Below are 56,762 nucleotides of genomic sequence, written 5' to 3' on the forward strand. Positions count from 1 at the left end.
CTGCCACACCGTCTAGCTCGTCCTCTAAACTCTTGATTGCCCCCGCGCCAGCGTACCCCGCACCGAGCACGACCACGTTCTCTGTCATACCGGAGACTCCGCAACCGACTGATACAAACCCTTTGAAATCCCTCTCAGCGGGGGAACAATTCTCCAGCGAGACTGTGGCAAATACGGTATGTCGCGGCCCCGGTGACCGCAGGAAAACAATTCAAAAGACCAGTGACACGTACTAGTGTTCCGGTTCGCCCGCCGGTGCCCGCATATCGTCGATAGCGAGGATGAGTTTGTTGTTGGTGTCGTCCTTGCCTTCGAGGGTCCCGATAATCTGGAGCTTCGACAGCGGTGTCGGACCGACTGTCACCGAGTCCCCCTCGTGGAATTCGGACATCGTACCCTGCAGCTGAATCTCCGCGCGGCATTCCTCGGGATGGTGGACGCTGGTCAGGTCGATCTCCTCGACGTTCGAGTGTTCGACGAGCTCGCCGTTGTGGCGCAGCGGAACCTCCGCGGCCTGGTCCATGTCCTGAATCTGGAGTGCGTCGTAGGCGTTGGCGGTGGGCTTGTACCCACCTTTGGGGCCGGGGACGCCCTCGACAAGCTGCAGGGCTTTGAGGCTCTGCATCTGGTTTCGAATCGTCCCGGGGTTGCGGTCGACCTTCTCGGCGATGTCCTCGCCTTTGACAGCGCTTTCACTTTCCCGATAGAGATTTACCAGTTCCTGCAGAATGTTCTTTTGACTGGGTGTCAGTTCGATAGATGACATAATCTGTTGTTCGGTACAGCCGTCCTTAAATGCGACGGTAAACCGTCTGGAACCGTCCCAGAATCGCGGAAAACGTTAGTACTTTATTCCAGCGCTGACCTGACACAGATATGGAAAATCAACGCGTTCTGGTGACCGGCGGTGGGGGGTTTATCGGGGCGAACCTCGCGAACAAACTGGCCGAGAACAACGAGGTCATCGCCCTCGATGACGGCTACCTCGGCACGCCGGAAAACGTATCAGAAGACGTAGAGTACGTCGAGCAGAGCGTGCTTGCGGACGACCTGCCGACCGACGTGGACGTGGTATTCCACCTCGCGGCCCTTTCGTCCTACGCGATGCACGAGGACAATCCCACCCACGGCGCTCGCGTGAACGTCGAGGGGTTCGTCAACACAGTCGAGCAGGCCCGGGACGACGGCTGTGACACCATCGTCTACGCCTCGACGTCCTCAATCTACGGCAGCCGGACCGAACCCTCGCCAGAGGACATGGATGTGACGGTCAACACTGGCTACGAGGCCTCGAAGATGGCCCGGGAGACGTACGCGGAGTACTTCCAGAACCACTACGACCTCTCGCTGGCCGGGATGCGCTTCTTCTCGGTGTACCAGGGCTACGGCGGCGCGGAGGAACACAAGGGCGAGTACGCGAACGTCATCGCCCAGTTCGCCGACGACCTTGCCGGCGGCGACGCGCCGAAGCTGTACGGCGACGGCGAGCAGACCCGCGATTTCACCCACGTCGACGACATCGTCCACGGGCTCGTTCTGGCCGCCGAACACGAACTGAACGGCGTGTACAACCTCGGGACCGGCGAGGCCTACGACTTCAACACCGTCGTCGAGATGCTGAACGACGAACTCGGTACCGATATCGAACCGGAGTACGTCGAGAACCCGATTCCCGAGGACGTCTACGTCCACGACACCTGCGCTGACTTCTCGCGGATGCACGACGCGACAGGCTGGGAACCGGAGATCAGTTTCGAGGAGGGCATCGAACTGGTCTGTGCGCCCTACACGTAAGTTATCGGAGAACAGGCAAACACTGATATTTAGTCCTGGCCCGTCGAAGCACGAGTATGGACACACAGGTTCGCGTCCTCGGCGTTCCGATGGACCTCGGCGCCGACCGGCGCGGCGTCGACATGGGCCCGTCAGCGATACGGTACGGCGGCCTCGCCGACCAGTTGGCGAGTGCCGGTATCGACTGTATCGACGGCGGTGACATCGCTGTGCCGCGACCGGAGGAATCCGACCCGGACGCGGGCGGTCTCCCATCCGGTCGTGCCAAGTTCTTCAGAGAGACGAAAGAAGTGTGCGAAGACGTGGCAACGGCCGTCGACGCCACGCTCATGGACGGCCAGTTCCCGCTCGTGCTGGGCGGCGACCACTCTATCGGTATCGGGACCATTGTCGGCGCAGCCCGTGATGATGAGGAACTTGGTGTCATCTGGTTTGACGCACATGGCGATTTCAACACGCCGGAGACCACGCCAAGCGGGAACATCCACGGGATGTCGCTGGCGGCTGTCCTCGGCGACGGGGCGTTTGCCGACCACGACTGGGCCCACACCCCTGCGGTGCGCGAGGAGAATGTTGTTCTCGTCGGCTTACGGGATGTCGATGACGGAGAGCGCCGCCGTTTGTACGAGAGTGACGTGACCGCGTTCACGATGTCGGATATCGACACCCGCGGCGCACCGGAGGTCGTCGCGGAGGCACTAGAAATCGCGACTGACGGGACGGACGGGATACACGTCTCGCTCGACCTCGACTGGCTCGACCCGACAGAAGCTCCCGGCGTCGGCACGCCGGTTCGCGGCGGTGTCTCCTACCGTGAGGCCCACATCGCGATGGAGTACGTCGCCGAGTACCACGACCAACTGCGCTCGATGGAAATGGTCGAGGTGAACCCGATTCTCGACGAACACAACCGCACTGCAGAACTGGCCTGTGAGCTCGTCGCCAGCGCCTTCGGCAAGCGCGTGCTGTAGCTATCCGAACCCCTCGTACTGCATTTCGGACTCGGGAATCCCGACGCTTCGCGCGGCCCGGACCAGCGTCGATACCATCGCGCTGATGCCACAGGCGTACAGTTCGACGTTCGCCGGATCAATGCGGGCGTCGACGCCGGACTGGGGGCGCTGCTCCCGAACGGCGTCGAACCGCGCCGGCAGGTCCGCACCCTCCAGTGCGTCGCTCGCGACGTAGTTGACGAACACCGACTGGACGTAGTCGGTCTCGCCGTCCCAGTCGGTCAAAAGCGGTTCGCGAGTGAGCGTCGGAACGAAATGGAAGTGGTCGTACTCGGCGTCGAGTCGCCGAAAGTGTTCACGGTGGGGCAGGTCGTCCTCCCAGCCACAGCCCAGAAACAGCCAGATGTCGCGGGGCTCGCCGTCGACCACGTCCCGCCCCTGCTCGAACGTGTAGTCGATCATGCTCTTGAACGGCGCGACGCCGGTCCCAGTCGCCAGAAAGACCATATCGCGGCTCGATGGCGGGTCCAGTACCATGTCGCCGTTCGGCCCGCGAACGACGACGTCCTCGCCGACGTCGACGTGTTCGAACAGCCCACTGGTCAGTTTCCCGCCGGGGACCAGTCGGATGCAGAACTCCAGTTCGTCCTCGCTCGGGGAATTTGCCAGCGAGTACGCCCGCGGCGTGCCGTGAAGCCTGAGCGTCACGTACTGGCCGGGCGCGAAATCGAGGTCTACGTCGGGTTTAACACGCAGTCGCAGCAGGGAGGGATAGGGGCGGTCGAAGCGCTCGGCCAGCGTCTCGATTCGCGCGAGCCGCCGTTTCGACGCCCCGGCATCGCGCAAGCGGTCGAACAACGCCGACCACCGGATTGTCGAGCCGTTTCGGGCGGCCGCCAACCACGACCGGTCTCCAACAGGTGCGATTTGCTCGCGGACCGCGGACAACACCTCGTTGTTGCGGTTACGGTCCATCGGTTCGACGAGCGTCACCCGTGCGTCCTCGGTGACCAGCGGCAACTGCGCCGCCCGGTCGTGCTGTGAGAGATGCCGGGGCAAGTCCATAAACGGGGTACGACACCGACACGGGTATGTCTGGCCCACCACCTTTTTCATCGTCGCCGTTCCTCGCTCGCTTTGCTCGCTGCGGGGACGGCTCCTCGAAAAACGTGGGCGAAAAAGGCGCGAATCGCGAAGCGATTCGCGTGAAACTCGGCGCAAGCGCCGAGTATGCTACTATTGGCTTGACGCCGCGCCGTCCGTCTCTTCGCCGCTTTCCGCCGGCACGACCGTCACACTTGCCACACGGTCGTCGTCTTCGAGACCCATAATCGTCACACCCTTGGTGTTCCGACCGACCTGGGACACGTCGCCGGCGCGGATACGCATAATCTGGCCCTGTTCGGACATGATGACCAGATGGTCCTCGTCAGTGACGGCCTTGGCGGTCGACACCCGGCCGTTCCGGTCGTCGGTCTTGATGTCGATGAGGCCCTTGCCGTAGCGGGATTGGGTCCGATACTCGTCGAGTTTGGTGCGCTTGCCGAAGCCGTGTTCCGTGACAGTCAACAGCGAGCGGCGGTCGTCGCCGTCGGTGGCGACCATCGCCGCGACCCTGTCGTCGCCCTGCAGTTTGATGCCGTTGACGCCGCGTGCGGACCGACCCATCTCGCTGACCTCGCTCTCGCTGAAGCGGATAGTCATCCCCGCCTCCGTGGCGATGACGAGGTCGCCGGTGCCGTCGGTGACGTCCACGTCGATGAGTTCGTCGCCGTCTTCGAGCTTGGCGGCGATGATTCCGGTCGAAAGGATGTTCTCGAACTCCGAACAGCAGGTCCGCTTGACGTAGCCGTTCCGGGTCACCATCGTGATACACTCGTCCTCGCCGAACTCGTCGGTCGAGACGACGGCGGTCAGTTCCTCGCCGTCGTCGAGGTCGATGAGGTTGATGGCGGACTTGCCCCGCGCTGTACGGGACATCTCCGGGATCTCGTAGGTCTTGAGCCGGTAGACCTGCCCCTGGTTGGTGAAACAGAGCAGGTAATCGTGGCTGTTGGCCCGGAACACCTTCGAGACGCGGTCGTTCTCCTTGGGGTCTGCGCCGATGATCCCCTTGCCGCCGCGGTTCTGGGGATCGAAGTTCTCGACCGGCATCCGCTTGATGTAGTCGTCCTCGGTGATGACGACGACGCAGTCCTCCTCGGGGATGAGGTCCTCGTGGGTGACCTGGCCCTCGTCTTCGATGATGCTCGTCCGGCGGTCGTCGTCGTACTCGTCTTTGACTTCCTGCAGTTCGTCGGCGATGACGCTGTCGAGCTTCTCGCGGCTGTTGAGGACAGATTCGAGGTAGTCGATAGTGTTCTGTACGTCCTCGTACTCCTCCTCGATTTCCGTCGCTTCCATCGAGGTGAGCGAGCCGAGTTGCATCCGCACGATGTGAGCGGCCTGTTCCTCGGAGAACTCGAAGGACTCCTGCAAACCGGCTCGGGCGGCGTCGCGGTCCTCGCTGTTTTGGATGAGTTCGACCACGTCCTCGACGTTTTCCAGCGCTTTTAGCCGGCCTTCGAGGATGTGTGCGCGGTCCTCGGCTTCGGCGAGGTCGTACTCGGAGCGCCGGCGGACGACCTCGCGTCGGTGGTCGATGTAGTGCTGCAGGGTCTCTTTCAGCGAGAGGACTTTCGGTTGGCCGTCGACCAGCGCGAGGTTGATGACGCCGAAGGTGGATTCGAGATGGTGGTCGAGTAGGCGGTTCTCGACCACGTCGATGTTCGCCCCACGCTTGAGTTCGACGACGATTCGGACGCCGTTTCGGTCGGACTCGTCACGGAGGTCAGCGATACCCTCGATTTTCCCCTCGTTCACGTCGTCGGCGATGCGCTCGACGACGCGGGCCTTGTTCTCCTGGTAGGGGAGTTCGCTGATGACGATGCGCCCCTCTTCGGGGTCGACTTCGTATTCGGCGCGGACCCGTAAGCGGCCTCGACCGGTCGCATACGCCGAGTAGATGGCGTCGCGGCCGACGATGTTGCCGCCGGTCGGGAAGTCCGGTCCCTTGATATGCTCCATCAGGTCCTCGACCGTGCAGTCGGGGTTTTCCAGCAGTTGGACCGTCGCGTCGACCAGTTCGCCGAGGTTGTGCGGCGGGATGTTGGTCGACATCCCGACGGCAATCCCCGAGGACCCGTTCAGCAGGAGGTTCGGGACTTTCGACGGCAGCACGTCGGGTTCCTGTAGGCGGTCGTCGTAGTTGCTGGAGAAGTCGACGGTGTCCTTCTCGATGTCTTCGAGCAGCTCCTCGGCAAGGGGATCCATCCGGGCCTCCGTGTACCGCATGGCGGCCGCGGGGTCGCCGTCCATCGAGCCGAAGTTCCCCTGGCCGTCGATCAGCGGGTACCGCATCGAGAAGTCCTGTGCCATCCGGACGAGCGTGTCGTAGATGGCCGAACCGCCGTGTGGGTGGTAGTCACCCATCGTGTCGCCGACAATCGAGGAGGACTTCCGATGGGCGGTGTTCGAGGAGACGCCCATCTCGTGCATTGCGTAGAGGATGCGCCGATGGACGGGCTTGAGGCCGTCCCGAACGTCCGGGAGTGCTCGACCCGCGATGACTGACATCGCGTAGTCGATGTAGGACTGCTCCATCTCGTCCTCGATGCGGACGTGCTTGATCTGCTCTGCCGGGGCGTTCGCGTCGTTAGCGTCGGAACTCATATATCGACCCACTCCGCTTCAGGCGAGTGCTCCTTGATAAATTCCTTGCGCGGTTCGACGGCGTCGCCCATCAGGATGTTGAACATCTTGTCGGCGGCCGCGGCGTCCTCGATGGTGATCTGCTTGAGAATCCGGTTGTCGGGGTTCATCGTCGTCTCCCAGAGCTGTTCGGGGTTCATCTCACCGAGGCCCTTGAACCGCTGGACGTGGGTGGGGTTGCCGTCACACTTCTCTTCGATGATCTTGTCCCGCTCTGCATCCGTCATCGCGTCGTAGGTGTCTCCACGGTAGCGAATCCGGTACAGCGGCGGCTGGGAGGCGTACACGTAGCCGGCTTCCAGCAGCGGCTTCATGTGTCGGTAGAACAGCGTCAACAGGAGCGTCCGGATGTGTGCCCCGTCGACATCCGCGTCTGTCATCAGGATGATCTTCTCGTAACGCAGGTCGTCGATGTCGAACTCGTCACCGATGCCGGTTCCCAGCGCGGTGATGAGGTTCCGGATTTCGTTGTTCTCCAGAATCCGGTCCAGCCGGTGTTTCTCGACGTTCAGAATCTTCCCTTTGATGGGGAGGATGGCCTGGAAATCCGGGTTTCGACCCTGTTTGGCGCTGCCGCCCGCGGAGTCACCCTCGGCGATGAACAGTTCGGCTTCCTCGGGGTCACGCGTCTGGCAGTCCGCGAGCTTGCCGGGCAGTGCGGTCGAGTCGAGCGCCGACTTCCGCCGGGTGAGCTCCTCGGCCTTCTGTGCGGCCTTCCGTGCCTTGGCGGCCTCGACGGCCTTCCCGACGATGGCTTCGGCCGTATCGGGATTCTCCTCGAAGAAGGTCGCCAGCCCGTCGTGCATCGCCGATTCGACGATGCCGCGGACCTCGCTGTTGCCGAGTTTCGTCTTGGTCTGGCCTTCGAACTGCGGGTCGGGATGTTTGACAGAAATGACGGCCGTCAGCCCTTCACGGATGTCGTCGCCTTTGAGCGTGTCGTCAAGGTCTTTCAGCAGATTATTGTCGGTCGCGTAGTCGTTGACGACCCGTGTGAGCGATGTTTTGAATCCTGTGAGGTGTGTCCCGCCCTCGCGCGTGTTGATGTTGTTGGCGAACGCGTGAATCGAACCCTGCAGGTCGTCGGTCCCCTGCATGGCGATTTCGACCTGGACCGGCCCCTCCGCGATCTCCTCTTCGTCCTCGAAGTAGATGATATCCCGGTGGAGCGGGTCCTTGGTTTCGTTCAGGTACTCGACGAACTCACGGATGCCACCGTCGTAGGCAAATGTCTCCGTTTCGCCGTCGCGCTCGTCGATGATAGAGATGGCGACACCGGAGTTGAGGAAGGCGAGTTCGCGCAGTCGAGACGACAGCGTCGAGAACTTGAACTCGCCGGTCTCGAAGATTTCGTCGTCGGGCCAGAACCGGACCGTCGTGCCCGTCTCCTCGTCGGGTTCGAGGTCGCGGACCTTCTTCAGGTCGTACTCGGGCTTACCGTGGTCGAAGCGCTGCTTCCAGAGCGCGCCGTCGCGCCTGACTTCGACTTCGAGCCACTTCGAGAGGGCGTTGACGACGCTCACACCGACCCCGTGGAGGCCACCGGAGACCTGGTAGGACTTGTTGTCGAACTTCCCGCCAGCGTGGAGAATCGTCATCACGACCTCGACGGCCGGACGGCCGTGCTCTTCGTGGGTATCGACGGGGATTCCCCGCCCGTCGTCGCTGACGGAGACTGAGCCGTCGTCGTGAATCGTTACGTCGATGTTATCACAGTAGCCGGCGAGCGCCTCGTCGATCGCGTTGTCGACCACCTCGTAGACGAGATGATGGAGGCCGCGAGCGTCCGTCGACCCGATATACATCGCGGGTCGCTTCTGGACGGCTTCCAGCCCTTCGAGGGTCTGGATCGACTTTGCGCCGTACTCATCAGACTCTCCTGACATAGGAACTTACCCGTCCTAATAGAGGGGGACGTATAAAGCTCCCGCACGCGCGCGGGACAGCGATTGTCGGGGACGGCGTTTACTTTCACTCCGGTGGCGATTACCTTTTAACCCCGACGCGGGTACGTACCGCACGACAATGACCTCGTATCAGTCGCGACTCGGCGAGGGCGAGGGGATCGCCGAGGAGTTGGCCGAATCCCAGCGGGCCATCTCCATCGCCGAGTTCTTCGAGAAGAACAAGCACATGCTGGGCTTCGACTCGGAGGCCCGGGCGCTCGTCACGGCCGTCAAAGAGGCCGTCGACAACGCGCTCGACGCCTGCGAGGAGGCCGGTATTCTCCCCGATATCTACGTCGAGATTCAGGAGTCCGGCGACTACTACAAGCTGGTCGTCGAGGACAACGGCCCCGGTATCACGAAGGAACAGGCACCGAAAATCTTCGGGAAGCTCCTCTATGGCTCCCGCTTCCACGCCAGAGAGCAGAACCGCGGACAGCAAGGTATCGGGATTTCTGCGGCCGTCCTCTACTCCCAGCTCACCTCCGGCAAGCCGGCGAAAATCACCTCCCGGCCGAAGGGCCAGGACGACGCACAGTACTTCGAACTCATCGTCGATACGGACACCAACGAACCCGAAATCAGCGTCGACGAGACGACGACGTGGGAACGGCCCCACGGGACCCGTATCGAACTGGAGATGGAGGCCAACATGCGGGCCCGGTCGACGCTACGGGACTACATTCAGGACACCGCCGTCGTCAACCCCCACGCCCGCATCGAGTTCGACGAACCGGGGCTGGACGAGTCCCTGAAGTTCGAGCGGGCCGAGCGCGCCGAACTCCCCGACGAGACCGAGGAGATACGCCCGCACCCACACGGCGTCGAACTGGGAACCCTGCTAAAGATGCTCGAAGCCACGGACTCCTACTCCGTCTCTGGGTTCATGCAGGAGGAGTTTACCCGCGTCGGCGGGAAGACGGCCGACAGCGTCATCGCGAACTTCAACGACCACCACTACGGCCGCGGCATGGCCTGGCAGCCGCCGAAAGTCGGCGAGGACGCAGACATCGAGGCCGCCGTCGAGGACGCCGTGGCGAACAAAGGGGCTGAAACCACGGCGACGTTCGCCGCCGCTGTCTCCGATGCCATCCACGACCGCGACCGGGTCGCGTACCACGAGATCGAATCTATCGTCGATGCGGCAGCCGAAGACGCCGAAGCGGACAGCGACACCACCTTCGGCGCGACGGTTCGAGAGAACGCCGTCGACGCCGCCTGGGGAGCCGTCAGCGACACTCTATCCAGCGACCTCTACGCCCTCGTCGACGACGTGACGACGAAACGCAAGGACGACGCCGCAATCGAGGGGCTGGCGAGCCGACTGGCCGACAAATTCGACGACGACGGCCGCCACCGGCTGACCCGCGACGGACTCCGGGACTACATCGACCGCGCGGCCGACATGACCGAGGAGCAGGACGACGCCACCTTCGGCGACACGGCCCGCGAAAACGTGCTTGAGGCGCTCTGGACGGCCGCCGAGGGCGTCCCGGAGGAGCCGCCGAAGGTCGCCGATATCGCCGACGACCGCGACACCGCCAGCCAACTGCTGTCGGCGATGCGCGAGACGGACATCATCGCGCCGCCGACGGACTGCCTCTCCCCGATCAGCGCGGAACTCGTCGAGGAAGGACTCCGGAAGGAGTTCGACGCGGACTTCTACGCCGCATCGACGCGGGACGCGTCGGTCCACGGCGGCGACCCGTTCATCGTCGAGGCCGGCATCGCCTACGGCGGCGAACTCGAAAGCGAGGGGACCGTTGACGTGATGCGGTTCGCCAACCGCGTGCCGCTGGTGTACCAGCGCGGGGCCTGTGCGACCACAGATGTCGTGAAATCCATCCGGTGGCGCAACTACAACCTCGACCAGCCCGGCGGCTCGGGCATCCCGAAGGGGCCGGCCGTCATCATGGTCCACGTCGCCTCGACGAACGTCCCCTTCACCAGCGAGTCCAAGGACGCCATCGCGAACGTCCCCGAGATGGAAGACGAGATCGAACTCGCCATCCGGGAGGCCGCCCGCGAACTCAAGAGCTACCTGAACAAGCGCCAGTCGATGCAACAGCGCCGCGAGAAGCAGGACAAACTCGCGACCATCCTGCCGGAGATGGCCGAGAAGCTCACCGAAGTCACCGACAACGACGAACTCCACATCGACGACTCGCTGGCCCGTATCATGAACAACGTCCTCGTCGAGCGCGAAGTCGAGGACGACACGGTCCGGGTCCGCATCGAGAACAACGACGACACGAACGCGGACGTGGAACTGACCGACATCGTCACCGCCGAACCGCAGGTCGCCAACGGCGCGAACGTCGTCGAGATGGACGGCGAGTGGTTCGTCAAGTGGTCCCCGACCGTCGGGGCCGGCGAGACCGCCGTCCTCGAATACAGCGTGACCGACGAGGCCGAGTTCACCGTCTCGGTCGACGGCATCGAAGAGGAGAAACTCACGGTGAACGCCTGATATGAGCACCGACTCAGACACCACACCCGACACCGAGGAAGCGCGCGAGCAACTCATCGACCTCGCGGCGGACTTCTACGACCAGTTCGCCGACGGCGAGGTGCCGACGATGACCATCCCCACCCGGACCAAATCGAACATCGTCTTCGACGAGGACGAGCAGGTCTGGGTGTACGGCGACCGGAACTCCACGCGGTCGGCCAAGACGATCTCCGGGGCCGAAAAGATCCTGAAGGCCGTCTACACCATCGACTTCCTCTCCCAGCAACTGGAGGAGGACCGCTCCTCGACCCTGCGTGAACTGTACTACCTCTCGGAGTCCTGGGACCTCGACGAGGCCCAGTTCAACACGCAGGACGAGTCGAACAACCTCATCGAGGACCTCGAAATCGTCTCCGACGTCAAACGCGAGGACTTCCACATGCGTCCGGAGGAGTCCGGTGCGAAGGTGATGGGGCCGCTGCTCCTCCGCGAGCAGACCAACCGCGGCGACCGCGAGATCCACTGTCAGGACGACGTGGGACAGGGCGGCTACCAGATCCCGAACAACCCCGACACCATCGAGTTCCTCGACAACGACGCGAAGTTCGTCCTCTGCGTGGAGACCGGCGGCATGCGCGACCGACTCGTCGAGAACGGCTTCGACGACGAGTACGACGCGCTGGTCGTCCACCTCGGCGGCCAGCCCGCGCGGGCCACCCGGCGGCTCATCAAACGGCTCCACGACGAACTCGACCTGCCAGTCACGGTGTTCACTGACGGTGACCCGTGGTCGTACCGCATCTTCGGGTCGGTCTCCTACGGCTCCATCAAGAGTGCCCACCTCTCTGAGTATCTGGCGACCCCCGAGGCCCAGTTCATCGGCATCCGCCCGGAGGACATCGTCGAGTACGAACTGCCGACGGACCCGCTGTCGGACTCCGACGTCAACGCCCTGGAGAGCGAACTGGAGGACCCGCGCTTCCAGACTGATTTCTGGGAGGAACAGATCGAACTCCAGCTCGATATCAACAAGAAGGCCGAACAGCAGGCACTCGCTTCTCGGGGGCTCGACTTCGTGACGGAGACCTACCTGCCCGAACGGCTGGACGAGATGGGCCTGCTTTAGACACGGCAGCAACGAAGCTCGGTTTCGGTTATTCTAGCGCGTAGACGGTATCGTCAGCGGCGACATATCCACGTTTTTCGTCGACGGACAGATCGGTCAGGTCGCTCCCGACATCGAACGCCCACCGTTTCGTTCCGGCCGTCGCGTCGACTGCGAACTTGAATCGGTTCCGCGGGTCGCCGTCCGTCCACGAGTCCACGTACAGGGTGTCGGAAACGACCGCTGCCGGCACCACCCCTTCAACGTCTACGTCGGGCTCCCATGTCCAGTCCAGTTCGCCGTCGCTACTGTCGTACCCGCGTAGTACGTCGCCACCTGCATAGAGGACGCCGTTCTGAACCGGGGCTTGTTGGACGTAGCCGGACTGCTCCGCTTGCCACTGTTGCTCGCCACTCGCGGGGTCGAGCGCAGCGACGTGTGTGCCACCGATATAGAGCGTTCCATCGTGAAGTGTCGTCGATGCGACGGACCCCTCGTCGTGTCTCCAGACGGTCTCACCGGTGTCGGCAGCGACGCCGATTAGCGTGCCGCGGGTCTCGTCCACGTCGGCGGCATAACAGAGCGTGTCGTCGTCGGCGACCATCGTCTGGGAGTAGTAGTCGGAAACGTCAGTGACCCACTGTTGCTCACCGTTTTCAGCGTCGTACGCGTAGAACCGGCCGTACGACGCCACGTATATCGTCCCGTTGCGCACGACGCCTTCGTACTGGTCACCGACTTCGCCGGACCATTGTACCGACCCGTCAGAAACAGCGAGCGCGTAGAGCGTCCGTCCCTGCTTCGACGGGGCGTCGGTGTTGGTCCCGACGTACACCATCTCCTCGGTCGCGCCGAGCAACTCCAGCCACCACTCTCCGGGCGAGAACGTCCACTGCTTCGCGCCGCTTTCGGCGTCGAGTGCCACCACGATGTGATCCTCGTACAGCCCTTCTTTCCCGCTTACGACGAAGACGGTGTTCCCGACGCGTAGCGGCTGCGAGCGGATGGGGTCGCTCGCGTCGTATGACCACTGCTGGCTCCCGTCAGCAGTTGCGAGTGATTTGACCGTTCCCGACTCAGTCCCGACAGACAGACCGCTCCCCGTACTAACTGGCGGGGCAGTGATCGCTGAACCGAGTGATTGCTGCCAGGCGACGAACGGTTCCGTTTCCCCGCTACGCTTGTGGGCGGCCGTCCCAGCCTCTGATTCCGGTGTCGTCTCAGTTCCAATCGGTGAAGTCTCTATGTACCCGTTCGAACCGAGACAGCCAGCGGACGCCAGTCCGAGGGTCGCCACACAGCCACGAAGGTATCGCCGACGGGAGGAGGGCATTAGGAGTCCATCTCCTGTCTCTCGGTAAGTGTTTTCTGTCGAGTGGAAAACGGGAACAGTCGTGGTGAGACCGGTGCGCAATTAGTGTACTACCCGGAACGACTGACCGGCAAAACGAATCCGCGTTTGCTCGGTCGAGAATCCATCAGTCGCGATCGACTGACCGGTCTTGTGGCGGTAGTTTCAGCAGAGAGCGGACATGTCGCCGGAACCAGTTCCGTATGTTCGCACCGACCGGGGTGAACACCAGCGTCGCGGCGAGACAGATAGACACGAGTTGGACAGCAATCGTAACCCACGGTGTAAAGGTCGGAACGAAGACCGTAACGACCCCGACAGCCAAGACCAGATAGATACTCAGTTCCGCGACAAAATAGCCGAAACTGGCCCTGAGTGAGGGCTGAAAGCCGGCGGTCCAGAACGACACGACGACTATCGTTCCGAACAGCAGGCCGGCTCCCATCGTCGACAGCGGCAGTTCGGCCTGAATCGCATCGGCCACGGCAGAACCAAGGGACCACAGCGACGGCCCGACAAGGAGCCAGACAAGCAGTAGGTGACCGAGCGAGGGCGTTCGTTCGGCCGAGGAACGTGCTTCCCCTGCTCGGTCACTGGCGCGTTCCATGTCGGTGGTGTTCTGCTGAACCCTTCAATATTGTTTTGACTGACAAATAGACCGACCACCGTCTCGGGTCGCCACAGACGGGTTCGCCAGTCAGTTCTCGTCAAGTACGACCGGGACGCCGCGTTTCGCGACGTCTTCGGCGAACGCACCGGAATCTGCCTCCAGTGACTCGAACGTGTTGTAGTGCATCGGCAACACGAGGTCCGGGTCCATCTCCTCGGCCAGGTCGGCGGCCTCGTGGCGGTTCATCGTGTAGTTCTTGGCGATAGTGGGGACGAACAGCGACACGTCGAGTTCGGCGTGGCCGTCCAGCACGTCGGTGTCGCCGGGCCAGAACGCGCGGGTGTCGTCCAGCGAGACGAGGAAGCCACAGCCGATACCCTTCGGGTGGATGGGGCTGCCGTCGTCTTTCACGTTCCGGCCGTCCTCGTGGTTGTACGCCGGCATGGTCCAGATGGGCACGTCGTCGACTAACACGTCGGCCTCCATCCCTACTTTGCGGACCTCGTAATCGAGGTCGGCGAGGCGGTCGAGGTCGCGGTCGGTCGCGTGGACGTTGATACCCTCGAATGCGACGACGGTGGCGTCCTCGCCCGCGACGCGGCGGATGCCGTCGGGGTCGTAGTGGTGGATGTGGGTCACACAGACGATATCCCCGTCTTTGGGGGCGTAGTCCTGCGTCGGTGGGTGGCCGATACCGGGCGTGTCCGGTTCCCACTCGCCGGTCAGGACGCCGTACCGACCGGGGTCAAAGTAGACGACCGTCTCCTCGCCTTCCAGCCGCAGCGTCGCGTAGCCGAGCCACTCCGCGGTGATGCCGTCGTGTCTGACTGTCATGTACGGTCGTTCTCGGAGACGGCCATTACGCGTGTCGGTCCGTCGCGGACCAGCACCGGCGGCGTTACTGTGACGCCGCCAGCCGCTCGACGCGCCCCAGCGAGTCGGCGCTGTCAGGCGTCTTGTCCTCGCGGACGGAGAGGAACCGCGGGAACCGGAGCGCATAGCCCGAATCGTAGGACTGGGAGGCCTGAATCTCCTCGTAGCCGACCTCGAACACGATTGCTGGGTCGAGCACCACGTCGCGGCCGTCCTCGCTCCGGATGTGCGGTTCGAAGCGCTCGGTGAGGTCGTCCAGTTCCTCGTCGGTGATACCCGTGGCAACGTTACCGACGGTGGCGTAACCGTCGTCGGTCCGCACGGAGAGTTCGAACGAGCCAAGGACGTTCGCCCGGCGGCCCTCGCCCCACTCCGCGCCGGTGACAACACAATCCAGCGTCTCCACGTCGGGCTTGCGCTTGCGCCAGTGCTTGCCCCGCTTTCCGGGCGAATACGCCGCTGTCGGGTCTTTCAGCATGATTCCCTCCTGTCCGGCGGCGAGGGCTTCTGCCTCCAGGTCCGCGATCTCGTCGGGGTCGTCGGACAGCCACATCTGTGAGACGACATCTCTCCCGGCAGGGAAGAGCGATTCGAGGCGGTCGTGGCGCGTCTCCAGCGGGGCATCGAGCAGGTCCTCGCCGTCGGCGTGCAGGCAGTCGAACGCGTGCAGGCGGACGGCCACGTCCTCGCGGGCCGCGGCCACGTCGTGCTTCCGGCGGAAGCGCCGCAGCACCTCCTGGAACGGGAGCGGGTCGCCGTCCGCGGCGACCGCGACCACCTCGCCGTCGAGAATCGCCGGCGCGTCCAGCGTCGACTCGACAGTGTCGACGACTTCCGGAAGCGGGTCCGTGACTTCCTCCATGTTCCGGGAGAACAGCCGGGCGTCCTCGCCGTCGAAGTGGATCTGTACGCGAGCACCGTCGTACTTCCACTCGACCGCGGCGCGGTCCCAGTCGTCCAGTGCGCCGGCGACTGTGCCCGCCTGCGCCAGCATCGCCTGCACGGGCCGACCGATTTCGAGCGTGATAGTGGCCAGTCCGGACTCGCCCTCGTCGCGGGCCACTTCGGCGACCATGCCGTAGTCGTTCGACACCTGCACGGCCCGTTCGACGGCCGCGACCGGCACGTCGAAGGCCGCCGCGACGGCGTCCCGGACCGTCCCCTCGCCGACGCCGATGCGCATCTCCGAGAGGACGAGCCGTGCGAGGTAGCTGGCTTCGGCCGGCGAACACCGCGAGAACAGGCCAAAAAGGATGTCGACTTTCGTCCCCTGGCTCCCGCTGCCGTCGACGGCCGCCAGGTCCCGGAGCGTCTCGTCGAGTTCGGCGACGGTCAGTGCGTCGCTCCCGCTCCCGCCTGCTCCGAACGCGGCGAGTCCCCGCTGGCCGCCGAGGTCGTAGCTGGCCGCGACAGCCCCTATTTCGCCCATGTCGGCGAGGCGCTGCTCTACGTCGTCAGCGCTGACATTCTGGCCGGCCGCCCGGGCAATCGCCTCGTAGCAGAGCCGCGGCCCGATATCGAGCGTGCGGGACTCGTAGGCCGGAAACACCCGTCCCTGGACGAAGCGGGTGAGCGTTGGCAGGTCCGGCCTCGCATCTGTGAACAGGTCGGTCACTGCCTCAGCTATCGCGGTGTCGGCGCTCTCGGCTTCGATTGTTTCGGCCCGGTCGGCGAAGGCGGCGAACTCCATCAGCGCCTCCTACCCGATTGGGCACCGTAAATCCAGCGTCACTCGACCGTGTGTTCGACGGTGACGTTCTCGCCGGCCGTCGACGACGAGTATGGTCGGTCCGGCGATCCCGAATTGTCGCCGAAGGGGTAGTCGAGTTGCTGGTTCCCGTTGGTGTCCTGATGGGCGACGAGCACGAGTGACTGCCCGGTCGACGGCGGTCTGTCAAGCGTTATCTGTACGTCGCTGTGGGACCCCGAAGAGAGGTACTCGGAGGTCCCGAGCACCCGGCCGTCTTCCTCGAACTCGCGGACAACGATGAACCCTCCCTCTGACAGCGACGCCGATTCGACCGTTATCTGGTCGCCGGAAACAGCGGGGCTGGTGACCGTCATCGACGCGACCGGTGAGGACAGCAGGATGAACGCGACGTACGCCACACCCAGCAAAATTGCGGCGTGTTTCGCGCCGTCCTTGAGCGTTCCCTCACCGAGTTGGCCGCCAATGAAGCCTGTGAGGACGGCCTGAATGAGGGCGGTGTGGAAGAACACGAGCGTGTACGCGGCTTTGTCCACGCGCCCGAAGCGGGCGAACTGGTCGACGTTGACGCCCAGTCGGTTCGACTCCCCGGCCGGCGTCGGCACGCTGGAGGGCAAACTCGGGACGAGCACCTCCTGGACAGCGACGATAATGACCAGAAACACCAGGAAGGCGACGTAGATGACGACGAGGTAGGTGAGCATCTGCTGGCGTCGCCGGCGCTTCAGCCGGAGGTCCGCCCGCGACTGGGTGGCCGCGATGCGGAACACCGGCCCGAGCTGGCCCGAGGCGTGCATCGCGTGGGTCAGCAGCGTCACGATCCGCGTGACGGCCGTGGTCTGGACCCGGCGGCCGAACCGGACGAGCGCGTCGTCGACGTTCGCACCCATCCTGATGTCGGCCCAGATGCGGTGCATCTCCTGGGTGAGCACACCGATGTCACTGCCGCGGACCCGGCGGAGGCTCTCCACGACGGTCATCCCGGCCTCGTTCAGGCTTGCCAGCCGTTCGAGCAGGTCCGGCGTCGCGTCCTCAATGCGGGATAGCCGCTGGGTGTAAATGAACCGCACCAGCGCGAACGGCCCCAGAATCAGCAGCACTGACTGGATGACGAGGTCGTCGAGGAGACGGACGTTGACCGTCGACGCCTGAAACGCTGTCGGGGCGCGGACGAGCAGCAGCACCACGGCGATTGGCACGGCGAGGTAGAGGACGTACACGGGGTTCCAGACCAGCGACTGAATCGGGGAGCTGAGCAGCTCCCGCAGCGACTTGACGCGGTCGTAGAACCGGAGTCGGAGCCAGTTCGCCTCGTCGGCCGGGACGACGCCGCCGTCGGGCAGGCCGAGACGGCCGGCCCTCAGGCTGGGTTTCCCCAGCGTCGCCGTCTCGTACTTGTTCAGGATAGTCGTCGTCCCGCCGTTCCCGATGCCCAGCGACTGGAGCTTGCTATCGAGATACACCATGAACCCGACATTGGCCAGCGGGATGACGAGATACGCCATCAACTGCAACAGCCAGAGCGTGTCCGTCGTCGTCAGGCCGAAGACGAGCAGAATCGTCATCAGGAAGAGCACGGCGGCGACGAATACGGTGACGTACGCCTCGGCGACGGTGGCCAGCCGTTCGAGCAAGTCCTCCTGACGCTCGGCGGCCTCTTCCTGATGGCGCTCGTACTGCTCGCGGAGGAACGGGGCCAGCGACTGGCCGCTCTGGAGGACGCTGGAGAGGTTCTCGGTGAAGGTCTTGAACTGCTCACTGGGTGTCCGCCGGGAGACGTGTTCGAGCGCCGAGATCATGTCCCGGCCGAACAGGTCCATCTCCCTGACGGCGACGCCGACCTCCTTCGCCGTGTCGCCGTAGATTTCCTGATTGCGGGCCAGCACACGCATCACGTCCGGGAAGGACATCCCACCGCGGGACAGCGCGTACATGAAGGCGATAGTGCGGGCCATCCCCTCGTCGATGTTCCGACTCCGCACGTCCGCCTGATTCTTGAGCCGCTCCCAGCGGTAGAGGTACGTGAGTCCGGCCGTCGCTGCGCCCGATAGCACACCGCCGCCGATGAGTATGTAGAGGGTCTGAGTCGGTGTCAGGACGAGTTCGAACGTTCGCAGGCCGAAGGCGTTCACCATCGTCGAGGGAAGCCCCTGTGCGAGGTTCACCAGCACCGGCAGCACCAACAGAAAGCCGCCGATGGCGTACGCGCCGGTGATAGCGCCGGCGACGGCCCCTACACAGGCGTACACCAGCGTTCTGGCGGCGTACCCGCGATAGGTCTCGTCGATGTAGGCGGCTTCGAGCTGTCGTTCGCGTTTGGGCGATTCGCCCACGTACCGACCGAAGAGCCGTCGGGACAGCCGCGTGACGTTGCGGTCGAAGCGCTCGTTGACGGAGCTGTAGCCGATAAGCCCGAGAATCCCGACGACGACGGCGAGCGGAGCCAGACCGAGCGGGTTCAGCGCCATGTCAGGCTATCGCATCGTCGATGTTCGCCATGACCTGTTGCTTGTCCGCGTAGTACTTGTTGACCATCGCCGTGAACTTCCGGTAGTCGGTGATGCCTTCGGACTGGAGATAGCGGAGGAACCGCTGGCGGTTTCGGAGTTCGGTCAGCAGCTCCGACTGCGTCCAGCCGCGTTCCTCGCGGATTTCGTCCAGTAGCTCGCTGTTGTTCTCGGAGAAGCGGTCCTCGGTGGCCCGCCAGTTGTACGTCGTCGAGTAGTCCAGTTCGCCGGTCCGCTGGTCGATGCCCTCGATCTCGGCGAGCGTTTTCGCACGGCGGACGCGCTCGTCACCGGAGCGGGCCAGCACCTGCACACAGAGGATGTCGAGGCTCTGGACCATCGGCCGCGGGACGTTGATCGGCTCGTTCTCAAGCCGGTTGATGACGGTCTGGACCGAGTCCGCGTGCATCGTTGAGAACGTCGTGTGACCGGTGTTCATCGCCTGGAACAGCGTAATCGCCTCCTCGCCGCGGACCTCGCCGACGATGATGTACTCGGGGCGGTGCCGGAGCGCGGACCGCAGCAGGTCGTACATCGTGATGTCCGAATCGTCCAACCGCTCGCGGGTGACCGAGGAGAGCCAGTTGTCGTGGTACAGGGACAGCTCGCGGGTGTCCTCGATTGAGAGCACCTTCGACCGGGGCGGGAGGAACATCGCCAGCGCGTTCATCGACGTGGTCTTACCGGCGGCGGTCCCGCCGGCGAAGATGAGCGACTTGTTGGACTCGATAGCCAGCCAGAGGTAAGCGAGCATCTCGACGGAGAACGTGCCGTACTCCAGCAGTTCAATCGGCGTGAACGGTTCGTCGGCGTATTTCCGGATGGTGAACGCGGAGCCGCGCGGGGTCACTTCCTCGCCGAGCGCCAGTTCGATACGCGAGCCGTCCGGGAGCGTCGTCGAGACGACGGGGTCCGAGACGGAGACGTGCCGACCCGAGCGCTGGGCCAGTTGGATGACGAAGTCGTTCAGTTCGTCGGCGTCGTAGACGATGTTCGTCTCGATGTCCGTGTACCCGTCGTGGTAGACGAAGATGGGGAGGTTCGCCCCGTCACAGGAGATGTCCTCGATGTCCGGGTCGTGCATCAGGGGGTCGATGTGGCCGTAGCCCTGGAAGGAGCGATGCAAGTAGTAAAACAGCCGGTAGAACGTCTCCGGTTCGATGACGACGCCGTACTCCTCTAGCCTGGCTTCGAGTTCCTCGGCGAGAACGCGCTCCGGGTCGCTGTCGACGTCGTCGCGGTAGATGAGCGGGATGCGGATGTCCTCGAACAGGCGGTCGAGCAGTTCCCGCTCGATGTTGGTCAGTGACGGCTCAACAACGTGGTACAGGTGTTCGTCACGCTCCGGGTCGTGATTGATGGAGGCGAAGGCGAAGGGCGCGTTCAGCCAGTAGCGGTCGACCTCGTTGTAGCCGTCCAGGCCGTCGAACTCGACCAGTGACCCGTGGCGGCTGGGGTCGTAGTTCGCCGTCGGGACCGCTGACCCGCTCAGCACCGTTGCGGTCCGCGAGAGCCACGACTGGATGTGGCCGAGCGGGTCCGAAACGAAGTCACCGGGGTCGGGAGATTCTGGGTTCGACATCGTGGTTCGGTGGGGAGCACACGGTGCTCCGCGGAATATACCTCTGCTATCGTATCCACCTACTTAAATTCGCTCGCCAAATTATCAGGAGTATAATCGCCAGCGGTCGGACGAACGGGACGGCACTGCCCGTCAGGCTCGGTCGACGGTCAACAGGAGATAGGCGAACACGAGTGCGACAAGTGACCCGATGGGGACGGTGATGCCGGGAAAGGCCGTGATGAACAGCCCGCTGGCCGCAAGCGTAAGAACGCCGACGAGTCCGAGCAAGCCGCCAAACAGGCGAACCGGGTCCACGGGGAAGGTAGCTTCAACACGGTCCTCAGCGGCGTAGTAGTAGAGACTGAGTCCGAGCGGGAACAGGAAGACGGCCAGGGCCGCGAACCCGAGGGTCCCGGCGAGCGCAAGCGGGTCCGACTCCTGGAACGCGGCGACCTGCCAGGCCCAGAGAAACGGCCGCTCTCCGGGGAGCGTCGCACCGAAGATGAACTGGAACCGAAAGGGGAGAAACCGGAGCCCGATGACAGTAACCCCATCAATCTCGAACAGCGACACCGACCACGGGGACAACCCCACGAGCCACGTCGCAAGCACCGCGAACTCGCCCGCGTACTCTGATTTCACCCATGCCATACTACTGTCAGAGGGTGGGCCGGTCCGGTAAAAGCTACCGATACCGACAGTCGGTGCGCCGTTACGTTCATTTGGCCGGGCCACGTACCGGTAAACACCGGAATGAGGCGTGATTACTTCACCGTCGACATCCAGGCTTCGGCCACCGACAACGACGACCCGACGATCGCGATCGTATACGATGGGCCGACAGGAGAGCTCCGCGAGCGCCTCACCAAAGTAGACGGCGGTACACTCGATGGCGAGGATATCGACGTGACCTTCCGCCGACAACCCGAAAGCGACGGCGTGCTCTCGCTGACGAACCGCCTCACCGGCGAGTACGTCTTCGAGGCAACAGCACCGACAGCGGACATCGACGCGCTCGTGTCCGCGGCGGACGCCCAAGAAGACCCACAGTTTACAGTCCGTCTCACCGACGGCGACGGCGAGTCACGGACCTACGAGCTGGGGACGCTACTCGTCTACGACCCCGACGGGAGCCTCCTGCGCGGGCAGAGCCTGATTCCCGGCGGCGTCGAGCTGTAGACCGCCTCCGCGCTGTTACACCCGTTCGACAATCGCCGGAAGGACATGCGTGACATCCGCACGAAGGACGTGCGCCGCACTCGCGTCACGCGGCGTCTCCTCGTAGTTTATCACGACCAGCGTGCTGCCCGCCTCTGCAGCGATTTTCGGAAGCAATGACGCGGGCTGTACCGACAGCGACGACCCCACGGCCAGAAACACGTCGCTGTCTCGGGCGAGACGCTGTGCTTCGTCCATCGCCACGTCGGGCATGGCTTCGCCGAACAGCACGACGTCCGGGCGGTAGACGCCGCCGCAGTCACAGCGCGGCGGCAGGTCGCTCTCTGTGGCGGCCCGCTCGAACACCGCGTCGGCGTCTCGACGGTGACCGCAGTCGTCACAGACCACGCGCCGGTGGGTTCCGTGCAGTTCGATGACCCGGTCTGTGCCGGCGGCGTCGTGCAGTCCGTCGATGTTCTGCGTGAGCACGGCGTCGAGATGGCCCGCTGATTCGAGCCCCGCCAGCGCCTCGTGGGCGGCGTTGGGTTCGGGGTCTACATCGCCGTAGATAGACTCCCGAAGCGATATTCGGTCCGCCCAGAAGCCTGCCGGGTCGGCGTCGAGTCGCCGGCGGTGGAAGTCCGCCGGGTCGTGGCGCTCCCAGATACCGTCGTCGCCGCGAAAGGAGGGGATGCCCGACGCCGTCGAGACGCCCGCGCCGGTGAGGGCGACGCCAGTTTCGGCGGTGCGAAGCGCCTCGGCCACAGCATCCAGCGTCTCGTCGTCGACGTCGTCGGTCCCGTGCCTGTCGTCGGCCATACGCTCGCTTCGCAGTGTGGCGCTGTGGGTCTATCGGATGTGACTCGGACAGTGAAGTCAGTTGTTGACGCCGCTTTGACGTCCCGACCCCCACGAACCAATCGTATCACGCCGCAGTGGGCCCCTGAATCGCTATCCCCACCCACAGAAAACTGGGGCGGATTCCGCGTGGTCGCAGGAAGAGAAACGGACGGATTTAAATCGCCACCGCTCGGCTTTCTGCATGACATGCGCTTGCACGAATACCAGGCGAAGCAAGTCTTCGCTGACGCGGGCATCCCGACGCCCGCCTCGCAGCTGGCCGAGACAGTGGACGAGGCCGTCGACGCGGCCGAGGAAATCGGATATCCGGTCGCCATCAAGGCACAGGTACACGTCGGCGGCCGCGGCAAGGCCGGCGGCATCAAGCTCGTCGAGTCCAAGGAAGAGGCTCGCGAAGCTGCCGAGGACATCATCGGGATGGACCTCAAGGGCTACCACGTCTCGAAGGTGCTCGTCGAGGAAGCCGTGGACTTCGTCAACGAGCTGTACGTGGGCGTGACGATGGACCGCAACGAGGGTCGCCCGGTCGCCATGGTCTCCACCAAGGGCGGCGTCAACATCGAGGAGGTCGCCGAAGAGGACCCCGACGCCATCGCCCGAGAGCACATCGACCCCGCCTTCGGAATGCACCCGTTCCAGGCCCGGAAGGTCGTCTACGAGGCCGGCGTCGACCGCGAGGTCGCAAACGACGTGGCGAGCGTCCTCACGACGCTGTACCAGCTCTGGGATGACCGCGACGGCGCGGACACGGAGATTAACCCGCTGATGATTACGGCCGACAACGAGGTCATCGCGGCCGACGCCGTCATGAACATCGACGGCGACGCCCTGTTCCGCCAGCCCGAGATCGCCGAGATGGGCGAGGAGGCTGCGGAGGGCGACGAACTCGAACAGAAGGCCGACGAGTACGGCTTCGACTACGTCCGACTGGACGGCAACGTCGGCATCATCGGCAACGGTGCGGGCCTCGTGATGACGACGCTCGACCTCGTGGATTACTACGGCGGCGAGCCCGCCAACTTCCTCGACGTGGGTGGCGGCGCGAAGGCCGACCGCATCGCGAACGCGCTCGATATGGTGTTCTCCGACGAGAACGTCGACTCGGTCGTGTTCAACATCTTCGGCGGTATCACCCGCGGCGACGAGGTCGCCAACGGCATCAACCAGGCGCTGGAGCAGTTCGACGAGATTCCGAAGCCGGTCACCGTCCGACTCGCAGGGACCAACGCCGAGGAGGGGATGGAGATTCTGAACGAGGACCTGGTCACGGTCGAGCACACGCTGGAGGACGCCGTTCAGCGTGCGGTCGAGTACGCAAAGGAGGTGGAAGCATGAGTGTTCTAGTCGACGAAGACACACGCGTCGTTGTACAGGGAATCACCGGCGGAGAAGGGAAGTTCCACACCGAACAGATGCTTGAGTACGGCACGAACGTCGTCGCCGGCGCAGTGCCCGGCAAGGGCGGTCAGGAGGTCGCCGGCGTGCCGGTGTTCGACACCGTGCAGGGCGCGGCCCGCGAGGCCGACGCGAACGCCGCCGTCGTGTTCGTACCGCCCGCGTTCGCGGCCGACGCCTGTTTCGAGGCGCTGGATGCGAAGGGCATCGACCTCGTCGTCGCCATCACCGAGGGTATTCCGACACAGGACATGTCTCGGGTCTACCGCAAGCTGCAGGAGACCGACACGCACCTCGTCGGTCCGAACTGCCCCGGCGTCATCACGCCCGGCGTCGCCAAGCTCGGCATCCTCCCGGGGAACATCTTCTCGTCCGGGAACGTCGGTCTCGTCTCCCGCTCGGGGACGCTGACCTACCAGGTCGTCGACAACCTCACCAACCGCGGCATCGGCCAGTCGACGGCCATCGGTATCGGCGGCGACCCGATCATCGGGACGGACTTCATCGGCGCGCTCGAACAGTTCGAGGCCGATCCCGACACCCACGCCGTCGTCATGTGTGGCGAAATCGGCGGCGAGGACGAGGAAGAGGCCGCTCGCTACATCGGCGAGCACATGGACACGCCGGTCGCCGGTTTCATCGCCGGTCGGACCGCGCCGCCCGGAAAGCGGATGGGCCACGCCGGCGCTATCGTCTCCGGCTCCGGCACCGGGACCGCGCAGTCGAAGATCACCGCGCTAGAGGACAACGGCGTCCCGGTCGGTGACACACCGGAAGAAGTCGCCGACCACGTCGAAGACCTGCTGTAGGGCAGATTTAGGCGGCTTTCGCCGGACACTTTTTCTGATCAGTTCGAATAGGTTTGTGCGGACGGACAACGGCGTCCTCGCGAGCGAGTCGAGGACGACCAGCGGGAGACCTCGACGCGATACGGCGAACGCAGTGAGCCGTGATGCGGAGCGAGCGAGGGCTCGATAGACGAACGGAGCGAGATCGACCGATGGGAGATCTCGATGTGACGCGGCGAGCGAAGCGAGCCGTGGAACGGAGTGAGTCTATCGGTGTCCCGGTCGGTGACACACCGGAAGAAGTCGCCGACCACGTCGAAGACCTGCTGTAGGGCACCGTCGGTTTCTTGTCGCCCGTTTTCGTAGTGCCGGGGCATGACGCCTGCTCGTGGGACCGCCTATCTCGTAGCCGGTACCGAAGCGACAGACCTAGCTGCAGCTCTCTCCGAGGCGCTGCCAACGGACGGGGCAACAGCCGAGGCAGTCCGAGACACGAGCGTCGTACAGGACCGGCTGAGTGATGGGGACGTCAGGGGTGTCGTCGTCAGCGATGACGGCGACGACGGTATAGCGGTGTTCGAGGAACTGCGAGCGGCCGGGGCCGAGATTCCGATTGTGCTCGTCGCGACCGACCCCGAACCTGACCGGGTCACCGAGGCGCTCCGGGCCGGCGTCACCGATTACGTGACCGCGGAGACGCCGGCATCCCTGCTGGCCGCGAAACTCGAAGCGTACGCGACCCGGTGGCCGACCGACTGGCGGGTCGGTGCCGTACAGTGGGACGACATATCGAGCGGCGTCTCTCACGACGCGAAGAACCCGCTGAACGTCGTTATGGGCCGGTTAGAGCTACTCGACATCGGTGAGCCCCACGAAGACGCATTGCATCGGTCCGTTCGCCGAGTCGAGACGCTGCTCACCGACCTCTCGCGCATCGGGAGCACAGCGTGTCCCGTCTCGGAAACGGACTCGCTCTCGCTTTCTGACGTAGCCACTGAGGTCTGGGCCGCAGAGAGCTACGAGAATGCGACGCTGGAAGTGGTGACTGACGCGTCTGTCGACGCCGAAAACGACCGACTGCAGTTGCTCCTCCGCGAACTGTTCGACAACGCGGTCACACACAGCGAGGGACCCGTAACCGTCACCATCGGTGCCACCGAGTCCGGGTTCTACGTGGCCGACGACGGCCCGGGGATTCCCGAAGCGGACCGCGACGAAGTGTTCGACCAGGGCTTCGGGACGACGCGGGAGGGGGAGGGATACGGACTGTTCCTCGTCGACACTGCGGCGCGCGCCCACGGGTGGACGGTATCGGTCGGGAGCGGCGAATCCGGCGGCACGCGGATCGACGTGACGACAGCCTAGCGGTTTTCTCACCCACAATCGCTGTCGGTATCTGGAAGACGGCGGCTGGGCTGGTCCCGAACTGGCTGTTGCCGAGATATGTCGATAGCTATTCGGCCCTGACAACCATTACTGTCCAAGATATGAGATGTATGTGGTGCCGAAAACCGACGGACGGCGGCCGACCTGAACCTTCCGTCAACGGAAAGAAGCGGCCGTGAACGTTCCGGTATCGCTATAAGGGATGAATCTGTAGTTTCGAATATGCCTCATATTTGTCGGAACTGCAAGCGGACCTTCGGCACAGAACTCGAACTCGAACTCCACCGCGACACATGTTCGGACGGGCAGCTCTACTGCGACGAATGTGGCGACCGGTTTACCGAGCGAGCGGCAACGGAAGACGGCTGGCACTATCGATGTCCGAATGACGACTGTGACGGCACCGGGATCGACGACGACATCCACAAAGTATCGGACGCACGCGTAACCAAACAGTAGCTGGCAGGAAAACAGGCCGAGCCGACAGTAACACCGACGATAATGCTGGGAAATACGCCGCACACCTGTTCCGCTGGCCAGCAGATGTAAATGCACGTCTAACAAATCGATGCGGAAGTGACAGACCCAGATCGCCGCTCAGATCGCCTGCCAGCCCTTATTCAGGGAGTCGGGTGGCTGCTCCTCCTCGGAGGCGTCGCTAACTATTTTTATTTCTCTGATTCCGGCTTATCAGCGCTTGTTACTGCTGATTTCGTGGTCAGTATGCTGGCAATCGTTCCGTTTGCAGCGGCGATCATCGTCGGCGGGTTCTGGCTCAGTAACTCGGAGATCGATCCGGACCACTACCGGCGTATCGGGGTCTGGTTCGCTGGGGGGCTAGTTTCTTTTCTGCTGTTGAATGTGGCGATGATTCTAACCTGGCCAACGGGGTCGCTAAGTGAGGACATCGGCTGGGCGCTGTTTGCGGCTATCGTCGGCGGCTTCGGTGGCCTCATGATGGGAATCTTCGAAGCGCGCGCGATATCCCGAGCCGTCGAGGCCGAGCGACAGCGACTCCATCGGGAGGCCATCGAGCAGCGCAACGAACGCCTCGACGAGTTCGCGGCCGTCGTGGCACACGACCTCCGGAACCCGCTCAACGTCGCATCTGGTCAGCTGGAACTCGAACGAATGGACCGCGACTCGGAACAGCTGGAGACGGCTGCGACAGCGATGGACCGAATGGAAACGCTCATCGACCGGACGCTGACGCTGGCTCGAAGCGGACACGTCATCAGCGATACGGAGGCCGTTGATCTGGCAGAACTGGTCGATAGCTGCTGGGAGGCCGTGCCGACGATGGACGCGACGCTCGAAAACGAAGTGACAGCCGTCATCGACGCCGACCCGGATCGGCTCCGTCACCTGTTCGAGAACCTGTTTCGGAACAGTGTGGAACACGGGTCCACGAGCGCTCAAGCGAAGTCCGACGACGCCATCGAACGTGGCAGTGCTGACCTGACGATTCGTGTCGGCGAGATATCTGGTGGGTTTTACGTCGCCGATGACGGCTCCGGAATCCCGCCCGAAAAGCGTGATGCGGTGCTCGACGACGGCTACACCACCACGGACGGCGAAGGCGGGCTGGGGCTGGCAATCGTCCAGCGCATCGTCGAAGCCCACGGCTGGGACATCGACGTGACCGAAAGCGACGGGGGCGGGACACGCTTCGAGATTACGGACATCACGAGAACGGATAGCTCCGAGAAAGACACCTACACGCGCTCGAAGACGCCGATACAGCCCTGACGGGTCGACGCGGTCGCTGCCTACGCCTCGCGTCGCCGTGCGATAGCAGCGACGTGCTGGCACGCTCGGGCACACACCGGAGCGTAGCCAGTCGCCAGCGGCGGAATCTCGAACCCAACGACGGAGCCGGCAGCCCGTTCCTCGGCGAAGTGACCTGTTGCGGGGAGCCGAGCGACGTTCCACGTCCAGCGATACGGCGCACACGCCGTCACTTCAAACGGGAGCCACACCACGCCAGCAGCGCGAACGCGGCCGGTCGTCCCGTCATCGATGTATCGGGTGTCTGTCTCGACGGCTGTGACCGACGGCCCCCAGTCTGACCAGCAGTCGGTGTCGGTCAGGACATCCCACACGGTGTCGACCGACGCATCGACGTCGTGGCGGACGATCAGCCGTCGCCCGTCCGGTGTTTTCTCGATCGAAACACTGTTCGTGCCGAGTTCGAGTGCCATTATCAGAAGCAATAGGCCGGAGCCAAGGTATAGGTTGGTTCACTCACAATCAATCGCCAGATGATTGACGCCCGGGACATTCGGAAGGAGTACGGCGGTTTCGTCGCTGTACAGGGCAGTTCGTTTTCGGTCGACCGCGGCGAGGTGTTCGGTATCATCGGGCCGAACGGGGCCGGCAAGACGACGACGCTGAAGATGCTGGCGGGCCTGTTAGAGCCGACGAGCGGCTCCGCCGAGATAGCGGGGCTCGACACAGAAACCGCGGAGATGCGCCAGCAGCTGGGCTTTCTGCCCGAGGAATCGCCGCTGTACGAGGAGATGACACCGATATCCTATCTGAAGTTCTTCGCGGACCTCTACGACGTGGACCCGGACGTGGCGGAAGAGCGGATGCACGACACGCTGGACGAACTCGAACTCGAACACCGCGACCGGAAGCTCGGCGACATGTCCAAGGGGATGAAACGGAAAGTCGCCATCGCCCGCTCGCTCATCAACGACCCCGACGTGCTCATCTACGACGAGCCGGCATCGGGGCTGGACCCGCTGACGACGAACTACGTCATCGAGTTCACCGAGCAGTTGGCGAAAGAGGGTAAGACCATCGTTTTCTCTGCACACAATCTCTTTCACGTCGAATCTATCTGTGACCGGGTCGTCATCATGAACGAGGGCGAAATCGTCGCCCGCGGCGACCTCGAACAGCTTCAGGCCGAGTACGGCCACACGCGGTATCACGTCTACACCACCGTCGACGTGCCTGGCGCAGCCAAGGAAAACGGCACCTACGAGCGCGTCGTCGAGAGCATGGAGGCAGTCGAAACGACACGCAGGCAGGCCGAGAACCGGGGCGGCGACGTGGTCGACATACGGACGGAGGAGTCCAGCCTGGAGGAGGTGTTCCTCAACGTCGCCGAGGCCGGGACCCGCGGCACGCGGTACGTCGAGGAGGACGCGGAGTAGATGCAACCCGACAAGCTCCTGCGCGTCGCGAAGTGGGAGGTGACGAAAAACGCTGGCGGTGTCGACAAGCGGACTATCGTCGTGATGGCGCTGTCGCTCGTTGCGATGGGCGCGGTCGCCGCGATAGCCGTCAGCGGCGGTACCGGTGCGGGCATGGACGACGGCATCTACCGTATCGGCGTCGACGAGAGCAGTCCCTACTACGGCGTCGCGGCCGACGACCGGACGTTCGACATCCGTGAGCCTGACCCCACCGCCATCGAGCGACGCCAGCAGGAACTCCTGTATCGGGGAAGCCAGCTCCAGAGCGTTCCACGGACGGCCAAAGAGCGAGCGGCGCTGGCCGAACTCCGCGACAGTACGGCGCAGTACAACGACCGGACACTCGCTCGGGACGACAACCAGACCGCCGCGTTCCCCGTTTCTGTGACGCTCGTCTACGAGCAACAGTCGGGGAGCAGCCAGCTCGACCCCCGAGGCGGCGACAGCAGTGACGGGTCGGGTTCTGCGGACGGCAGTGGGACAAGTACCGGCGGCAGCGGTGACGGGTCGGACACGGGCGGCACTGGCGGCTCAGCCACGAGCAGCAGCGGTGACGGCGGAACCGCCGGTGGCAGCGGTGCGAACCTCGGCGCTATCGGCGCGCGATTGACCGGCGACGTGCAGGGTGGCACCCCCTCGGACATCTCGCCGCCGTTCCCCTTCGAGTCGCTCGTGCTCGCCTTCCTCTACATCGTCCCGATGAACTTCGTTATCCAGGCCTACGGCTCGTCGATGCTCTCCGAACGGCTGAACCGCCGCGGCGAACTCCTGCTGGTGACGCCCGCCTCGCGGGGGGACATTATCGGCGGGAAGACGCTGCCGTACTTCGTGGGTGCTGTCGGCGTAGCGGCGCTCATCACCGCGGCGCTGCGGTTCGGGAACATCGCGCCGGCGGGGAGCTACGTCGCGGTGCTGGCGGTGGTCCCGCTCGTCGTTCTGTTCCTCTCGGCGACGTTCTGCGGGGCGATGTTCGCCCGCTCGTTCAAGGAACTCACCTTCGTGACGGTGACGATAACGGTGACACTGACCTCGTACGCGTTCGTCCCGGCCATCTTCACCGACGTGACGCCGATTGCGCTCATCTCGCCGCTGACGCTGGTCGTGCTCGACCTGACCGGCCAGTCGGTCGGGCTCTCGTCGTTCGTGTTCTCGGTGACGCCGCCGCTGCTGACCGGGCTGGTGCTGTTCGGTCTGGGAGCCGGTCTGTACCGGGAAGAGGATATGTTCACCCAGCGACCGATTCCGCTGAAGGTGCTGGACGCGCTGGCCGGTGGCATCAACTCCCGCCGGAGCGCGCTAAAGATGAGTATCATTCTGCTGCCGCTGGTCATCGTCGCCGAACTGGCAGCCATCGCGTTCCTGTTCGTCCTCGATTCGGTGTCGCTGAACGTCTTCGGCACGAACCAGTCGCTCGGCATCGTGCTCGTACTCGGCGTCATCGTCGTCGTCGAGGAACTGGCAAAGAGCCTGCACGTCTACGCCGGCTACGAGCACGCCCGCTACGAGCGGACGCTCCGGTCGGCGCTCGGCATCGGCGCGCTCTCCGGGCTCGGCTTCTTCATCGGAGAGAAAGGCCTGCTTATCGCCAGGCTCTCCGACCTCGAAAGCCTGCCCATCGGGGAAGCCGCCCTGCAGGGCGCGACGTTGCCTGCCGGCCTGCCGCTGTGGGTTGCTGGGTTGCTGTTCCTGCTCCCGCTGGCACTGCACACGGTGACAGCGGCCATCTCGTCGGTGGGCGCGAGCCGCGGGCGACGGGCCTATCTCGGTGGATTGGTGCTGGCTATCGTCATCCACTTCGCCTACAACTTCGCGGTGGTGAGCACCCTTGTCTGACGACCGCCCCATCTGGCGCGACCCGCGGGTCGTCGTGGCCCGGCGGGACATCCGGTCGCTGTCCCGCGAGAAGACCATCGTGCTGGCGCTGCTCATTCAGCTGTTCGTCGCGGGGTTCTCCTCGTTCCTCGTCGTCGGCCTCACGTCGCTGTACGACCCCAGCTCGGTCGCGGCCGGTGAGGTGGAGATGGCCGTCACCGGTGACGCCCGCGAGGAACTGGAGGCCGCGGCCGCTGAACAAGATGGGACCAGCGTCACCGCCTTCGAGAACGAGACCGCCGCACAGCGGGCGTTCAATCAGCGCCGGGTGGACGCGATACTGCGCGGCGACTACGTCCCGTCGACGCGCGGGCCAGGGGAGCAGATAGCGGTCACCGCTGTCGTGCCGGAGGGGAGCATCCGGTCGACGCTCATCGTCGTCGAAGTGCGCCGGGTCCTCAGCGGGCTGGAGCGCCAGGAGCGCCTGGAGCGGACGCCGTATCTCGATAAGCCGCCCGTGCCGCTCCCGGACACTGTCAGCGCGAGCCAGTACTTCGGGTTCACCTACACCATTCTGATTCCGCTGCTCCTGTTCCTCCCGCCGTTCATCAGCGGCTCAGTAGCCGTCGACACCGTCACCGAGGAAATCGAACGCGGGACGATGGAACTGCTCCGCGTGGCCCCGGTGTCGCTGCTCGACATCATCGACGGGAAGGCCCTGGGCATGGTGTTACTCGCTCCTGCGCAGGTGCTACTGTGGCTCGGATTGCTGTCCACGAACGGCATCGCCGTCTCGAACCCGGCGGCGATTCTGCTGTTCATCACTGCCGTCACCGTCGTCGTCGTGACGCTCGGGGTCGTGCTGGGCATCACGCTCCAGAACCGTCGCCCGGCGCAGTTGCTGTTCTCCGTGCTCACTCTCGTGCTGTTCGGCGGGGCCGTGCTCCTCCCGGAACACCCGGCGACCACGGTGGCGAAGCTTGCGGTCGACAGCCCGACCTTGCTGACCTACGGCCACGTCGGTGGCGCAGTGCTGGTGGCGGTCGCTGGCTACGCTGCCGCAAGGGTGTACATCGGCCGCATCGCCGCGGAAGCGCTGTAGAACGGAGGGAAGAAGAGCAGGCGTTACCCGTGGCCGTGTGGCTCCGCCGCCTCGTCGCGGATGACCATCACCTTCACTCGGCGGACGGCGTCGAAGTCCCGTAGCCGATAGGTGAGGTCCCGGACCCGCTCGGCCGGGCCGCGACAGAACAGCGATTCGAGACACCACTCGCCCTGATGGGTGTGACTGGTGTTGAGAATCACGTCCTGAAACGTGTGCTGGACGGCGTGGAGGTCCCGAATCACGTCGGCGTGGCGGTAGTCGAACCCGACCAGCGCTACCACGTCGCCGTCCATCGCCGCGAGCCGTGAGTGTCGCTCGACGTACTCCTCCATAGCCTCTCGCACCGCCCGCGAGCGGTTTTCCAGGTCCTGTTCGCGCCAGACGCGGTCGAACTCCGCGAGAAGGCCTTCGGGGATGTTGACGCTCGTTCGCATACCCGGATTGCCGTCGCCGGCCACAAAGGTCCCCGTATTACGCAGCCCTCGATTCCGTAGTAACAACCCTTAGGCAGGACCGTAGCGTCGGTGTGGTACATCGATGGCATACAGCGAGGCACTCGGCCTGTTTCTCGGGGCAATCGCCCTCGGCGCGGTTCACGGGCTCGAACCGGGCCACGGCTGGCCGGTCGCCGCGTCCTACGCCCTCGACCAGTCCAACGCGTGGCTGTCCGGCTTCGCGGCGAGCCTCCTGCTGGGCGTCGGCCACCTCGTCAGCAGCATCGCGATGGTGTTCGCGTTCTTCTACGCCAAGGCCTACTTCGACCTCACGCAGGCCAACGAGCCGCTGGAACTGGCCGCTGGCGTCCACATCGGCGGGCCGGTGAGCATCGTGGCCGGCTGTCTGCTTATCGTGCTTGGCATCCGTGAGTATCGGTACGGCCACGACCACGGGCATGGTGGGTCGACAGGAGACCCCGGACAGGGCGGGACGGCGGAGAACCACGACGGTGGAGCGCCGGCCGAACACGACCACACTCACTCTGAAACGCGTGCCCACCAACACCAGCACCAGCATCCCCGCGGCAGTGACCACTCTCACGGGACCGGCAGCGACGGCGACAGCGGCGGCCTATGGCCGCGGGTGTTCGGCAGACTCCCGCTCGTCGGCGGCCACTCCCACGCGCACGATGGTCTGGACGATGCCGCCGACCGGGGGCTGTTCGGCATCGCCTGGTTCGCCTTCCTGCTGGGGTTCGCCCACGAGGAAGAGTTCGAGATTATCGCCCTCTGTGCCGGCTCGCCGTACTGTCTCGAACTGATGAGCGCCTACGCGGTCACGGTCGTCGTCGCGCTCGTCGGCCTGACGATGGCGCTCGTCGCCGGCTACCAGCACCACGAGGCCGCCGTCGAACGGTATACGCCCTACCTCCCGTTGGTCTCCGCCGTCGTGCTCGTCACGATGGGTCTGGGGTTCGTGGCTGGCGTGCTCTGACGGACGGTTTCTCACCGCGGTCCGGCCGCTCGCCCCATCCTTTTTGCTCGGAGCGCCCGGGGTGGGGAACATGGAGTACACGACACTCGGGTCGACTGGTATGGAGGTCAGCCGGCTCTGTCTGGGCTGTATGAGCTTCGGAACCTCGGAATGGCGCGACTGGGTGCTCGACGAAGCGGAGAGCCGCGAGGTCATCGAGCGGGCCATCGACCTCGGCATCAACTTCTTCGATTCGGCCAACATGTACTCGATGGGCGAGTCCGAGCGCGTCCTCGGGACTGTCCTCGACGACTACGACCGCGACAGCCAGGTCGTGGCGACGAAGGGGTACTTCCAGATGGACGAGGACGACCCCAACTCCGGGGGGCTCTCGCGGAAAGCCATCGAGCAGGAGCTGTCGAACTCGCTTTCCCGGCTCGGCATGGACACCGTCGACCTCTACCAGATACACCGCTGGGACTATGACACCCCAATCGAACAGACGCTCCGGGCGCTGGATGACGCCGTCCGGCGGGGACAGGCGCGCTACGTCGGCGCGTCGTCGATGTGGGCCCACCAGTTCGCTGACTCTCTCCGGATGAGCGAGCGCGAAGGATTGGAGCGGTTCGAGACGATGCAGAACCACTACAACCTGCTGTACCGCGAGGAGGAACGCGAGATGCTCCCGCTGTGCGAGAAGGAGAACGTCGGCGTGATGCCGTGGAGCCCGCTGGCCCGGGGCTATCTCACCCGCCCGCACGAGCAGGTCGAGGAGACGGTCCGGGGCGAGACGGACGATTACGCCCGCGAGCACCCCTACTTCGAGGGTAACGGCCGCGAGGTCAACGAGCGCGTACAGGAACTGGCCAACGAGTACGACGCCTCGATGGCACAGATCGCGCTGGCCTGGGTGCTCGACAAGGAGTGGGTCGACGCGCCGATTATCGGGACGAGTAGCCTCGAACACCTCGAAGAAGCGGTCGCGGCGCTCGAAATCGACCTCTCTGCGAGCGACGTGGAGTGGCTGGAAGACCCGTACGAACCAGTTCGGGTGTCTGGCCACGAGTGAGCCGCCGAAACGGTTAACCCGCTGTGTGATGAAGCACTAGTTTGAGGACAGGTAACAATGACCAATGCTCGGGGGCCGAGCAGCGAGACACTCGAGGAGACGGCGGGCAGTGACGCCTGCGTCTGCTCGATAGGTAACGCGGTCGAACACTACGTGACCGGGATACTGGGGCTCGTCGCGACGCTCGTCATCGGCGTGCAGGCCTACCCCTGGCTCCAGGCCACCGCCGGCCCGTCGTATCTCGGGTCGACGTGGCTGGTGTTCAGTTTCGCCGCGGTCTGGCTCGTCTGCTGGATCGCACTGGAAGTCGCCTGGGAGTGGCGCGCCGGGCGCGTACACCTGCTGTGACAGACCGCTAGTCGCGAACGCCAGCCGCGACTCGTTGCATCCCTTTGAAGTCGTCGTCGGAGTAGGCGATGAGTCGCACGTCTGTCAGGGAGTCGGGCTGGAAGTCGCTGGTCTCCTCGCAGATGATTCGGATACCCTCCTCGAAGTCGAATCCGGCGATACCACAGCCGATGGCCGGCAGGACCAGCGACTCACAGTCCAGCGCGTCCGCTTCTGCCAGTGCGTTCCGGGTTGCGGCGCGGATGCTCTCGGCGGTCGACTGGCCGGCCGGCGGCATCGCGGCGGCGTGGATGACGTACTCGGCGTCGAGGTCGTAGGCGTCGGTCGTCGCGACACCGCCGAGGTCGACCGGCCCCTTCGCGACGGCCTCGTCGTTCAGCCCCGACCCGGCCGCCCGCTTGAGCGCCCCGGCGACACCGGACCCCATCTGCAGGCTCGTGTTCGCCGCGTTGACCAGTGCGTCCGCCGACTGTGCAGCGATGTCGCCCTGGATTACCTCGAACTCCATGCGCGATGCTGGGGGTGGAACGGTCAAAGTTTTAGCGCCGAAGCGACCGAGCGTATGGTAGTGAACTGTCACCGCGTCCCACGCCAGGCAGAAACCTGCTTGGCCCTTACTACCAGATATGGACCTGCTGACGATGACGTGGCGGGACGTGGGGTTCATGCACTGGCCGGTCGAGCCCGACATCGTCCAGTCGACGCTGCCGGACGGGCTCGCCGTCGACACGTACGACGGGCAGGCGTGGCTCAGTGTGGTCCCGTTCCAGATGGCGGACATCAGACCGCGAGGCAGCCCCATCGGGCGGTCCTTCGGCGAACTGAACCTCCGGACCTACGTGGTCGCCGACGGGACGCCGGGGGTGTACTTCTACAACCTGGACGCCGACGACCGCCTCAGCGTCACGCTGGCCCGGCGGCTGTTCCAGTTGTCGTACTACCGGGCATCGATGCGGGTCCGGACCGACGGCGACAGCGTCGAGTTCCGGAGTAGCCGGACCAGTTCGCGCGCACCGCCGGCGGATTTCCACGCCACCTACGAGCCGACTGAGCCGCCGTCGACGCCCGAACCGGGCTCGGTGGAGTCGTTCCTCGTGGAACGGTACCGCTTCTACGCCGCGAGCGACGACGGGACGGTGTACTACGCCGACATCGACCACGAGCCGTGGCCGCTTCAGACGGGACGAGCGGATATCCGGACGAACGGGCTCTTCGCCGCATCGGGGTTCGACAGTCCCGACGGCGAGCCGCTCGTCCACTACTGCGCCGAGATCCCGGTGACTGCGGGGCGACTCCACCGGCTCGACGGGGTCGCCCAGTACACTGATTAGCGTGTCGGCCCCAGTGAGGGTGTGGTCGCCCTCCGTCCGCTGCAGGTCACGCTCGACGACGTTTGCTTCTGTCACTGGCCGGTCTCCGAGGCAGCGGTGCAGGCGGCAGTCCCCGACTGGCTCACCGTCGAGACGGCCGACGGCGACGCCTGGGTGTCGGCCGTTGCGGCGACCGTCGACCGCGTCGAGACGTTCGGTATCGAGGTCGCCGGGCCGTCGGAGTTGCTCACGGTTCGGACCTACGTCCGCGGGCCGACCGGTCAGCGCGGGGTCTGCGTGCTGGCGCTGTTCGGTGACGACAGGCGGACAACGACGGCGGTTTCGGAGCTGTTTCGCATCACAGTCGGTGACGCTACCCCGCGAACGCTCTCAACGGCCGACCGTCGCCGGGTCCTCGACGCCGGGGAGCGGCGACTGTTCGAGTGCCGGTACACGGCTGGCGGTGAGCCAGTGGCGATTCCACCGGACTCACTGGCCTCGTTCCTCGTCGACCGACAACGGTACTTCACAACCGGGCGCTTCGGGACGCATCTCGTCGGCAGCGTCGGCCACGACCCGTGGCGACTCGACCGCGTTGACGCCACTGTGACCGGGTCAGTACTCCCACTGGTTGACATATCTGATCGTGAGGCAGAGCCGTTAGTCCATCACAGTCCTGGACTTCGGGTTTCGATTGCCCCACCGGTACCGCCCTAGCCGGGACCAGCGGGCAACCTAGCTCCCTTGAAATATAAGTACGGACAGGCCGTTGGGGGAACAAGGACCCTGCCGCCCATATGACATCTGAAAGTAATATACGAACGCTTGTTGTTGACGACAGCGATTTTTTCGCGGAGATGACCGCTGATACGCTCACGCAACAACACGGCATCGAGTCCGTTGCTGCAAACAGCGCTACGGAAGCGCTGGAGCGACTCGACGGGGGCGGGTTCGACTGCGTCGTCAGTGACTACGAAATGCCAGAGATGGACGGGCTGGAGCTCCTCGAAGAGATCAGGGAGACAAACCCGTCTATCCCGTTCATTCTGCTAACCGGGCGAGGGGACGAAGAGACGGCGAGCGCGGCTATTGCGGCGGGAGTCGCCGACTACCTCCTGAAGCTCGAAGTCGTCGAAGACAAGCAGTACGGTCGGCTTGCAAACCGGATCGAGAACGTCGTTTCACAGGAGCGAACGCGCAAGAAGTTCGAATCGCTCGTATCGGATTCGCCGGATGGTATCGTCCACCTGACGACTGACGGGACCCTCCTCTCAGTGAATCCCTCGATGGCACGCAGACTGGGTGCCGACCCCGATGCGCTCATCGGACAACAACTGAGCGAAGTGATGGACAGCGAGGCGGCCAGCCAGCGTCTCGAAGCCGGGAAAAGCGCGGTCGAGAACGGTACTGCGACACGATCCGAGGACGCCGTCGGGGGGCGGCATTACCACAACCAGTATATCCCCGTCGACAGCCACCGCAAAGCAGAGACGTTTCAGTTGGTCTCACGCGACATCACTGAACGCGTCGAACGCCAGCGCGAACTGGAGCGCCAGAACGAGCGGTTAGAGGAGTTCGCCAGCGTCGTCAGTCACGACCTCCGGAACCCGCTGAACGTCGCGCAGGGCGCGGTCGATTTGCTCGGGGAGCCTGCCGACAGCGAAGAGGCCGAACTGATCGCCAAGATCGACCGGTCGCTGGACCGGATGGGCTGTATCATCGAGGACGTACTCACACTGGCACGGCAAGGCCAGACTGTCAGTGATCCGAAGGAGACGGAGCTATCCACGCTGGCGTCGACTGCGTGGACCTGGATCGAGGCGGAACAGGCCTCCATGTCGGTCGAGTCGAGCACGGAACTCGCCGCCGACAGTGGGCGCGTGCAGGACCTGCTGGCGAACCTGTTTCGAAACGCAATCGAACACAACGACGGCGACGTCGAAATCGAGGTCGGACTGCTGGAATCCAACGACGGGTTCTACATCGCGGACAACGGCGAAGGTGTCGAGGAAGACGCCGACGACGTGTTCGAGATGGGCTACTCTTCGACGGAGGACGGAACCGGGTTCGGCCTGGCTATCGTCGAACAGGTCGCCGAGGCCCACGGCTGGGAAGTGTCACTGACTGATAGCGACAGCGGCGGGGCGCGCTTCGAGGTGACGGACGTCGAACTACACGACTGAGACGGACTTTTCACTGCCGGGTTCCGAGGAGGAGTAATGACAGTTGCGGGGGCTATCATCGACCTGGACGGAACGGTGTACCACGGTGACACGCTGTTGCCGGGTGCGGCATCGGCAATCGACGTGCTCAGGGAGCGAGGCCTGGGAATCTGCTTTTTTTCAAACAACCCCATCCACGACGGGAGCGAGTACGTCAAACGATTGCGAGGGCTGGGCGTCGACGCCCGCGAGGGGGAGGCCTGTTCCTCCGGCGTCGTCACCCGCGAGTACCTCGACGGGACCCACGCGGGAGACAACGTGTTCGTCATCGGGAGCGACCAGCTCCGTGCGCTGGTCGAAGGGACGAGCGCGCGCTTAGTCGAGAACCCCGCCGAGACCGACGTGTTACTGGCCTCCTGGACGGACGGCTTCCACTACCACGACATGGTCGACGCGCTCCGGGCCGTCGACGACGACACCGTCTTCCTCGGGACCGACCCGGACCGGACGTTCCCCGGCGAAGACGGCGACCCGGTCCCCGGCTCCGGGGCGATAATCAACGCCGTCGCCGGGGTCATCGAACGGGACCCGGACAGGATACTCGGGAAGCCTTCAGAGATTGCTGTTCAGGCGGCGCTAGAACGACTGGACTGTGCGCCGGCGGATTGTCTCATCGTCGGTGACCGGCTGGAGACGGACATCGCGATGGGCGAGCGGAACGGAATGACGACCGTTCTCGTTCGGACCGGCGTCTCCAACGAGCGGTCGCTGGAACGGAGCGCAGTGACGCCCGATTACGTCATCGACTCGTTAGCAGACATCGAGCAGGTGCTTACATCGCTCGACGAGTGACACGAAACTGGTAATTCACCTGCGACTTTATTTCGACGGCGACCGTAGCTTTGGCTGGTGTTTCCAATGGGCAAAGACATCCTCATGATCGTCGGCGATTTCGGCGAAGACTACGAGATAATGGTGCCGTTCCAGGCGCTGCAGATGGTCGGCCACGAGGTCGACGCGGTATGTCCCGACAAGGAGGCCGAGGAGACGGTCAAGACAGCGATACACGACTTCCGCGGCGACCAGACCTACATGGAGTCCCGGGGCCACGACTTCGTCCTGAACGCGACGATGGCCGACGTGACACCCAGCGACTACGACGCACTGTGTGTGCCCGGCGGTCGCGCCCCCGAGTATCTCCGGACGTACGACGAGGTCCTCGACGCGGTACGGCACTTCTTCGAGGAGGACAAACCCGTCGCGGCGCTGTGTCACGGGCCGCAGATTCTCGCCGCTGCCGACGTACTAGACGGCTACGAGATGACGGCGTACCCGGCCTGTCGCGCCGAGTGCGAGGGTGCCGGCTGCTCGTGGGTCGACGAGGTAGTCACCGACGGGAACCTCGTCACCGGACAGGCCTGGCCTGACCATCCCGAGTGGCTCGCGCAGTTCATGGACCTGCTCGGCGACGAAGTGTCCCACGGTGACCCGATCCCGGCCGACGATTGAACGCATTCGTTGGCTGAGCCATGCAGGATTGAGGAATTCATAACAAACAAATAACGCGGGCGTTTCCCTCCGTTGAGGCGGGTGGGTTCTGGCATAGTGCACCATTACGTTCGCCCGCCTCGTTTTACGTACGCTCGTCGTAACTATCGACAGGGTAGCACCAGATTTGTTACAGAGGGGCACGAAACGTCGGCTGCAATGCCCTCCAACACTTCACCACAGGACGACGACCGCGGCTGTCCGAAGTGCGGCCACACCGGCACTGACGTGGGTAACATCTCAACCACCGGCGGCGGTCTCTCGAAGATGTTCGACATCCAGACGAACCAGTTCCAGGTCGTCACATGTACGAACTGCGGCTACTCGGAGTTGTACCGTGACACAGGGTCCGCGGGCAGTGATCTGGCGGATATCTTCCTCGGCTGACGATGCCCGCCGTAACCGGGCTGTTCCTCGTGATCGCGTCGCTCGCGGTGGTCGCACCGCTGGTCCTGTACGCGCTGGTCCGAAGCGAGCACGATCAGCGCAACGAGATGGATCGCGAGACGGCCGAACGACTGGCCCGGCGTGATACGGACGACGACAGTCGGGTCCGGTGACCAACACGGGACCGTCGCGTCGATTGCAGGGTTGAGTCGTTCGCGTACTGCCCACACTGATTCAGCGGCGCAAGAGCCTAGTACCGTTGTACCTCTGAATAAACTCCAAACAATGGGAAAGTGTACCGATGTCGAACCTTTTATCATAATTCTCGCACAACGTCCGACCATGGTTGACAAAGAAGACCTCCGCTCACAGTTCGTTGACGCGTTCCAGGAAGCAGACTACCCGATCTCCAGTCCGATGGACCTCGTTCCGGCACTCCCGGGCGGCCCGTCGACGAAGTTCGAGTCCGGCGACTTCTCGATGACAGCGATGGAACTGAACACGAAGCTCAACGGAGAGTTCCCATACGACAACGTCGACGCGTTCGTCGACGACGTCATGGCTTCGCTCGAAGATCAGGACCTCATCTGAGCGGGCCACACCGGCTCCGGCCGCTTCACCGGTCTCGTGCGATAACTCGGGAGATTCCCGGACGAACGGGTCGGTAGCCGTACCCGCCAGACCCTTGAGCTTTATCAGGGCAACGTCCCTAGTTGGTATATGGTCGGTTTGCCGGGGATCGAGACGCTCGTTCGGACGTTCGGACCGTTTCTCATCCCCGCAACGCTGTTCGTTCTGGGTGCCATCGGCTATCTGTTCCTGTGGCTCCTGACACGGAACCGACGAGAAACGTACGCTGCTGACGACTGACGGCGGTCGGTCGAATGTGTCCGGTGCGCACAAAGTTGTTGGAATCGCCAATCTTTTGGGTTAGATTCGTCTAATTTGGTGTATGTTGAGTGCCAAGATGGAGGATTATCTGAAGGCCATCTATCGCCTCGAGCGGGACGGCGACCCGCCGATTGCTCCGTCTACTATCGCCGAGATGCTGGACGTTACGGCACCGACGGTCACCAGTATGGTGGAGAAACTGGCCGACCGCGGGCTGGTCGAACGCGAGAAGTACAAAGGCGTGCGGACGACGCCGGAAGGCGAGACGGTGGCCCTAGAGATTATCCGCCACCACCGCCTGCTTGAGACGTTTCTCACCGAGCAGTTGGGGTACGACTGGGCCGAGGTCCACGAGGAGGCGGAGGTGCTCGAACACCACATCAGCGAGGAGTTCGAGCGCCGGGTCGCGGCTGTCCTCGACGAACCGGAGTTCGACCCCCACGGGGACCCGATCCCCAGCGACTCGCTGGACCCCATCGACGACGAGTCCGCGACGGCGCTGTCAGAACACGACGAAGGGGGACGACTCGAAGTCGCACGGGTCCGGGACCGAGACCCCGACGAACTCACGTATCTCTCCGACGCCGGCATCACGCCGGGAACCGTGCTGACTGTCGAGGAGGTCGCCCCCATCGGGATGGTGACGGTCCAGCTAGAGAGCGGGTCGTCAGTGTCGCTCCCGGACCACATCGCCGACGCGATTCAGGTCCGTGCACCGGACACGCAGGGCGAAGACGGAGTGAGCCAGGCGTGAGCGACGCGACGTGGCTGACAGTGGTAGCGATAGCGGCCGGTGCGCAGTTGGCGGTCCTCCCCGGCGAGAAGGTCCAGTTCATCATCGCCGGGCTGTCGACGCGGTTCAACCCGTTCCTCGTCGTCAGTGCCGCGGGCACGGCTTTCGCCGGCTGGACGGCACTGGAGATCTGGTTCGGTTCCGCGATCACGTCGCTATTGCCCGGCATCGTCCTCGAAAGCCTCACCGCTGGGATGTTCCTGCTGTTCGCGATACTACTGCTCCGCAGTGCCCCGGCGGCCGGCGCGGAGCAACAGGAACCCGCGTCCGGCTTCACCACTGACGGCGGACAGCTAGACGTTCGCGTTCCCGTCGTCGACTGGCAAGTGCCGAACAGGCTCGGCGGCTTCCTGCCCATCTTCGCGATGATGGCCTTCGGCGAGTTCGGCGACAAGACCCAGCTCATTACGATCACGCTCGCCGCCCAGTACAGCGCCCACCCCAGCGCCATCTGGGCCGGTGAGATGCTGGCCATCATTCCGGTGAGCCTCGCCAACGCGCTGTTCTTCCACCGGTTCGCCCATCGCTTCAATCTGCGAACGGCCCACTTCGTCGGCGCAGGGCTGTTCCTGTTTTTCGCCGCCGACTTCGCCCTGAGCGTGACGATGGGGTTCTCGCTGTGGGAAACGATGGTCTCAGGTATCGCGGCGCAGATGGGTGTCTGAGACGACCGGGGCGGCTGAGTTGAGCCGAGAGAAGACTTTTGCAAGACGGCTGAACAATAGCGTGTGATGCCCTCTAGACGCACCGTCCTCACAGCAGGAACACTCTTTGCCCTCTCGGGATGTTCAGCACTCAGTCCTGCGAGCGCTCGGCTTGCCGGCGTGCGGCTAACGAACACCGGTTCGACGACACAGGAGTTCGAATGCACGGTCACGGTCGACCGCGAAACGGTGTACGACGAGACACACACCGTCGCCGCCGAAGAGGACGGCGCAACCGTGGAACTGGACGATGTGCTTCCGGACGAACAAGGGACGATAACGATAGCGACGGCCATCGCCGGGACCGATTTCTCGGAGGAAACGACGTTCGACGACGACAACTGTTACGACGTCGTCGTCGAGTACACCGGTGACAACGTAGTCCACTGGCAGAGCGGGAGCAGCGACTGTGACGCGTTCCGATGACTCGCTCACAGGCCGGCGTGTAGCCACCAACCGCGGCTCTCAGTTGCGACCGTCGGCCCCAGTCGGGGTCGTCGGTCAGTCGTGACTGATGCTGTCGAGTTCCCGTGTCTCATCCGGAGCGGCCGTCTGTCGGACTTTCCCGGCAAGGACCGAGAGGACGTAGATCCCCACGGCGACGAGAACGATGACGCCGCCGGCCGTCGCACCGGCGTAGTACGAGATACCGATGCCGAGCACGACGGCCAGTTCGGCCAGCACAATCGAGACCAGGAGCGATTCCGAGAAGCTCCGGGACACCTGCGTCGCGCCGGCCACCGGAACGACCAGCATGGCCGCGACGAGGATGACGCCCATTATCTGCATCGCGCCGACGACGACGAGCGCCGTCAGCATCACCATGATCCGGTTGTACCAGGCGACCGGCAGTCCGGAAACGGCGGCAGCGGTCTCGTCGAACGTGACGTACAGCAACTGGTTGCGAGTGAGCGCGACCGTTGCGACGATGACGCTGAACAGCCCGAGCATGATGACCGCGTTCTCGGCGGACACCGTCGAGAGGTTCCCAAAGAGGTACTGATTGATACCGACGGCCAGGCCGCCGGCGTTGAGGCTGATGAGGACCGTCCCCAGGGCGAACCCCGTCGAGAGGACGATAGCCATCGACACGTCGTTGTAGGCGTCGGTCGCTTCGGAGATGAGTTCGATGAGCAGCGCCGCGATGACGGCCACGACGACGGCGGTGAGATACGGCGAGACGCCCAGCTCGAAGACGCCGTTGAGAAACAGCCCGACGGCGACGCCGGCGAAGGCCGTGTGGGCAAGTGCGTCCCCGATGAGCGCGAGTTGGCGGTGGACGAGGAAGGTCCCGATGAGCGGCGCGATGACGCCGACGCACAGCCCGACCAGTATCGCCCGGTACATGAAGGTGTACTCGGGGCTGATGAGTTCCAGCCCGGTCAGGTGGTAGAGCTGTGTCAGGAGCCAGTACCACAGTTCGAGGACCGGGACGAACGCCTCGTAGACGCCGCCGGCAAACGCGAGCGTCATCCGTTGCCTCCGGCCAGCGACTGTGCACCCGTCCCGAAGGCTCTGGCCAGCGCCGCGCTGTCGGTGAATTCCGCCGACGGACCGTCGAAGTAGATTTCACCGTTCAGGCAGATGACGCGCTCCGCGTGTTCAGTGACGGCCTGCAGGTCGTGTTCGATGAGAAGGACGGTGATCCCCTCGGCGTGGAGCGAGTCGAGCAGTCCGTAGAAGGCGTCGACCGATTCGGTGTCCACGCCGACGGTCGGTTCGTCCAGCACGAGCAGGTCAGCCTCGCCCGCCAGCGCCCGGGCGATGAACGCCCGCTGGCGCTGCCCGCCGGAGAGCTGGGTGATTCGCCGGTCGGCGAAGGCCGACATCCCGACTGTGTCGATGGCCCTGTCGACGATACGCCAATCGGCCGCGGAGAGACGGCCGAACCCGACGTGTGGGAACCGGCCCATCTTCACCACTTCGCGGACCGTTATCGGCATCTCCCGGCTCGTCCCAGCGCGCTGTGCGACGTAGCCGACTCTGGCGCCGTCGTCGAATGCCGTCGCATCGACGCCGAACAGCTCCGCAGTCCCGGTATCGGGCTCCAGCAGGCCGAGCAGCAACTGCATGAGCGTCGACTTGCCGGAGCCGTTCGGGCCGACCACGGCGACGTACTCCCCGGCGTCGATACTGACACTGATGTCTTCGACGACGGGCGTGGAGGTGTACCCGAACGACACGTCCGCGAGTTCGACGACGGATGGCCTGTTCTCGTTCGATTCGGTCGTCGCTTCGTCGGCATCGTCTCGGTGGTCTGAGCGCATTGTCGATCTCATTCGAAGTTCCGCCAGGTCTCGCTCCAGCCGTCGGGACCCGCCTCTTCAGGTGCCGTGTTACCCAGAACGACCTCGAACGTCGGCATATTTATCCGATAGGCGATTTCCTCGTAGCCCCAGTCGTTTGCCACCCACTCCTCGCGGACGCCGGCATAGGGCGTCACCGGGTAGTAGGCTTCGACCGGTGTCTCGGCGATGAGCTGCTTTGCGGGCTTGCGCGTCTCGAAGACGCCGGCCCCGATATACCGGATGTCGTTGTCCTCGATGACCGATTTCGCCTCAGTGATGTCCGAGGGCTTCACGTCACCGCTGGCCGCGAGGTTGACCACGAGCGGGCGCATCTTGACGCCGTAGCGCGAGCCGATGTACTGGAAGGCGTTGTGTGCCGCGAGCTGGACCACGTCCCTCTCGGCGCGGTCAAAAATCTCGGCGTAGTCCGCGTCGATGCGGTCGAGGACCTCGGAGTTGTACGTCTCGGCGTTGTCCCGGAGCGTGGCTTCGGCGTCCGGTGCGAGCGCGACCAGCCCCTCGGTGATGTTGTCGACCGACTGTTTCGCGCGCCGCGGGTCGAGCCAGAAATGGGGGTCGCTGGCCCTGTTCTGTCCGACGCCCTCTTCGTCGCGGTCGAGACTCGCCGCGAGCGATTCGAGTTCGATACCCTCGCGGACGTTGATGAGTTCGGTATCGACGTTGTCGTCTTCGAGCGTCTGAATCGCGCGGTCGGCCCAGGGCTGGAAGTCCGGGCCGACGTGAATGAACGCGTCCGCGTCGATGATATCCCGCGTGATGCTCGCGTCCGGTTCCCAGCCGTGGCCGTGCAGTCCGGTCGGGATGAGGTTCTCGACCGTTATCGGCGTTCCGCGTGCGACCTCGCGGGCGAAGTCGTAGAAACTGAAGAAAGACGCCACCGCGACCGGTCCGTCCGCGCCACTGGTGCCGTCGCTGCTGTTCGATGCCGATTCCGTCCCGCCACCGGTCAGACAGCCGGCAAAGCCGGACGCGAGGCCCCCTGCGCCGGCACTGAGTACCTGCCTGCGGGTGACGCTATACGGCTGGTCGCCACAGGGTTGGTTAGTTGCCATGTGTGAGTTGCTGTCGGAGAAGAATATAATAGTTTCTATCTAATTATAGAATTAGACTAGTCTAATAAGATGGGCCACTCCTGTCTGAAATGTGATCTTTGGCACAGGAACAAGCGGACACAACGAATAAACCGGTGCTCGAAGTTGGTCCGATATGCCCGGACTCGACGATACCGATCACGAAATCCTCCGACTGCTGCTCGAAGACGCCAGACGACCCTACAGCGACATCGCCGAACGAGTGGACCTCTCGGCCCCTGCGGTCTCCGACCGCGTCGACCGGCTCGTCGAAATGGGACTGATACAGGGGTTTACCGTCGATGTCGACCGCTCACTGTTACAGGCCGGCGTGCCGGTCCTGATCGAAGTAGACGCGAAGCCGGGTCGGGCCGCCGACATCGCTACAGCGGTCAGCGACGCAGACACCGTCGAGCGGGTCTATCGGACCGCCGGCGGCCGGGTGGTACTGGCGGCGAACGTCTCCCAGTCCGACGCGAGCGAACTCCTCGCCGAACACGTCGACCTCGGGGACGTGGACCGCTACGAGGTGCGGATGATCGCAGACAGCGAGTGGACCGTCGGGCTGGGTGCGGCGGAGTTCGCGCCCGACTGCGCGGAGTGTGGCAACTCCGTCGACGAGGAAGGCGAACAGCGCACGCTCGACGGGGAGCGGTACTACTTCTGCTGTGGGTCCTGTGCGGAGCGGTTCGTCGACCAGTACGAGTCGCTGAAAGACGGGGTCTGAGCTGCGAGTGGTGCTTCGGAATAGTGTCTAAGCGACTGTTTGAGTTCACTTCTGAATCTAGTAGTCGAATCTGACCTTCGAATCGAAGGCACAAACCGCATGAATATGGGGGGCGTATAGTAAGACAAGATGAGTAACCGGACCACCCGGCTCGAACTGACGGGAATGAGCTGTGCCAACTGCGCGGGCACGATCGAGGAGTCGGTGGGCGAGTTGGACGGGATTGCGTCCGTCGACGCGAACTACGCCACCGACGAGGGGAGCGTCGAGTACGACCCTGACGTGGTGTCACTGGCTGATATCGTCGCCGCCGTCGAAGACGCTGGCTACGGCGTGGCGACGGAGACGGTGACCGTCGGCATCACCGACATGTCGTGTGCGAACTGCGCGGACACCAACGAGGAGGCGCTTGAAGCGACCGCCGGCGTCATCGAAGCCAGCGTGAACTACGCCACCGACGAGGCCCAGGTCACCTACAACCCGGCCGATGTGTCGCGTGCGGACCTCTACGACGCCATCGAGTCCGCCGGCTACACGCCTGTCAGAGAGGGTAGCGGGAGTGAAAACGTCGGTGACGGCTCCGGCGGGGAACAATCCGGCGTCGACCGCCGTGCCGCCGCGCGCAATGAGGAGACGCGCAAACAGCTCCGGCTCACGCTGTTCGGAGCGGTGCTCTCGGCCCCGCTCCTGCTGTTCATGGCGGACCACCTGTTCTCGCTCGGACTTATCCGCGATACGATTCTGGGGGTTCCGCAGGGCTGGGTCGCCTTCGCGCTCGCGACGCCGGTCCAGATTCTGCTGGGCAAGCCGTTCTACGAGAACTCCTACAAGGCCTTGGTCAACAACGGCCGGGCGAACATGGACGTGCTCATCGCCCTGGGCTCCTCGACGGCGTACCTCTACTCGGTGGCCGCGCTGTCTGGCCTCATCGCGAGCACGGGCCTGTACTTCGACACGGCCGCGCTGATTCTCGTGTTCATCACGCTCGGGAACTACCTCGAAGCCCGCTCGAAGAGCCAGGCCGGAGCCGCCATCCAGCAACTGCTAGAGATGGAAGCCGACACGGCGACGGTGGTCCGTGAGGACGGCAGCGAGGCGGAGATTCCCATCGACGAGGTGGGGGTCGGGGACCGGCTGAAAGTCCGCCCCGGGGAGAAGATTCCGACGGACGGCGTGGTCGTGGACGGCGGCTCGGCCGTCGACGAGTCGATGGTGACCGGCGAGTCCGTTCCGGTCGAGAAAGGCGAGGGCGACGAGGTCATCGGCTCGACGGTGAACCAGAACGGCGTCCTCGAAGTCGAGGCGACGAAAGTCGGCTCGGAGACCGCCATCCAGCAGATCGCAGAGCGGGTCCGGCAGGCCCAGTCCCGCCAGCCCGACATCCAGAACGTCGCCGACCGCATCTCGGCGTACTTCGTCCCGGCGGTCATCGCCAACGCCGTCCTCTGGGCGGTGCTGTGGGCGGTCGCGCCGGAGACGCTGGCCGCGGTCGTCGACGCGCTCCCGCTGTGGGGACTGGCCGCGGGCGGGCCGGCCGGCGTGGGCGTAAGCGAGTTCGCTATCGTCGTGTTCGCCTCCGCCGTGCTCATCGCCTGTCCCTGCGCGCTGGGGCTGGCAACGCCCGCCGCGACGATGGTCGGGACGGCCATCGGCGCGCGCAACGGCGTCCTGTTCAAGGGCGGCGACGTGCTCGAACGGGTACAAGACGTCGATACCGTCGTCTTCGACAAGACGGGGACGCTGACGAAAGGCGAGATGGAACTCACAGATGTCGAGGTCGTCGGCCCCGCTACCGACGGCGGGACGCTCAAGCCCGAGCGCGAACGGACCGAGGAGTTCGTCCTCGAAGTCGCCGCGAGCGCCGAACACGCCAGCGAACACCCGCTGGCCGAGGCCATCGTCGACGGTGCACGCGAGCGCGGTATCGAGGTCGAAGACCCCGACGAGTTCGAGAACGTCCCCGGCCAGGGCGTGAAAGCGACGACGCGCCACGGCCGCGTCCTCGTCGGCAACCGGAAACTGCTGTCCGAGGCCGGCGTCGACACCGCACCGGCGGAGGACCGGATGGACGCCCTCGAACGAGAGGGCAAGACCGCGATGCTGGTCGCGCTGGCCGAGGACGCAGGCGGCGACGGCACCGGGGACGACAGCGGCTCGGACTACCGGCTCCTCGGCATCGTCGCCGACGCCGACACGGTGAAAGAATCCGCCAAGGCCGCTGTTAGCGGCCTGCGCGAGCGTGGACTCGGCGTCTGGCTCATCACCGGTGACAACGCGCGGACCGCGCGCGCTGTCGCCGAGGAAGTCGGCATCGACCCCGACAACGTCATGGCCGACGTGTTGCCGGAGGACAAGGCCGACGCCGTCGACGAACTCCAGAGCGACGGCGACCAGGCGATGATGGTCGGCGACGGGGTCAACGACGCGCCGGCGCTGGCCGCCGCGAGCGTCGGCTGTGCCATCGGCTCGGGGACCGACGTGGCAATCGAGGCCGGCGACGTGACGCTGCTCCGGGACGATCCCGCCGACGTGGTCAAAGCCATCCGGATATCCGAGGCCACGCTCCAGAAGATAAAGCAGAACCTCTTCTGGGCGCTCGGATACAACACGGTGATGATTCCGCTAGCCTCGCTGGGACTGCTCCAGCCGGTGCTGGCCGCCGCTGCGATGGCCGCCTCGTCCGTGTCGGTGCTCGCAAACAGCCTCGCGTTCCGCCGCTACACGCCGGATTCGGAATACCGGCTGTTCGGCTTCCTCCGTCGCTGAGCGGGGACCGTCTCCAGCAGACTCATTTGTCGCCGGGCCTCACTTGCGAACAGTGACTGCCGAGGAGCGTATCGCCGACGAGCCGACGGGACAGACAGTGTCACAGCCGGGCGGTGTCGGCGTTCGGCTTCGGGCCCTCTGGCGAGCGCTCGTCATCGTCTGGCAGTTCGTCCCGCTGCTCTGGCAGTGGGGCCGGGACCGCAAGCGGTTTCTCTTGTTCGGCCGGTCCCGAACAGTGACTCCCGAGACGCAGATGCGGCGCGCGCGCTACCTGAAGGACACCTTCGTCGACCTCGGTCCCGCGTTCATCAAACTCGGGCAGATGCTGTCGACCCGACCCGACGCTCTGCCGCGGGCGTACGTCGACGTGCTCTCGGAGCTTCAGGACAACGTCCCGCCGGATTCGTGGGCGACCATCGAGCCCGTCATCGAGCGGGAACTGGGCGAGGACATCGATGCGCTGTTCGAGGAGTTCGACACGACAGCGATTTCCGGGGCCTCGCTGGGACAGGTGTACGAAGCGCAGGTCGACGGCCAGCGGGTCGCCGTGAAGGTGCTGCGACCCAACATCCGGACCCGCGTCGAGTCCGACCTCCGGGTGCTGTCGACGCTGCTGCCGATTCTCACTTACGGCGCGGACCCCGGGCAGGCGTTCACGCTGGAGAACCTCACCGAGGAGTTCGCGGCGACAGTCCGCCGGGAGATGGACTACGGCCACGAGGCGCGGATGCTCCGGGAGATCGGCGACAGCTTCGCGGCCAACGAGGACATCGCGATTCCGGCGGTCATCGGGAGCCACTCGACGGACCGCGTCTTGACGATGACGTACATCGACGGCGTGAAAATCGACGACGTGGAGCGGCTGGACGAACTGGGCATCGACCGACCGGCGCTGGTCCGCCGGCTGGAGGAGGTGTACATACAGATGATCGTCGAGGACGGCCTGTTCCACGCCGACCCCCATCCCGGCAATCTGGCGGTCCAGCCCGACGGGACGCTCGTCTTCTATGACTTCGGGATGACGGGCTATCTCGGCCCCAAAACGCAGGACCAACTGCTGGAGTTCTACGTCGGACTGGCGACCGACGACGTGGACCGCGTGATGGACGCCTTCGTCGAGATGGGCGCGCTGGACCCGATGGCCGACCGTGAGGTGATGCGGGAGGCCTTCGACATCGTCATCGAGCAGTTCCGCGGCGAGGACATCAGCGAGTACCGCATCGAACAGCTGGTCGGCCAGTTCGAGACGCAGCTGTACGAGTTCCCGATGCGCCTGCCACAGGACCTGGCGCTGGTGGTCCGGGTAACGACGGTACTCGAAGGCGTCTGTCGGACGCTCGACCCCGAGTTCGACTTCATCGAGATCATCTCCGAGTACGTCATGGAGCAGGGCGCTGGGGACGACGTCCGGGAGCAGATCAAGACGGAAATCCAGGAGGCGGTGACGGACTCGACCCGGTCAGCCGTGCGGACAGCGCCGAAGATAGAGAACGCACTCGACAGGGTCGAGCGCGAAGAACTGCTCGTCAAGACCGTTCTCGAAGACTCCGACGGACTGAGCCGGGTGCTCGCCAAGCGGCTCCTGCTCGGTATCGTCGCCAGCGCCGGCGTGCCGGTGAGCGCCTACCTCTACACCGTGAACGGGATCCAGCCTGCCGGGCTTGCGCTGGGCGGGAGCGCCGCGGTGCTCGGGATTCTCGCGTGGTCGTTCCGCCGACGCCGCGGGCCGGCGCTGTCGTCGCCGCAGTTCACCCGCCACGAGATGCAACAGCGGCAGGCGGCCGACGCTGCAGAGGGAGAGGAGTAGCTGAACGGCGCTCGCGGCAGTACGGTCGCGCTCAGAGTTCGTCAGCGGCTGCCATCTTCCGAATCTCTGCGGCCCGCTCGCGTATCTCCGTGAGTTCCTCGTCGCTTTTGTTGTCGACGTGGCTGTACATCAGCCCCATCCGGTGATTCGACCGGAGCGTGTCCTCGTTTCGGGCAAGGAAGTCCCAGTACAGCGCGTTGAACGGACAGGCCCCCTCACCGGTCGTCTTCGTCTTGTAATACGGACAGCCCGAGCAGTAGTCGCTCATCTTGTCCACGTAGTTCGCCGACGAGGCGTAGGGTTTGGTGGCGAACACGCCCGCGCCGTACAGCCCCATCTCGACGACGTTCGGCGTCGTCACCCAGTGGAAGGCGTCGACGTAGCCGGCGTGGAACCAGCGGTTTAGCTGGGCCGGCTCGACGCCGTAGATGAGCCCGAAGTTCGCGAGAATCATCAGCCGCTCGATGTGGTGTGAGTAGCCCCGCTTCCGGACGCCGTCGACCACGTCGGAGAGACAGGCCATGTCGGTGTTCCCGTCCCAGTAGAACTCGGGCAGGTCCGCACTCGCGCCGAGCTGGTTGGCCTCGGCCAGGTCCGGCATCTCCCGGCGGTACACATGCCGGAGGAACTCGCGCCATCCGAGCACCTGTCGGACGAACCCTTCAACGCTGTGCAGCGGCGCGTCGCCGTCCTCGTAGGCGGCGATAGCGCGTTCAATGACCTCGTCAGGGCCGAGGAGTCCCAGATTGAGCGACGTGGAGAGCAGACTGTGGCTCATCGCCCACTCGTCCTCCAGCATCGCGTCCTGGTACGGCCCGAACTCCGGTAGTCGGCTCGTAACGAAGTGGTCCAAGGCTCGGACGGCCTGCCGCCGAGTGACCGGCCAACGGAACGGGTCGGGGTCGGCCCAGTCACCGCCGTAGGGCTGCTCGTCGTAGCTGCCCTCGAACGTTTCCTCGACCCACTCGATGACATCCCGGGTCACGTCGTCCGGCTCGAACAGCGGTGGCTCCGCTGAGGTCCACTCATCGGGTGGCGTCTCCCGGTTCTGGTCGTCGTAGTTCCACTCGCCGCCGACGGGGTCGCCGTCGGCCATCAGATAGCCCGTTTCTCGGCGCATGAACCGGTAGAAGTCCTCGTGGCGGTAGCGTCCGTCCCCAACCCACCCGTCGAACTGTGAAGGGGGGCAGAGGAAGCGTTCGTCGGGGACGAACTCGACCGCTCCGCCAGCGTCGGCAACCAGTGATTCGAGCCGCGCCTGCGCGGACTCGGTCTGTGGTCGGTGAGTTACGAGCGTGTCGTCCGGATGGGCTTCGAAGTGTGCCGCCAGTCCGTCCTCGAAGGTCTCCGTCTGGCGGTACTGGACCGTCCGACCGGCGTCCCGGAGGTCGTCGCGAAAATGCCGCATTGCGCTGAACAGCAGAATCAGCTTGTGTGGGTGGTACGGCAGTTTGCGGGCGAACGACTGCGCCTCTATCAGGAGCACCGGCTCGTCGGGTCGGTTGTCGACGGGGCCGGACCGGCGGAGGAGGTGGTCGCCCCGAAGCCAGACGGTCATTTGTGTACGGACACTCCCATTGGCTGTACTGTGGGCCCGAGTCCGCATCAATCCCCGTCCGAACTGTGTTGGTATCGCCACACTGCAGGGCGGTACAAACCTCAATTATTGTTCCCGTCCAAACGACAGAAACGACTTCCTTATAAGTGAAGAGTCATAACTCTAGTTGCATGACAGACGACCTCGACAGGCGGACGTTCATCCGCGCGACGGCAGCCGTATCAGGCGCTGGACTCCTTGCTGGCTGTGGCGGGTCCGGCGGCGATGGTGGCAGCGGCGAAACGGAAGCCACCGAAGCAGAGGAGATGGCGACCACTGAAGCCGAGGAGATGGACACCGAGAGTAGCGGTGGGATGGAGACCGTCGAAGCATCGAGCGAAGTGGCGGACTACGTCGGCGAGTCGTCCAACTTCGACGGCAACACGGTCGTGATGACTGACCAAGACGAGGTCTCCGTTGCAGTCGGTGCCGAGGGGAACGGCGGCGCGTTCGCCTTCGATCCGCCCGCGATCAAAGTCTCGACCGGAACGACGGTCGTCTGGGAGTGGACCGGTGAAGGGGCCGGCCACAACGTCAAGTCCGAAGGCGACGGCCCGCTCGACTCGGGCTCGGCTGTCGCAGAGGAAGGGACCACCTACGAGTACACGTTCGAAGAAACCGGAACCTACCTCTACAACTGTGTCCCGCACAAGGCGCTCGGGATGGTCGGCGCAGTCGTCGTCGAATAACCCGATAGCTAGCGGCCAGTTTTTATCGTTTTACTAGCGCGGAGCGACTGGTGACGTACAGCGAGTACGCGATGACCGCGAAGCCGACCGCGGTGAGCGCGTTCTCGAAGATCAGTGCAGCGTTGGTACTCAGGCCGAACAGCTGGTCAGCGACACCGGCGGTGAGCGACCCGACAGTAATGGTCGCGAATCCAACGGCGAGATAGGTGAGTCCGGTCGCCCGTGTTTTCAGTGCCGCGCGGGTTGCGAAGTAGGTGATGAGCCCGCCAAGCAACACTGTCACAGTCTTGAATCCGATGACGATGAGAGGGATATCTCCGTTCATAGTTCCTCGCTGACGCGCGACCACAGGAGTGCAAGCCGTTCGCTCGGCCGCTCCTCGGCCGGCAGAACGTCGATCTCGAACGCGCCGTCGGCGTCGACGCCAACGAACACGCCGCCACAGTCCCGGACGTACGCCGTCGCGTGATGGCCGTCGGGGCGCACCTCCGTCTCCTCGGCGACCAGTTCGGCCTCGCTCAGCTGTTCGAGCTTCCGGTACGTGCTTGTCTGGGGCAGATCACAGACCGAGGCGACCTCCTTGGCTGGCAGCGGCTCGTCGAGCACCCTGAGTATGTCACGACAGTCAGGGTCGGCGAGGGCGTCGAACAGCGCCTGTATCTCGCTCGCGTCGTTGTGTGCCACGGAGGGGCCCTCTCAGGTGGACGGTCGGGGGTGGTTCTGCGGGCGGTTCGATTTCGATATGGCGGGGCAGCGACGTGAAACCTGTGGGATACTGCGACTCCGGAGTCCTGCGATACTCCGGTAGCAGCTCCCACCCAGTGTCGGGAATATAAAACACCCTCAGATAAAGGGCGACCGTTTGTTTCCAGAATCTGGAAAGGGCACACCCCCTTTTCTAACACCCAATAACAACAATTAGCTTGCTATGCAACGGCCCTCCACTCGCAGACAGTTTCTCGCAGGCACAGGATTGGCAGCCCTCGCCGTTACCGCCGGGTGCGTGTCCTCGGGGAGTAGCTCTGAGCCAGCGGCGGAAACCGGTACCGAGACCGCGACCGCTACCGAAACCGCTACAGCGACCGAAACTGCAACGCCTGAATCGACACCCGAGTCCCTCGACGACTGGCTCGATGACGCCAACGGCTACGACGGCGAGATTCGCAGATACGGACCACAGTCCCGACCGACAATTATGCTTGGCGAGGAGACAGACGGTGGACTGGCGTTCAGCCCACCGGCCATCGAAGTTCCGCCGATGACAATAGTCCGATGGGACTGGACAGGACACGGCGGCCAGCAGAACGTCGTCGCGCTCGACGGAACCTTCGACAGCGGCCGGACGAACGCCCAGTCCGGGACGATGTATCACTACTTCTTCGAGGAGCCTGGCGAGTACCGCTTCGTCTCCGAACCCCATCGCGACGATGGCATGAAAGGTGCGATTATTGTGAAAGAGCCACCGTCTTCAGGCAATGCAACTGTCGACGAGTGGCTCGCAGCCGCGAGTAACTTCGACGGCACCATTGCCGACCGCACCGACACTGACACTGCAACTGTTACGGCCGGTGCGGACGGCAACGGCGGTCAGTTTGCGTTCGACCCGCCTGCACTGAAGGTCTCGACTGAGACGACCGTCCGCTGGGACTGGACCGGCGACGGTGGCCCGCACAACATCGTCTCCAAAGGCGATGGCCCGCTCGATTCGGAACTCGTCGCCGACGAAGGGAGCACCTACGAGCATACGTTCGAGGAGACTGGAACGCATCTGTACTCCTGTAAACCCCACGAAGGAGTGGGGATGAGAGGCGCAGTCGTCGTCGAATAGCAATCATCGCGGACTAGCTTCGGAACTGCCGTGCTGGCCGCCTATGGGATCTTGACGCTGTGTTTGAGCGTGCCGATACCTTCGATTTCGACTTCGACCTCGTCGCCGTCGTCCATCGGTCCGACGCCTTCGGGCGTCCCCGTGGCGATGACGTCGCCGGGCTCTAAGGTCATATACGACGTTATCTCCGTGATCAGTTCCGGAACGGAGAAGATGAGATGCTCGCGGGAGGAGGACTGCTTCGTTTCGCCGTTCAGTCGGAGTTCGATGCTTGCGTCCTCGGGAACGTGCTCCGGTGTCGCGACGAGCGGGCCGATGGGACAGGCGTTGTCGAAGGCCTTGCCGCGGACCCAGTTCTGTTCCCGTCGCTGGTCGTCGCGGTTCGAGATATCGTTGACGCAGGTGTAGCCCGCGACGACGTCCATCGCGCCCGATTCGCTGACGTTCCGGCACTGCTCACCGATGACGACGCCGAGTTCGGCCTCGTAGTCGATGCGCTCTTTCCCCGAGGGCATCGTGAGGTGCTTGCCGTGGGACGCGACGGCGTTCGGAGCCTTCAGGAACAGCATCGGCCTGTCCGGGAGGTCCGAGTCCATCTCCTCGGCGTGGTCGGCGTAGTTGCGCCCGATACAGACGACTTTCGTCGGCTCGCAGGGCGGGAGAATATCTACCTCGTCGGGGTCGTAGGACTCGTCGCCAAAGGCGATGCGGCCGTACGGTCCGGCGGCGGCGGTGACGACGGGCTCGCCGTCCTCGACAGTCCAGCGGCCCCCCCGGACGTTCCCCGCGGTATCACGGAATCGAACGCGCTTCATGTCACCGTTCTCTCAGGGCCGACAGATAAGCGTTTAGGAGGGGAAACCGGACCACAGCGGGCTGTTCGACGGCTGTCTACCCGGCCATCGTCGCCTGCGGTGTCGCGGTGTGTGGGAGTGTGACCGAACGGCTTTTGAGACGGGACGGGCTACGCTGGGCCGATGAACGTCCTCGTCGTTGGCGCCGGCGCGATGGGCCAGTGGTTCG

General features: G+C 64.3%; 56 protein-coding genes (1 of these 56 running past the window's edge). 34 read left to right on the top strand and 22 right to left on the bottom strand.

Features of this window, described 5'->3' with window-relative positions:
• Positions 1-232: 232 nt before the first annotated feature.
• Positions 233-766 carry an Rrf2 family transcriptional regulator gene (locus C442_RS09160; protein ID WP_004515710.1) on the bottom strand — a complete coding sequence of 178 codons (534 nt, stop codon included), beginning with the start codon at positions 764-766 and terminating at the stop codon, positions 233-235.
• Between the two features lie 110 nt (positions 767-876).
• Here C442_RS09160 and C442_RS09165 point away from each other — a divergent pair, with 110 nt between their 5' ends.
• Together C442_RS09165 and rocF are read left to right on the top strand one after the other, a co-directional pair.
• Positions 877-1,794: an NAD-dependent epimerase/dehydratase family protein gene (locus C442_RS09165; protein ID WP_008309765.1), complete on the top strand. Its 918-nt coding sequence runs from the start codon at positions 877-879 to the stop codon at positions 1,792-1,794.
• Positions 1,795-1,850: 56 nt separating this feature from the next.
• Entirely contained in the window at positions 1,851-2,765 is a 915-nt protein-coding gene (gene rocF / locus C442_RS09170; RefSeq protein ID WP_008309767.1) for an arginase, read from the top strand.
• On the opposite strand, the gene C442_RS09175 is transcribed toward rocF, so the two are convergent.
• The 3 genes from C442_RS09175 to gyrB all read right to left on the bottom strand — a co-directional run bounded on the left by C442_RS09175 (position 2,766) and on the right by gyrB (position 8,383).
• Positions 2,766-3,812, bottom strand: coding sequence for an FAD-binding oxidoreductase (locus C442_RS09175; protein WP_008309769.1), 1,047 nt, complete (start codon positions 3,810-3,812; stop codon positions 2,766-2,768).
• A 171-nt stretch (positions 3,813-3,983) separates the two neighbouring features.
• Positions 3,984-6,458 (bottom strand): DNA gyrase subunit A, encoded by a 2,475-nt coding sequence (gene gyrA / locus C442_RS09180; protein WP_008309771.1) that lies wholly within the window; start codon positions 6,456-6,458, stop codon positions 3,984-3,986.
• Positions 6,455-8,383: a DNA topoisomerase (ATP-hydrolyzing) subunit B gene (gyrB, locus tag C442_RS09185; RefSeq protein WP_008309773.1), complete on the bottom strand. Its 1,929-nt coding sequence runs from the start codon at positions 8,381-8,383 to the stop codon at positions 6,455-6,457. Before gyrB ends, gyrA begins: the two co-directional genes overlap by 4 nt.
• A 139-nt stretch (positions 8,384-8,522) precedes the next feature.
• Between gyrB and C442_RS09190 the strand changes: the two genes are divergently transcribed.
• Together C442_RS09190 and C442_RS09195 are read left to right on the top strand one after the other, a co-directional pair.
• Complete coding sequence (locus C442_RS09190) at positions 8,523-10,913, top strand: DNA topoisomerase VI subunit B (protein WP_008309775.1); 2,391 nt, start codon at positions 8,523-8,525, stop codon at positions 10,911-10,913.
• A gap of 1 nt (position 10,914) precedes the next feature.
• Entirely contained in the window at positions 10,915-12,021 is a 1,107-nt protein-coding gene (locus tag C442_RS09195; protein ID WP_008309777.1) for a DNA topoisomerase IV subunit A, read from the top strand.
• A gap of 28 nt (positions 12,022-12,049) precedes the next feature.
• On the opposite strand, the gene C442_RS09200 is transcribed toward C442_RS09195, so the two are convergent.
• The 7 genes from C442_RS09200 to C442_RS09230 form a co-directional block, all read right to left on the bottom strand.
• Entirely contained in the window at positions 12,050-13,333 is a 1,284-nt protein-coding gene (locus tag C442_RS09200) for an outer membrane protein assembly factor BamB family protein (RefSeq protein ID WP_239642290.1), read from the bottom strand.
• A gap of 145 nt (positions 13,334-13,478) precedes the next feature.
• Entirely contained in the window at positions 13,479-13,958 is a 480-nt protein-coding gene (locus tag C442_RS09205) for a hypothetical protein (RefSeq protein ID WP_008309781.1), read from the bottom strand.
• A 90-nt stretch (positions 13,959-14,048) separates the two neighbouring features.
• Entirely contained in the window at positions 14,049-14,795 is a 747-nt protein-coding gene (locus C442_RS09210) for an MBL fold metallo-hydrolase (protein WP_008309783.1), read from the bottom strand.
• Positions 14,796-14,859: 64 nt separating this feature from the next.
• Complete coding sequence (gene ligA, locus C442_RS09215; RefSeq protein WP_008309785.1) at positions 14,860-16,524, bottom strand: ATP-dependent DNA ligase LigA; 1,665 nt, start codon at positions 16,522-16,524, stop codon at positions 14,860-14,862.
• 38 nt (positions 16,525-16,562) lie between these two features.
• Entirely contained in the window at positions 16,563-19,010 is a 2,448-nt protein-coding gene (locus C442_RS09220; RefSeq protein WP_008309787.1) for a type II secretion system F family protein, read from the bottom strand.
• Between the two features lies 1 nt (position 19,011).
• Entirely contained in the window at positions 19,012-20,631 is a 1,620-nt protein-coding gene (locus C442_RS09225; RefSeq protein WP_008309788.1) for a type II/IV secretion system ATPase subunit, read from the bottom strand.
• Between the two features lie 132 nt (positions 20,632-20,763).
• On the bottom strand, positions 20,764-21,264 hold the full coding sequence (locus C442_RS09230) for a TIGR04206 family protein (RefSeq protein WP_008309790.1): 501 nt from the start codon (positions 21,262-21,264) through the stop codon (positions 20,764-20,766).
• 102 nt (positions 21,265-21,366) lie between these two features.
• Between C442_RS09230 and C442_RS09235 the strand changes: the two genes are divergently transcribed.
• On the top strand, positions 21,367-21,792 hold the full coding sequence (locus C442_RS09235; protein WP_008309791.1) for a DUF5793 family protein: 426 nt from the start codon (positions 21,367-21,369) through the stop codon (positions 21,790-21,792).
• A 15-nt stretch (positions 21,793-21,807) separates the two neighbouring features.
• Here the strand turns inward: C442_RS09235 and C442_RS09240 are convergent, their stop codons facing one another.
• A complete protein-coding gene (locus C442_RS09240) occupies positions 21,808-22,590 on the bottom strand; it encodes an NAD-dependent deacylase (protein ID WP_008309792.1) in 783 nt (260 codons plus the stop codon).
• Positions 22,591-22,818: 228 nt separating this feature from the next.
• Here C442_RS09240 and sucC point away from each other — a divergent pair, with 228 nt between their 5' ends.
• The 5 genes from sucC (at position 22,819) to C442_RS09265 (ending at position 27,950) form a co-directional block, all read left to right on the top strand.
• Entirely contained in the window at positions 22,819-23,967 is a 1,149-nt protein-coding gene (gene sucC, locus C442_RS09245; RefSeq protein ID WP_008309793.1) for an ADP-forming succinate--CoA ligase subunit beta, read from the top strand.
• A complete protein-coding gene (gene sucD, locus C442_RS09250) occupies positions 23,964-24,836 on the top strand; it encodes a succinate--CoA ligase subunit alpha (protein ID WP_008309794.1) in 873 nt (290 codons plus the stop codon). The genes sucC and sucD overlap by 4 nt, the downstream gene beginning before the upstream one ends.
• Before the next feature lie 354 nt (positions 24,837-25,190).
• Complete coding sequence (locus C442_RS09255) at positions 25,191-26,180, top strand: ATP-binding response regulator (RefSeq protein WP_008309795.1); 990 nt, start codon at positions 25,191-25,193, stop codon at positions 26,178-26,180.
• A 243-nt stretch (positions 26,181-26,423) separates the two neighbouring features.
• The gene (locus C442_RS09260) at positions 26,424-26,660 is read left to right on the top strand and encodes a hypothetical protein (RefSeq protein ID WP_004593153.1); all 237 of its coding nucleotides are present in this window, start codon (positions 26,424-26,426) and stop codon (positions 26,658-26,660) included.
• Between the two features lie 264 nt (positions 26,661-26,924).
• Positions 26,925-27,950, top strand: coding sequence for a sensor histidine kinase (locus C442_RS09265; RefSeq protein ID WP_008309799.1), 1,026 nt, complete (start codon positions 26,925-26,927; stop codon positions 27,948-27,950).
• Positions 27,951-27,970: 20 nt separating this feature from the next.
• On the opposite strand, the gene C442_RS09270 is transcribed toward C442_RS09265, so the two are convergent.
• On the bottom strand, positions 27,971-28,402 hold the full coding sequence (locus C442_RS09270) for an SRPBCC family protein (RefSeq protein WP_008309800.1): 432 nt from the start codon (positions 28,400-28,402) through the stop codon (positions 27,971-27,973).
• Positions 28,403-28,462: 60 nt separating this feature from the next.
• Here C442_RS09270 and C442_RS09275 point away from each other — a divergent pair, with 60 nt between their 5' ends.
• From C442_RS09275 to C442_RS09285, 3 genes are read left to right on the top strand one after another with little or no spacing between them, the layout of a single operon-like run.
• Positions 28,463-29,365 (top strand): ABC transporter ATP-binding protein, encoded by a 903-nt coding sequence (locus C442_RS09275; RefSeq protein ID WP_008309802.1) that lies wholly within the window; start codon positions 28,463-28,465, stop codon positions 29,363-29,365.
• Positions 29,366-31,240: an ABC transporter permease family protein gene (locus C442_RS09280; RefSeq protein WP_008309804.1), complete on the top strand. Its 1,875-nt coding sequence runs from the start codon at positions 29,366-29,368 to the stop codon at positions 31,238-31,240.
• Positions 31,233-32,321, top strand: coding sequence for an ABC transporter permease (locus C442_RS09285; protein ID WP_008309806.1), 1,089 nt, complete (start codon positions 31,233-31,235; stop codon positions 32,319-32,321). The genes C442_RS09280 and C442_RS09285 overlap by 8 nt, the downstream gene beginning before the upstream one ends.
• Before the next feature lie 23 nt (positions 32,322-32,344).
• On the opposite strand, the gene C442_RS09290 is transcribed toward C442_RS09285, so the two are convergent.
• Positions 32,345-32,758, bottom strand: coding sequence for a CopG family ribbon-helix-helix protein (locus C442_RS09290; protein ID WP_014040047.1), 414 nt, complete (start codon positions 32,756-32,758; stop codon positions 32,345-32,347).
• Between the two features lie 103 nt (positions 32,759-32,861).
• On the opposite strand from C442_RS09290, the gene C442_RS09295 reads away from it, so the two are divergent.
• The 3 genes from C442_RS09295 to C442_RS09305 all read left to right on the top strand — a co-directional run bounded on the left by C442_RS09295 (position 32,862) and on the right by C442_RS09305 (position 35,151).
• Positions 32,862-33,755 (top strand): sulfite exporter TauE/SafE family protein, encoded by an 894-nt coding sequence (locus C442_RS09295; RefSeq protein WP_008309810.1) that lies wholly within the window; start codon positions 32,862-32,864, stop codon positions 33,753-33,755.
• A 70-nt stretch (positions 33,756-33,825) separates the two neighbouring features.
• On the top strand, positions 33,826-34,803 hold the full coding sequence (locus tag C442_RS09300; RefSeq protein WP_008309812.1) for an aldo/keto reductase: 978 nt from the start codon (positions 33,826-33,828) through the stop codon (positions 34,801-34,803).
• Positions 34,804-34,860: 57 nt separating this feature from the next.
• Complete coding sequence (locus C442_RS09305; RefSeq protein WP_008309814.1) at positions 34,861-35,151, top strand: hypothetical protein; 291 nt, start codon at positions 34,861-34,863, stop codon at positions 35,149-35,151.
• A gap of 7 nt (positions 35,152-35,158) precedes the next feature.
• On the opposite strand, the gene C442_RS09310 is transcribed toward C442_RS09305, so the two are convergent.
• On the bottom strand, positions 35,159-35,659 hold the full coding sequence (locus C442_RS09310; RefSeq protein WP_008309817.1) for a macro domain-containing protein: 501 nt from the start codon (positions 35,657-35,659) through the stop codon (positions 35,159-35,161).
• Positions 35,660-35,777: 118 nt separating this feature from the next.
• Here C442_RS09310 and C442_RS09315 point away from each other — a divergent pair, with 118 nt between their 5' ends.
• The 12 genes from C442_RS09315 to C442_RS09360 all read left to right on the top strand — a co-directional run bounded on the left by C442_RS09315 (position 35,778) and on the right by C442_RS09360 (position 43,372).
• Positions 35,778-36,482, top strand: a complete 705-nt coding sequence (locus tag C442_RS09315) for a YqjF family protein (RefSeq protein WP_008309819.1) — start codon at positions 35,778-35,780, stop codon at positions 36,480-36,482.
• Between the two features lie 21 nt (positions 36,483-36,503).
• Complete coding sequence (locus C442_RS09320; protein ID WP_008309820.1) at positions 36,504-37,178, top strand: DUF2071 domain-containing protein; 675 nt, start codon at positions 36,504-36,506, stop codon at positions 37,176-37,178.
• Positions 37,179-37,258: 80 nt separating this feature from the next.
• A complete protein-coding gene (locus C442_RS09325) occupies positions 37,259-38,644 on the top strand; it encodes a response regulator (protein ID WP_049942916.1) in 1,386 nt (461 codons plus the stop codon).
• 36 nt (positions 38,645-38,680) lie between these two features.
• Entirely contained in the window at positions 38,681-39,475 is a 795-nt protein-coding gene (locus C442_RS09330) for an HAD-IIA family hydrolase (protein ID WP_008309822.1), read from the top strand.
• Between the two features lie 66 nt (positions 39,476-39,541).
• Positions 39,542-40,132 carry a DJ-1/PfpI family protein gene (locus C442_RS09335; protein ID WP_008309823.1) on the top strand — a complete coding sequence of 197 codons (591 nt, stop codon included), beginning with the start codon at positions 39,542-39,544 and terminating at the stop codon, positions 40,130-40,132.
• 198 nt (positions 40,133-40,330) lie between these two features.
• Positions 40,331-40,558 carry a zinc ribbon domain-containing protein gene (locus C442_RS09340; RefSeq protein ID WP_008309824.1) on the top strand — a complete coding sequence of 76 codons (228 nt, stop codon included), beginning with the start codon at positions 40,331-40,333 and terminating at the stop codon, positions 40,556-40,558.
• 2 nt (positions 40,559-40,560) lie between these two features.
• On the top strand, positions 40,561-40,731 hold the full coding sequence (locus C442_RS22105) for a hypothetical protein (protein ID WP_008309825.1): 171 nt from the start codon (positions 40,561-40,563) through the stop codon (positions 40,729-40,731).
• Between the two features lie 169 nt (positions 40,732-40,900).
• A complete protein-coding gene (locus tag C442_RS09345; RefSeq protein ID WP_008309827.1) occupies positions 40,901-41,149 on the top strand; it encodes an MTH865 family protein in 249 nt (82 codons plus the stop codon).
• A gap of 129 nt (positions 41,150-41,278) precedes the next feature.
• A complete protein-coding gene (locus tag C442_RS22110; protein ID WP_008309829.1) occupies positions 41,279-41,428 on the top strand; it encodes a hypothetical protein in 150 nt (49 codons plus the stop codon).
• 82 nt (positions 41,429-41,510) lie between these two features.
• A complete protein-coding gene (locus C442_RS09350) occupies positions 41,511-42,203 on the top strand; it encodes a metal-dependent transcriptional regulator (protein WP_049942917.1) in 693 nt (230 codons plus the stop codon).
• Positions 42,200-42,907: a TMEM165/GDT1 family protein gene (locus C442_RS09355; protein WP_008309834.1), complete on the top strand. Its 708-nt coding sequence runs from the start codon at positions 42,200-42,202 to the stop codon at positions 42,905-42,907. The genes C442_RS09350 and C442_RS09355 overlap by 4 nt, the downstream gene beginning before the upstream one ends.
• A 66-nt stretch (positions 42,908-42,973) precedes the next feature.
• Positions 42,974-43,372 carry a hypothetical protein gene (locus C442_RS09360; RefSeq protein WP_049942918.1) on the top strand — a complete coding sequence of 133 codons (399 nt, stop codon included), beginning with the start codon at positions 42,974-42,976 and terminating at the stop codon, positions 43,370-43,372.
• A 75-nt stretch (positions 43,373-43,447) separates the two neighbouring features.
• On the opposite strand, the gene C442_RS09365 is transcribed toward C442_RS09360, so the two are convergent.
• The 3 genes from C442_RS09365 to C442_RS09375 are packed head-to-tail and all read right to left on the bottom strand — an operon-like array spanning position 43,448 to position 46,307.
• Positions 43,448-44,419 carry a metal ABC transporter permease gene (locus C442_RS09365; protein ID WP_008309836.1) on the bottom strand — a complete coding sequence of 324 codons (972 nt, stop codon included), beginning with the start codon at positions 44,417-44,419 and terminating at the stop codon, positions 43,448-43,450.
• Complete coding sequence (locus C442_RS09370; RefSeq protein ID WP_008309838.1) at positions 44,416-45,213, bottom strand: metal ABC transporter ATP-binding protein; 798 nt, start codon at positions 45,211-45,213, stop codon at positions 44,416-44,418. Before C442_RS09370 ends, C442_RS09365 begins: the two co-directional genes overlap by 4 nt.
• Positions 45,214-45,221: 8 nt before the next feature.
• Positions 45,222-46,307, bottom strand: a complete 1,086-nt coding sequence (locus tag C442_RS09375; RefSeq protein WP_008309840.1) for a metal ABC transporter substrate-binding protein — start codon at positions 46,305-46,307, stop codon at positions 45,222-45,224.
• A gap of 154 nt (positions 46,308-46,461) precedes the next feature.
• On the opposite strand from C442_RS09375, the gene C442_RS09380 reads away from it, so the two are divergent.
• From C442_RS09380 to C442_RS09390, 3 genes are all read left to right on the top strand, one after another.
• Positions 46,462-47,052 carry a winged helix-turn-helix transcriptional regulator gene (locus tag C442_RS09380; RefSeq protein ID WP_008309842.1) on the top strand — a complete coding sequence of 197 codons (591 nt, stop codon included), beginning with the start codon at positions 46,462-46,464 and terminating at the stop codon, positions 47,050-47,052.
• Positions 47,053-47,181: 129 nt separating this feature from the next.
• Positions 47,182-49,818, top strand: a complete 2,637-nt coding sequence (locus tag C442_RS09385) for a heavy metal translocating P-type ATPase (protein WP_008309846.1) — start codon at positions 47,182-47,184, stop codon at positions 49,816-49,818.
• Between the two features lie 52 nt (positions 49,819-49,870).
• Positions 49,871-51,625, top strand: coding sequence for an ABC1 kinase family protein (locus tag C442_RS09390; protein WP_049942919.1), 1,755 nt, complete (start codon positions 49,871-49,873; stop codon positions 51,623-51,625).
• A 31-nt stretch (positions 51,626-51,656) separates the two neighbouring features.
• Here the strand turns inward: C442_RS09390 and C442_RS09395 are convergent, their stop codons facing one another.
• Positions 51,657-53,183: a cryptochrome/photolyase family protein gene (locus C442_RS09395; protein ID WP_008309849.1), complete on the bottom strand. Its 1,527-nt coding sequence runs from the start codon at positions 53,181-53,183 to the stop codon at positions 51,657-51,659.
• Positions 53,184-53,353: 170 nt separating this feature from the next.
• Here C442_RS09395 and C442_RS09400 point away from each other — a divergent pair, with 170 nt between their 5' ends.
• A complete protein-coding gene (locus C442_RS09400) occupies positions 53,354-53,911 on the top strand; it encodes a halocyanin domain-containing protein (RefSeq protein ID WP_008309851.1) in 558 nt (185 codons plus the stop codon).
• Between the two features lie 22 nt (positions 53,912-53,933).
• On the opposite strand, the gene C442_RS09405 is transcribed toward C442_RS09400, so the two are convergent.
• Both C442_RS09405 and C442_RS09410 read right to left on the bottom strand, forming a co-directional pair.
• A complete protein-coding gene (locus tag C442_RS09405) occupies positions 53,934-54,236 on the bottom strand; it encodes a DUF7521 family protein (RefSeq protein WP_008309853.1) in 303 nt (100 codons plus the stop codon).
• On the bottom strand, positions 54,233-54,595 hold the full coding sequence (locus C442_RS09410; protein ID WP_008309854.1) for a winged helix-turn-helix domain-containing protein: 363 nt from the start codon (positions 54,593-54,595) through the stop codon (positions 54,233-54,235). The genes C442_RS09405 and C442_RS09410 overlap by 4 nt, the downstream gene beginning before the upstream one ends.
• Positions 54,596-54,914: 319 nt before the next feature.
• Here C442_RS09410 and C442_RS09415 point away from each other — a divergent pair, with 319 nt between their 5' ends.
• A complete protein-coding gene (locus C442_RS09415; RefSeq protein ID WP_049942920.1) occupies positions 54,915-55,739 on the top strand; it encodes a halocyanin domain-containing protein in 825 nt (274 codons plus the stop codon).
• 41 nt (positions 55,740-55,780) lie between these two features.
• On the opposite strand, the gene C442_RS09420 is transcribed toward C442_RS09415, so the two are convergent.
• Positions 55,781-56,554, bottom strand: a complete 774-nt coding sequence (locus C442_RS09420; protein WP_008309856.1) for a fumarylacetoacetate hydrolase family protein — start codon at positions 56,552-56,554, stop codon at positions 55,781-55,783.
• 162 nt (positions 56,555-56,716) lie between these two features.
• Here C442_RS09420 and C442_RS09425 point away from each other — a divergent pair, with 162 nt between their 5' ends.
• Positions 56,717-56,762: the beginning of a prephenate dehydrogenase/arogenate dehydrogenase family protein gene (locus C442_RS09425; RefSeq protein ID WP_008309858.1), read on the top strand. 689 nt of this gene lie beyond the right edge of the window; only the first 46 of its 735 coding nucleotides appear in the window; the start codon lies at positions 56,717-56,719; its stop codon lies beyond the right edge, outside the window.

It is taken from the genome of Haloarcula amylolytica JCM 13557 (assembly GCF_000336615.1).
Taxonomy (GTDB): domain Archaea; phylum Halobacteriota; class Halobacteria; order Halobacteriales; family Haloarculaceae; genus Haloarcula; species Haloarcula amylolytica.

Bases quoted from the DNA above. Each gene is read 5' to 3' on its own strand.
- sucC (WP_008309793.1), top strand. From the start codon at position 22,819: ATGCGCTTGCACGAATACCAGGCGAAGCAAGTCTTCGCTGACGCGGGC.
- C442_RS09420 (WP_008309856.1), bottom strand. From the start codon at position 56,554: ATGAAGCGCGTTCGATTCCGTGATACCGCGGGGAACGTCCGGGGGGGC.
- C442_RS09240 (WP_008309792.1), bottom strand. From the start codon at position 22,590: ATGGCCGACGACAGGCACGGGACCGACGACGTCGACGACGAGACGCTG.
- C442_RS09225 (WP_008309788.1), bottom strand. From the start codon at position 20,631: ATGTCGAACCCAGAATCTCCCGACCCCGGTGACTTCGTTTCGGACCCG.
- sucD (WP_008309794.1), top strand. From the start codon at position 23,964: ATGAGTGTTCTAGTCGACGAAGACACACGCGTCGTTGTACAGGGAATC.
- C442_RS09275 (WP_008309802.1), top strand. From the start codon at position 28,463: ATGATTGACGCCCGGGACATTCGGAAGGAGTACGGCGGTTTCGTCGCT.
- C442_RS09385 (WP_008309846.1), top strand. From the start codon at position 47,182: ATGAGTAACCGGACCACCCGGCTCGAACTGACGGGAATGAGCTGTGCC.
- C442_RS09235 (WP_008309791.1), top strand. From the start codon at position 21,367: ATGAGGCGTGATTACTTCACCGTCGACATCCAGGCTTCGGCCACCGAC.
- C442_RS09220 (WP_008309787.1), bottom strand. From the start codon at position 19,010: ATGGCGCTGAACCCGCTCGGTCTGGCTCCGCTCGCCGTCGTCGTCGGG.
- C442_RS22110 (WP_008309829.1), top strand. From the start codon at position 41,279: ATGGTCGGTTTGCCGGGGATCGAGACGCTCGTTCGGACGTTCGGACCG.
- C442_RS09315 (WP_008309819.1), top strand. From the start codon at position 35,778: ATGGACCTGCTGACGATGACGTGGCGGGACGTGGGGTTCATGCACTGG.
- C442_RS09345 (WP_008309827.1), top strand. From the start codon at position 40,901: ATGGTTGACAAAGAAGACCTCCGCTCACAGTTCGTTGACGCGTTCCAG.
- C442_RS09325 (WP_049942916.1), top strand. From the start codon at position 37,259: ATGACATCTGAAAGTAATATACGAACGCTTGTTGTTGACGACAGCGAT.
- ligA (WP_008309785.1), bottom strand. From the start codon at position 16,524: ATGGAGTTCGCCGCCTTCGCCGACCGGGCCGAAACAATCGAAGCCGAG.
- C442_RS09210 (WP_008309783.1), bottom strand. From the start codon at position 14,795: ATGACAGTCAGACACGACGGCATCACCGCGGAGTGGCTCGGCTACGCG.
- C442_RS09365 (WP_008309836.1), bottom strand. From the start codon at position 44,419: ATGACGCTCGCGTTTGCCGGCGGCGTCTACGAGGCGTTCGTCCCGGTC.
- C442_RS09370 (WP_008309838.1), bottom strand. From the start codon at position 45,213: ATGCGCTCAGACCACCGAGACGATGCCGACGAAGCGACGACCGAATCG.
- C442_RS09405 (WP_008309853.1), bottom strand. From the start codon at position 54,236: ATGAACGGAGATATCCCTCTCATCGTCATCGGATTCAAGACTGTGACA.
- C442_RS09380 (WP_008309842.1), top strand. From the start codon at position 46,462: ATGCCCGGACTCGACGATACCGATCACGAAATCCTCCGACTGCTGCTC.
- C442_RS09190 (WP_008309775.1), top strand. From the start codon at position 8,523: ATGACCTCGTATCAGTCGCGACTCGGCGAGGGCGAGGGGATCGCCGAG.
- C442_RS09395 (WP_008309849.1), bottom strand. From the start codon at position 53,183: ATGACCGTCTGGCTTCGGGGCGACCACCTCCTCCGCCGGTCCGGCCCC.
- C442_RS09400 (WP_008309851.1), top strand. From the start codon at position 53,354: ATGACAGACGACCTCGACAGGCGGACGTTCATCCGCGCGACGGCAGCC.
- C442_RS09260 (WP_004593153.1), top strand. From the start codon at position 26,424: ATGCCTCATATTTGTCGGAACTGCAAGCGGACCTTCGGCACAGAACTC.
- C442_RS09195 (WP_008309777.1), top strand. From the start codon at position 10,915: ATGAGCACCGACTCAGACACCACACCCGACACCGAGGAAGCGCGCGAG.
- C442_RS09375 (WP_008309840.1), bottom strand. From the start codon at position 46,307: ATGGCAACTAACCAACCCTGTGGCGACCAGCCGTATAGCGTCACCCGC.
- C442_RS09265 (WP_008309799.1), top strand. From the start codon at position 26,925: ATGCTGGCAATCGTTCCGTTTGCAGCGGCGATCATCGTCGGCGGGTTC.
- C442_RS09290 (WP_014040047.1), bottom strand. From the start codon at position 32,758: ATGCGAACGAGCGTCAACATCCCCGAAGGCCTTCTCGCGGAGTTCGAC.
- C442_RS09350 (WP_049942917.1), top strand. From the start codon at position 41,511: ATGTTGAGTGCCAAGATGGAGGATTATCTGAAGGCCATCTATCGCCTC.
- C442_RS09200 (WP_239642290.1), bottom strand. From the start codon at position 13,333: ATGCCCTCCTCCCGTCGGCGATACCTTCGTGGCTGTGTGGCGACCCTC.
- C442_RS09280 (WP_008309804.1), top strand. From the start codon at position 29,366: ATGCAACCCGACAAGCTCCTGCGCGTCGCGAAGTGGGAGGTGACGAAA.
- C442_RS09295 (WP_008309810.1), top strand. From the start codon at position 32,862: ATGGCATACAGCGAGGCACTCGGCCTGTTTCTCGGGGCAATCGCCCTC.
- C442_RS09160 (WP_004515710.1), bottom strand. From the start codon at position 766: ATGTCATCTATCGAACTGACACCCAGTCAAAAGAACATTCTGCAGGAA.
- C442_RS09165 (WP_008309765.1), top strand. From the start codon at position 877: ATGGAAAATCAACGCGTTCTGGTGACCGGCGGTGGGGGGTTTATCGGG.
- C442_RS09330 (WP_008309822.1), top strand. From the start codon at position 38,681: ATGACAGTTGCGGGGGCTATCATCGACCTGGACGGAACGGTGTACCAC.
- gyrA (WP_008309771.1), bottom strand. From the start codon at position 6,458: ATGAGTTCCGACGCTAACGACGCGAACGCCCCGGCAGAGCAGATCAAG.
- C442_RS09230 (WP_008309790.1), bottom strand. From the start codon at position 21,264: ATGGCATGGGTGAAATCAGAGTACGCGGGCGAGTTCGCGGTGCTTGCG.
- gyrB (WP_008309773.1), bottom strand. From the start codon at position 8,383: ATGTCAGGAGAGTCTGATGAGTACGGCGCAAAGTCGATCCAGACCCTC.
- C442_RS09335 (WP_008309823.1), top strand. From the start codon at position 39,542: ATGGGCAAAGACATCCTCATGATCGTCGGCGATTTCGGCGAAGACTAC.
- C442_RS09175 (WP_008309769.1), bottom strand. From the start codon at position 3,812: ATGGACTTGCCCCGGCATCTCTCACAGCACGACCGGGCGGCGCAGTTG.
- rocF (WP_008309767.1), top strand. From the start codon at position 1,851: ATGGACACACAGGTTCGCGTCCTCGGCGTTCCGATGGACCTCGGCGCC.
- C442_RS09360 (WP_049942918.1), top strand. From the start codon at position 42,974: ATGCCCTCTAGACGCACCGTCCTCACAGCAGGAACACTCTTTGCCCTC.
- C442_RS09205 (WP_008309781.1), bottom strand. From the start codon at position 13,958: ATGGAACGCGCCAGTGACCGAGCAGGGGAAGCACGTTCCTCGGCCGAA.
- C442_RS09300 (WP_008309812.1), top strand. From the start codon at position 33,826: ATGGAGTACACGACACTCGGGTCGACTGGTATGGAGGTCAGCCGGCTC.
- C442_RS09340 (WP_008309824.1), top strand. From the start codon at position 40,331: ATGCCCTCCAACACTTCACCACAGGACGACGACCGCGGCTGTCCGAAG.
- C442_RS09305 (WP_008309814.1), top strand. From the start codon at position 34,861: ATGACCAATGCTCGGGGGCCGAGCAGCGAGACACTCGAGGAGACGGCG.
- C442_RS09270 (WP_008309800.1), bottom strand. From the start codon at position 28,402: ATGGCACTCGAACTCGGCACGAACAGTGTTTCGATCGAGAAAACACCG.
- C442_RS09255 (WP_008309795.1), top strand. From the start codon at position 25,191: ATGACGCCTGCTCGTGGGACCGCCTATCTCGTAGCCGGTACCGAAGCG.
- C442_RS09310 (WP_008309817.1), bottom strand. From the start codon at position 35,659: ATGGAGTTCGAGGTAATCCAGGGCGACATCGCTGCACAGTCGGCGGAC.
- C442_RS22105 (WP_008309825.1), top strand. From the start codon at position 40,561: ATGCCCGCCGTAACCGGGCTGTTCCTCGTGATCGCGTCGCTCGCGGTG.